This is a genomic window from Snodgrassella sp. ESL0304 (assembly GCF_013344995.1).
Classification (GTDB): Bacteria; Pseudomonadota; Gammaproteobacteria; order Burkholderiales; family Neisseriaceae; genus Snodgrassella; species Snodgrassella alvi.
Genome location: NZ_JAAEDR010000017.1, coordinates 57,672 through 115,342 on the forward strand (window position 1 = coordinate 57,672; position 57,671 = coordinate 115,342).

The following is a 57,671-nucleotide window of genomic DNA, read 5'->3' on the forward strand; positions in this document are numbered from 1 at the left end:
TAATACAATATCGTCAAGTAATTTTGTGAAATTTTGTTAAATTAACTACACCTAATTAATTAATTTTTCTATATTTTTCTACAATATTGCTTAAACTGATAACCCAACTGAACAATTTTGCCACAGTTAATTTCTGTTTGCAGGAATTATTCTAGTCCTAGTTTCTGTAATAAATGACTTAAAGTTTCCGGATTATCAAACTGCAGAATAATCCGGCCGCTGCGCTGATTTTTACTTTGTACCTGCACAGGCACAGAAAAACGTTGCTCAAGCGCCGCTTCTATTTGTTGAACTTCACTGCTTTTTTCTGCCAGATGACGTTTGGCAGCCTCTGGTTTAGCCTGAATTTGCTGACAGCGACGCTCAACTTCCCGCACTGACCAGCCATTTTGTACCGCTTTCTGTGCCAGGTCAATCTGCTGGATAACCGGCAAAGTTAATAAAGCTCTGGCATGTCCCATTTCCAGCTGACGGCCATACATCAGGTCCTGAACCGGCTGAGGAAGATTAAGTAAACGAAGACTGTTAGAAATACTGCTGCGGCTGCGACCGACTGCTTTGGCTACTGTATCATGTGTAAGTCCGAATTCATCTACCAGACGTTTCAACCCCTGGGCTTCTTCGATAGGATTCAGGTTCTGCCGCTGGATATTTTCAATCAGCCCCATTGCCAGCGCAGCTTCATCGGTAATACTTTTGATGACTACGGGTATTTCCTGCAACCCGGCAAGCTGAGCAGCACGCCAGCGACGCTCACCGGCGATAAGTTCGTACTGATGCAGCCCCATTTCACGTACGATTACTGGCTGAATAACGCCCTGAGCACGAATTGAATCAGCCAGTTCCTGTAACCCTTCATCATCAATCTGGGTTCGAGGCTGATAACGCCCGGGAATAATATCTGTAACTGCTACTGTTGTTAAACGATCCCCTCCGGTAATATCGCTACCGGAACCAAGCAGGGCATCCAGTCCTGCACCCAAACCTTTTGCTTTTACCATGTATCGCTCTTTAATTTCCGGATTAACACCACATTGTGGCAAAGGCTGTTATTACATAAATACATTTAATTTATGCTTATTAACTGCTTATTTGCTGGTACGCAGCAATACCTCATCAGCAAGTGCCAGATAGGCTCTGGTACCAGTGGCACGAGGATCATATTGCAAGGCCGGCATGCCATGGCTTGGTGCTTCTGCCAGACGTATATTACGCGGAATCGGTGTACTGAACAGCTTATCGGGAAAGTGGGTACCCAGCTGTTCGTCCACCTGTTTAGCCAGCAAACTGCGCGGGTCGTACAGGGTACGGACAATACCTAAAATATCCAGTTGCGGATTGATGGCCTGGCGGATTTTACGCACGGTGGCAATCAGATCGGAAATACCTTCCAGTGCATAATACTCACACAACATGGGTACAATAATGTGCTGTGCTGCAACCAGACCGTTAATGGTTAATAAAGTCAGTGTCGGCGGGCAGTCAATGATAATGTAATCGTACTGATCAGCCACCTGTGCCAGTGCATTTTTCAGGCGCATTTCCCGCGCCAATTCCTGTACCAGCTCTACCTCAGCACCTGCCAGAGCACGATTAGCAGGCAAAACATCAAAACCGCCATGCTGAGCAGAGGTAATGGCCTGCTGAATAGTTTCATTACCAAGCAACACAGCATAAACTCCGCTGGTTACATTGGCTTTATTAATGCCACTGCCAGTTGTGGCATTACCCTGAGGGTCGAGATCAACTATCAGAACTCTGGACTTTTTTTCCACCAGCGAAGCGGCCAGATTAACTACGGTTGTAGTTTTACCTACCCCGCCTTTCTGGTTGGCTACTGCAATAATATGCGCACTCATGCACTTTCTTTCTTGCGTACCAGAACCATATGCCGCTCTGCATCCAGATGCGGTACGCTGAGTTTATCTACCCGGATCAGTTCTGTATTTTCAGGTAATCGTTCAATTTCTTCATAGGGATAAACTCCCTTCATAGCCGCCCAGTAACCGCCTTTTGCCATCAGCTGTTTAGTGATGGTAACAAAATCATTCAATTCAGCAAAAGCCCTGCTGGTAATGACATCGAACTGCTCACCAACCATGGCTTCTACCCGTGCCGTTATAACTTGTACATTACTTAAGCCCAGCTCGATTACTGCCTGCTGCAGGAATGATGTTTTTTTGCTGTTAGCATCAAGCAGGGCGACAGCCAAATCAGGGCGTGCTATAGCTACGGGTATGCCCGGCATACCACCGCCGCTGCCTACGTCAATCAGGCCTCTGGCATGCTCTACATAAGGCAAAAGAGTGAGGCTGTCGAGAATATGATGACTGATAACATCCTGATCATTGCGCAGTGCAGTCAGATTGTAGGTACTATTCCATTTTTTCAACAGCTCTACAAAGGCCAGTAATTGTAATTGCTGCGGAACAGTCAGTTCGATATTCATCTGCTGCAAACCTTGTTGCAACATGGTTTTCATGTCATTCATATTTTTTTGCTCCCTCAAAACCCCGTTTCAGATGCACCATCAGTAATGCGACTGCCGCCGGAGTGATACCGGATATACGTGAAGCCTGTCCAACTGTTTCGGGACGAAATTGATTCAGTTTTTGTTGTACCTCTGCGGAAAGGCCTTTTACCAGCGTGTAATCAATGCTGGCCGGTAATTTTAGTTTTTCCAGATTCTGACGGTGGCTGATTTCTTCATTTTGCCGCTCAATATAACCCTGATATTTGGCCTGAATTTCTACTTGCTCAGCCGCATCGGCTTCAAGTACTTCTTGCTGTGCATTAGGTAAAGTCATTAAGTCAGCATAGCTGACATTAGGTCGGCGCAGCATATCCAGCAAACTGGATTCTTTACTCAGTGGCTGACCCAGCACCCGCTGCTGATCACTCAGCGGCAGATTCAATGGTGTATACCATGTGTGGCTCATGCGTTGCAGTTCGCGCTCAACTGCTTCCTGTTTTCGCTGAAATATTTGCCATTGCGCATCATTGACCAGACCAACAGCTCGCCCCAGACCGGTCAGACGCATATCAGCATTGTCTTCACGCAATTGCAGACGGTATTCGGCACGACTGGTAAACATGCGGTACGGCTCAGTAACGCCTTTAGTAATCAGATCATCCACCAGTACACCTAAATAAGCTTGATCACGTTGCAATACCAGTGGTTCTGCTTCACGAAGATATAATACAGCATTGGCTCCGGCTAGTAAGCCCTGAGCAGCTGCTTCTTCATAGCCGGTAGTGCCGTTAATCTGTCCGGCAAAAAACAGTCCGGCTATATTTTTGGTTTCGAGACTGGCTTTGAGATTACGCGGATCAAAGTAATCATATTCAATGGCATAACCGGGGCGCAGAATATGTGCGTTCTGCAATCCGGGCATTGAATGCACCAGCTTTAACTGAATATCAAACGGCAGACTGGTAGAAATACCGTTCGGATAATATTCGTGTGTTTTCAGCCCTTCAGGTTCCAGAAAAATCTGATGGCTTTCTTTATCGGCAAAACGATTGATTTTATCTTCTATAGAAGGGCAGTAACGTGGACCGACTCCCTCAATCTTACCGGTAAACATCGGGCTGCGGTCGAAACCGCTACGGATAATATCATGGGTGTGACTATTAGTATGAGTAATCCAGCAGGAAATCTGCTGCGGATGTATCTCCCGGTTGCCACGTACTGAAAATACTGGTGCCGGATTGTCGCCCGGTTGTTCTTTAAGCTGGCTGAAATCAATACTGCGTCCATCAATTCTTGGCGGAGTACCGGTTTTCAGACGTCCCTGCGGCAAATTCAGCTCTTTCAGACAGCCTGATAAACGCTGTGCAGCCGGATCTCCGGCACGGCCACCGGCATAGTTTTCCAGACCAATATGGATTTTACCAGCCAGAAAGGTACCAGCCGTCAGCACCACTGCACGACTACGGAATATAACACCCATTGCCGTCATTACCCCGACAGCACGGCCATGTTCCACAACAATATCTTCTACCTGCTGCTGAAATAATTGCAGGTTCGGCTGATTCTCCAGCATGGAACGGATAGCTGCTTTATACAGAATGCGGTCGGCCTGTGCCCGTGTTGCACGTACTGCGGGTCCTTTTGATGCATTCAGGCGACGAAATTGAATACCTCCGTAATCAGCAGCCAGTGCCATTGCCCCGCCCAGTGCATCCAGTTCACGCACCAGATGACCTTTGCCGATGCCGCCGATAGACGGATTACACGACATTTGTCCCAGAGTTTCGATATTGTGGGTAAGTAATAATGTTTGCGCACCCATACGCGCAGCGGCCAAAGCCGCCTCTGTACCGGCATGTCCGCCGCCTACCACAATTACATCGTATTCAATCGGATAATTCATTTGACAACAGTTGATTCCATAGCATTGTTTTTTCAAGAAACAATGCCTGAGCAAAATAGTGCTATTTTACGCGAGCTGTTGCCATTTGTCAGGCATGTAAAAATGCAAAGTGATTTTTCACCCCGGCAGTTATTGCAGTCTGTCTGTTTTAACGGCCGTGCACACCCTGCCATGCGGCATCCAGTCTGGTACCGGCTGCCTGTAATGCAGCATCAGCCTGCTGGCGCTGAACATCAGCCTGATTAAAATCATTTTGCAGACGAGTAACATTATCCTGTGCATTTTTCAGCTGTAACTGCGCTGATTGCAACTGAGTTTGCAATTGCAATGCTTTACTCTGGCTGGCACTTTGTGCTGACAGTGCTGCCTGATAAGCTTTCTGAGCACTGAGTAATTCAACATCGGCAGGAGATTCAGCCCATGCCGTAACCGCCAGACCTAAAATCAACCACAAGCTATATTTTACTTTCATGCCTGCTAACTTTCTTAATCAGAATTAATCTTAATTAGAATTAATGTGCACATACATGCTGATATTGCTGTTCGGAAGCTGAGCCACTGGTAATACCCATCGGGCGCAAGTCTGTTTCGCCAAAATGATCCTGACGAATCAGTTCGCCATGCGCATCCAGCAACTCTACATCAAGTACCCGGAATATTTTACGACTACAGTCAATCTGCGTTGTACTCAGTGCGGTTTTATAAGCCGGTGTGTTACTGTAATACTGCTGTTTAGGGTCGATAACAGTTTTGCGATCGCGGAAAGTAACCAGATTACCCTGGCGTTTAATACTACCGCTATCAAGCGCATACTGGATATTACCACTGGCGGATACACCAAGCTCAACCCAGCTGCCGCTGGCTTTCGGAACATTGGTGGTAGTACATGCAGCCAGAATAGCACAAACAGCCAAACTGGTTATCAGGTGACGGAAATAAATGATTTTCATGCTAATTCCTTGCAACAGCCATCAGGTAACTGTCGGAAATAAAGGTAAATTGCAGTACAATACCCGTTTCAGATTAAATGTAACAGGTGTTTTGTGACCCATGCCGAGCAAATTTTACACGATGTTTTCGGCTATCCGGAATTTCGCGGACAACAGGCAGAAATTATCGACACAGTAGCCAGCGGTCATAATGCACTGGTACTGATGCCTACCGGCGCGGGCAAGTCTTTATGTTATCAAATTCCGGCATTAATGCGCGATGGTGTCGCTATTGTGATTTCACCACTGATCGCACTGATGCAGGATCAGGTTACAGCTCTGAATGTCAATGGTATTTCTGCCGCCTGTGTACACGGAGGCACCAGTGGTGAAGAGATACAGCGCATTGCTGATGAAATCGCGGCTGAGCATCTGAAGCTATTATATGTAGCACCGGAACGTCTGGTTATGCCGCGTTTTTTACAGTTTTTACACAATACCCGTATTAGCCTGTTTGCGATTGATGAGGCTCATTGTGTCAGCCAGTGGGGACATGATTTTCGTCCTGAATATCAGCAACTGAGCATTCTGGCAGACGAATTTGCCGGTATTCCGCGTATTGCCCTTACTGCCACAGCAGATAATGCCACCAGAGCAGATATTCAGCACTATCTGGATTTAACAGACGCACGATTATTTGTTTCCAGCTTTAACCGCCCGAATATTGACTATCAGGTTATTGAAAAAAACAACGGCAAGAAACAGTTATTACAATTCATCCGCAGCCAGATGTCCAGAGAGAATGGTATTGTTTACTGTCTGTCACGCAAGCGTGTGGAAGATATTGCTGCTTTTCTAAGCGAAAACGGTCTGACTGCCCTGCCCTATCATGCCGGACTGGACTGGGAAATACGCAGCCGGAATCAGCGCCGCTTCACACAGGAAGATGGCATTATTATCGTAGCAACAGTAGCTTTCGGTATGGGTATAGATAAACCGGATGTACGTTTTGTTGCACATCTTGATATGCCTGTCAGCATTGAACATTTTTATCAGGAATCGGGGCGTGCCGGCCGTGACGGCCTGCCTGCCACCAGCTGGCTGTGTTATGGTCTGAATGACTGGGTACTATTGCGCGAACGGATTGAGCTTGCTGAGCGCGATGAAGCGCAAAAACGCATTGATTTACAAAAACTCGATGCCATGCTGGCCTTTTGTGAGACTGCAGACTGCCGCCGCCGGCTCTTGCTGCGCTACTTCGGAGAGGAAGGTGAGTCCTGCGGACATTGTGACAACTGCACCGACCCGCCCAGCAGATTTGACGGCACTGTACTGGCACAAAAATTACTTTCGTGCGTGTATCGGGTAAAACAGCGTTTTCCTACCGGACATGTGATTGATGTTTTACGCGGTCGCGAAACAGACCTGGTAATACGCTGCGGACACCAGCATTTATCTACTTTCGGTATAGGCAGTGAATTAACAGTTAAAGAGTGGCGTACAGTGGTACGGCAATGCGTTGCGTCAGGGTATCTGAATGTTGATATAGCCAATCAGGCATTACAGCTTACTGAGCAGGCACGGGCAGTATTAAAAAACCAGCAACAGGTCTGGCTGCGACCATTGAAGCATGATAAAACCCGCAACAATCGTAATACTGATACCTGGCTGCGTACTGAACGCGAAGAACGTCTGTGGCAAACGCTGCGCAACTGGCGTAAAGAACGCGCCAGCAAAAACAATGTACCAGCCTATACCATTTTTGCCGACCGGACATTACAGGATTTAGTCCGGCATCCGCCGGCCACACTGGCTGATTTAAACCATATTTATGGATTAGGTGAAAGTAAAATTAGAAATTTCGGTACAGATATTCTGGCTCTGTGTCGCAAATGGGCGCAATAATAGTCAGAACGTCTCTGCTATTCTGCTCATAAATCATTTATTTTCTCAGTTTTTATAACTTTTATCTTTACTTATCCGGTCATGATTCTGCCTTTATACCGATACAGCAAATAGTTTTTCATAACAGGTGATTATCGGCAGAATAACACCTGATTTTACCTACTTTATGTGCATAAGGATGTCCGGTAATACAGGCATTCTGCTGCCGGTATTCTGCCATTATCTGATTGTTATTTTTTATCTGTTTTTTAGTAATTTATCGCATCTATTCCGAGATTCATTTACCCATCCATCTGATTAGTTTGTCCACCTGCTATGCTTACGGCAATTAAAATATTTTTATTCAATCCTATGTCCTCATTATTTTTTAGTCCATACTTTGTGGATTGGATTAGATCAGTCAATATTTAAGATACAGCAATAGTACATTAAAGCTATACTCTGATTTTTTAGAGTATTTTTATGAAGTTTGATATTGGTAATTGGGTAAAATCAGCTCGTTTGAATGCGGATTTAAGTCAGGAAGAATTAGCTTTAGCACTTAATTTATCGGGAAAGGCATCAGTATCTGCATGGGAAACTAATAAAAATGGTGTGTCATTTGATGTAATGGTAAAAATCTCAAATTTATGTGGATATCCACTTCCATATATTGAACCAGACAATACTAAAATGATCCGTAAATCAAAAAATGGATACATCAGAATAAATTATCTAAATGTCTGTAATGATATTGAAGAAAGAAATGTTGAAAATACTGAAATTGAGCCGCTGGAAGCAGAACAGATAATTGAGATACCTGAAGCTTGGGCGAAAGAAAATATAGGGAATAACCTAACATCAATTGCGATAATAAAAGCAAAAGGTGATTCTATGAATCCCACATTAAAGAACGGTGACCTACTATTTATTGATACTACAATTCAATTTTATATGTCTGATGGTATATATGTTTTTTACGTTGATAAAGGTTTTAGTATTAAACGATTGCAATTATTATTTGATGGTCAATATCGCGTAATGAATGATAATCAATCAAGATATCCCTCGGAAACAATTACTCGTGGTGATTTGGATAAAATTCATATTTGTGGCAAAGTCGTCGCATATTGGACTATTAATAGGTTATAAAGAAATAATCAATAAATATAGAAGTTCATATGATTTGGACTTTTGTTTTTTCTTTTATCTCTAATTATCAGACACCTACCATGCTCAAATTTATCTGTTATATAGATTCACTATCATTACCGATGGCAGATTGTCTTATTTGCCCGGTTGTCAATTATAAGTATCTCCATCTGCTTTAACTTAGGCTACTTGCATAGCAATCATCTGATTGAGTACAACGATTATTTTATTCTATATACAATATTCTAAGCATATTACTGAAAATAAAATAATCTAATTCAGACCTGTTACCTTCTAACAGAGATTTCAGACAAGTTGGTTACAGACATCAGTATTTCAGTCGCAGGCAAGAAATGACCATTTTTTACACTTTGTTTTCAATAATATAAACCAATGATTTATCTATAATAAATAGCCATGTCAACCATGAATGATGCGCTATATCAAATAAATGTGAAAAATGCTGCTTTATTCATCATACAAATCCCATATATAGTAAAAAAAAGCGCAACAATAGCACTTAAACACTAAATATAGTATTTTTTACATATAAGCACTTTGATCAGACAAATTGTTATTATTTAATAACAATGCAGTAACTGCTGCCGGTTATTACAGGCGGCAGAAGGATAATCAGCATGAAACCCATTGTAATTAAAAGAGATGGTTGTCACGTACCTTTTGATACAGCCCGCATCAAAGAAGCCATACAACAAGCAGCCAAAGCAGTACAGATCAACGATATCGATTATTGCCATCAGGTGGCAGAAAGTGTGGCCGGTCATCTTGCCGAGCGTGAATATATTGATATTCATGATATCCAGCAGGCTGTTGAAGACCAGTTAATGGCCGGACAGTACAAGGAGCTGGCCCGTGCGTATATTGAATACCGCCATTCCCGAGATGTGGCACGTGAATCACGCAGTCGTCTAAATCGTGAAATTCAGGGTCTGGTTGAACAGACCAACTTTAGTCTGCTCAATGAAAACGCCAACAAAGACAGTAAAGTTATTCCGACACAGCGCGATTTACTGGCCGGCATTGTCGCCAAACACTATGCACAACAGCACCTGCTGCCACGCGATGTGGTACTGGCACATGAAAGGGGTGAAATCCATTACCACGATCTGGATTATGCGCCTTTTTTCCCGATGTTTAACTGCATGCTGATTGACCTGAAAGGCATGCTGACTAACGGCTTCAAAATGGGGAATGCCGAAATCGAGCAGCCGAAATCAATTGCCACTGCCACAGCGGTAACAGCACAGATCATTGCGCAGGTAGCCAGCCATATTTATGGCGGCAGCACCATCAACCGTATTGATGAAGTACTGGCTCCCTTTGTTCGTGCCAGCTACAACAAACATCTGGCAGTAGCAACTGAATGGCAGATTGCCAATGCAAACGACTATGCACGTGCACGTACTGAAAAAGAGTGTTATGACGCCTTTCAGTCACTGGAATATGAAGTCAATACCCTGCATACGGCCAATGGTCAGACTCCTTTTGTAACCTTTGGCTTTGGTCTGGGCACAAGCTGGGAAAGCCGGCTGATACAAACTGCTATTTTACGCAATCGCCTCGCAGGCCTCGGTAAAAATGGCAAAACAGCCGTTTTTCCCAAACTGGTATTCAGCATAAAAGATGGTATTAACCACAAAGCCGGTGATATTAACTACGATATTAAACAGCTGGCTCTGGAATGTGCTTCCAAACGTATGTATCCGGATATTCTTAACTATGATCAGGTTGTCGCTGTTACCGGTTCATTCAAAACTCCGATGGGCTGCCGCAGCTTCCTTGGTGTCTATGAAGAAAACGGTGAGCAAATCCATGAAGGACGAAACAATCTGGGGGTTATCAGCCTGAATCTGCCCCGTATCGCCATAGAAGCCAGATATGATGAAACACGTTTCTGGCAGTTACTGGATGAACGTCTGCAACTGTGCCGCAAAGCACTGATGACACGCATTGCCCGTTTTGAAAATGTCAAAGCCAGAGTGGCTCCGATTCTGTATATGGAGGGTGCCTGCGGGGTACGTCTGAATGCTGATGATTCAGTAGCTCAAATATTCAAAAACGGCCGCGCCTCAATTTCACTGGGCTATATCGGTCTGCACGAAACCATTAATGCCCTGTATGGTACCGAAAAACATGTTTTTGATAGCGAAACCCTGCGCGAGAAAGCCATTGCTATCGTACAAAAACTGCGTGACACTGCCGACCGCTGGAAAGCCGAAACCGGTTATGGTTTCAGCCTGTACAGCACACCCAGTGAAAACCTGTGTGATCGCTTCTGCCGGCTTGATACTGCCGAATTCGGGGTTATCGATGGTGTGACCGATAAAGGTTACTATACCAACAGCTTCCATCTGGATGTTGAGAAAAAGGTTAATCCTTACGATAAAATCGATTTTGAAGCACCCTATCCGAAAATGGCCAGTGGCGGTTTTATCTGCTACGGGGAATATCCGAATTTACAGCACAATCTTAAAGCATTAGAGGACGTGTGGGACTACAGCTACCGTTACGTTCCCTATTACGGAACCAATACACCGATCGATGAATGCTACGACTGTGGATTCAGCGGTGAATTTTCCTGTACCAGCAAAGGTTTTGTCTGCCCGAAATGCGGCAATCATGATCCTGCACGGGTATCCGTTACCAGACGTGTATGCGGTTATCTGGGCAGTCCGGATTCCCGCCCGTTTAATGCCGGCAAACAGGAAGAAGTTAAACGACGGGTCAAACACCTTGGTCAGCAATGTGGTGCACTGTAAGTATGAATTATCATCAGTATTATCCGGTTGATGTTGTCAACGGTCCCGGAACCCGCTGTACGCTGTTCGTAGCCGGCTGTGAGCACAAATGCCGGGGCTGCTATAACGCCACCACATGGCGGACAGATTCCGGTAAACCATTTGACCAGCAGATGGAAGAGCTGATTATCAGCGACCTTAACGACAAACGTATTGTGCGTCAGGGGCTGTCGCTCACCGGCGGAGATCCGCTGCACCCGCATAACCTGAATGCTATCCTGAAACTGGTCAGACGGGTACGGCAGGAAACCGAACATAAAGACATCTGGTTATGGACAGGCTACACACTGGCAGAATTATCACCGGCGCAAATGCAGATTGTAAATGAAATCAACACCCTTATCGACGGTAAATTCATACAGGAACTGAAAGATCCGGCGCTAGTCTGGCGCGGCAGCAGTAACCAGCAGATTCATTACCTGCATCCGGTATAATTCAACCATTTGACACCATTGTAGTTAACAGATTAATTCTGCATAACAGCAATGGTGTTTCTTTATTTCTTGCCGTCAGAAAATTTTTCTAATAAACCAGCCAGTTATTTTACTCGCATGTTCTCAGACTGCCCGAAATGGCCGGAATAGCATAAAATTCGCGTATTGTAAGTAAAATTCTGGGATAATTTACCTTTAATATTCTGGTTTAAACAATCAAAATATATTCGTCTTAGTGCTGCCAAATCACCAGAGCAGCACAAATTTACTCAATTAAACCGTATACAACACTACCTGCATCTATTCTGAGCAATTGGTGGTCAGTTAATAGTGACATACGGTTTTATTTACCCGGATACACATGGACAATACCAATGAGCATAATTGATGTAACTGACAGACGCGCCGAAACTCAGGCAATGCTGGATAAAGCAGATTTATTGTTTGACCGCAGAACCTGTGAAACCAGGCTGGAGCAAATGGCTGCGGACATCACTGCAGCATTAAGTGATAAATACCCGCTGGTATTACCGGTGATGGGTGGTGCAGTTGTTTTCACCGGAAAATTACTGCCATTACTGCGTTTTCCGCTGGATTTTGATTACATCCATATTTCCCGCTATGGTGATAAGCTTAAAGGTGGTAATTATCAGTGGCTGCGTGCCCCGCAGAATGCGGTAGCCGGACGCCACATTCTGGTACTGGATGATATTTTGGATGAGGGGCATACACTGGCAGCCGTAAAAAAACAGATACTGGAAATGGGTGCAGCCAGCTGTTCTACAGCTGTTTTTGCCAACAAACTGATAGGCAAAGAAAAACCTATTATGGCTGATTTTGTCGGACTGGATGTTCCCAATCGTTATGTTTTCGGGTATGGCATGGATGCTGAAGGTAAATGGCGTAATCTGGACGAAATTTATGCTCTGGCTGAGTAATTGTCAATAACAGTATCTATTATATGCAGGCCATGGTTATCTACACTGTGGCTACTTGCTCATTCTTAGATTTTCCGGTTTTGAAATACGTATAGCATAATCAAATTTAATTCCATCATTATCATTAATAAAATCACGGTTCACTCAAAGCTATAGCATTAAAACTGTATCTAAATCATTAATATATCTACTGCGTTAAATAATCATTTTTGAAAGACAGCAAACTGTTTCAAATCTGCTTTAAAATATATTTTTTATAAAAAATAAAGAATTAATGCGGGATTAAGCTAATTCATGTTCAAATTCAAATAACAGCCATACAGCACTAATAAAAATGTTAATATCATAATATATCAGCATACATAGAATATATATACTAAATATATATAAAAAATAATATGTTATATTTTATTAAATAGTTTTTTAATGATTACAATAAAAAAATAAAATATTACATTAACTACTGATTATATTATTTAATTAACACATTCTTGACAAATTTAATTACTCGCCAGTATGATGCCTATACCGTATTAAATAGTACGGCCAGCTCTGGAAGGCTGTTTTATCAGACAGATAAACCATTAATATTTTTCATTATGGTTTTTTCATATTCTGTTTACCGAGTCATTGGCATACCTTTTCGATGGTAGACAATGGCAGGGAGGCTTTATGCCTGCCGGTTCTGATTAACGGTCTTCCAGCCTTGCCATTCTTCTGCCGCCAGATGCGTCTGGAAGCGCATAGCGGTTTGATTAGAATAATCAGGAAAGGCAGTGTTTATGACTATTTTTGTGGCGGAAAGCCGCCATTTGGAAGCGTATATGTTACGCCTGTTTCCGCCAGCGATGGCTCCAATTACCAATAAGCAGGTTTTACCAGAGTTTTGTCATATTAATTTGCGTGAAAACAACACCTTTGGTTCTGATATACGCTTATTTATCAGATATAAACTGAAACGCCCTAAAAAAGTAATTATTTACTCAGCCAAGCCTGACAGCAAAGTTAATTGAGTATTATAATCAGTAATGAGATAGTTAGTTTTTATAATATATTATATTTATTGCATTTAGTATATTTTTGTATTAATAGCTACAATTATCTGATTGTAGAAAGGGGATAAAGAAATGTTGCAAAAAAAGGATTGCCTGAAAAATTTAAGATAATGTCCGTACAGACTCATTGATTCCGGTCATTATCTATCAGTTAGTTTATTTGTCTATGTTTCCTGGTTCTTTAGCTTTTTAAGGGGCGGAACCAGGCTTTTTGCATTCTGGACTATCGTTTTTACTGCTATACCGCCCTAGTATCTTTTATTGCCTCATCGCTTTATGCCCTTCATCACGTAATTGCAATATTTTCTTACCTTCTGCCTTAGCCTGTACCATTTTTCCCGCTTTAACCAGATTATTGGTTTTATCAATTTCTGCAATCAATTTATCCATCTCAGCATAGTATGCTCTCAATTTTGGATTATTCGGTGCAGCATTTTCCAGACCGGAAGGTTTTTTTGCTTTAGCGGCCACGGCAGCAGCACGCATACTGGCCAGAGCTTTACTGGCATCTGCGACTGTTTGCGCTGAATTAAAACGCGCATAACTCATATTAATAGCACTCATATAAACGTTTACGCCATTCGCCTGAACAGTCATCACTGATAATATCAGTGATAATAACAATATCCCTGCAGAGAGAAATTTTTTGGTTACCATCTGACCTTCCTGTTCCTCAGTTAATCCTAAACATTTTATATATAAAACAGCGCAGAGTTTGATAATACCGTATCAAGTAAATGACAAGCTTTGCACCTGAATCAGCTTACGTAAAAAGTGATCACAGCGTTCAAGCTGCTCCAGTTCTATATATTCATCAGCCTTATGAGCCACTGTAATGCTACCGGGACCACATACAACAGTATTGATACCACTATTCTGAAACTGGCCGCCTTCAGTCGCATAGGCCACTTTGGCCTGCTGTTTATTATCCACTAATTGAGTAATCAATGCATGCAGCTGCTGATTATTTGCGTCATTTAAAGCAGGTACTTGTACATTATGGGTTAGCTTAATTGATGCTTCTGGTACCACTGCCTGCATAGCGGGTAAAAGGGTCGTTGCAATATATTGCTGAATCGGTTCAGTCAGCTCTTCTACCGTCATATGCGGCAAATTACGATAATCAAATTCAAAGGTACAATAATCCGGCACAATATTAATAGCAGTACCGCCACGAATCAGGCCAGTTGAAACAGTAGCAAACGGCACATCAAAAGCATGATCCAAATCAGCCCGCTGTTGTAATTGCTGAGCCAGCTGGTTGATAAATACAATCAGACGGGCTGCATATTCAATTGCATTCACACCATCAGGCGTGAGCGAAGAATGAGCATTTTTACCATGTACTTCACAACAGAAAGTATGGATCCCTTTGTGAGCTACTACCATTTGCATGGATGTAGGTTCACCAACAATACAGGATTGCGGCTGCAAACCTCTTTTTTCCAGCTCAGCCAGCATCACCGGTGCACCGAGACAGCCGACTTCTTCATCAAAAGACAAAGCAATATGTAATGGGACTTTCAGCTTTGCCTTCTGCATGTCTGGAACCGCAGCCAGTACACTGGCAATAAAACCTTTCATGTCACTACTGCCACGACCATATACGCGGCCATCACGTATATTTGCTGCAAACGGGTCTGATAACCATTTCTGCCCGTCTACCGGCACAACATCAGTATGACCGGAAAGTACTATCCCGCCTGAAGTACTGCCATCAGCAGCCGGGATAGTGACAAACAGATTGGCTTTATCCCCCTTTCCATTATGTGCCAGCCATGGCGACAGTTTACGGCTCTCCAGATAATCGGCCACATAATTAATCAAGGCCAGATTACTCTGACGGCTGGTGGTATCAAAAGCAATCAGCTGACATAACCAGCTAAGTGTATCCACGGCAAATCTCCGGTTAACTCTGGTTAAACCATAGCATAATTTATGCCTTTAGCGTAACCAATACATAAAACAAAATCCTCTTCGACGCTGATAATAGCTACAATAGCTATTTATGGAAAGGTATAACAGATGAAACAGCAATTTGACTTAGCCGGACATCCGCATGTTGCGTTATGTGATCTGCTTAAACTGACCGGGCTGGCAGAAAGTGGCGGCAGAGCCAAACAATTGATTGCCGAAGGTAAAGTACTGCGCAATCAGCAGCCGGAAACCCGTAAAACCGCGAAAATCATTGCCGGAGACAGTATCCGGCTGGGTGACAGTGAAATCAATGTCATTAATAGTGAGTTATGAGCGCACCGGAATTATTAACTCCGCCAGTACCACCGGAAGACTGGGAATGCTGCAATAGTGACTGTGGCGATGCCTGTGTCTGGCAAATTTATTACCGCGAAAAAGCTGCATATGAAGCGATGCAGGCACAGTTGTCCACATCATCTTCTAATAACGAAAAAAGCTCATGAGTATTGATTTACATTGTCATTCCACGGTTTCTGATGGCGCACTGACGCCAGCCGAAGTTGTTCTGCGTGCTTCTGCTAATGGTTGCACATTGCTGGCATTAACAGACCATGACCATACCGGAGGTCTGGCCACCGCGCATGCACAGGCCAAGCAGTCAGGAATCACTTTGATTAATGGGGTGGAAATCTCAGTAAGCTGGCGCGGACGCACTATACATATTGTCGGTCTGAATATATCTCCGGAAGATGAAGTATTACAAACTTTACTCGGACGTCTTCGCAGCGGCCGTTTACAGCGTCTACAGGCCATTGCCGATAAGCTGGCTAAAAAAGGAATTAGTGATGCTTATGAAGGTACACTGGCACTTACTACGAATATAGATATGGTGACACGTACGCATATTGCTGATTTTTTAGTCCGGTCCGGCCATGTAAATAAAAAAGCTGATGCATTTCGCAAATATCTTGGTGACGGTAAATCCTGTAGTGTTAAACATCACTGGGCAGAACTGGCTGAGGTTGTTGCCGCTATCCGGCATGCCGGCGGGATTGCGGTTATTGCGCATCCAATGCGCTATGAGCTGTCTGCTACTGCACGCCGCAATCTGTTCAGTGATTTTAAGGCTTGTGGTGGCGAAGCGATTGAAGTGCATAGTGGGCGTTCTAATCTGAACGATAGACTGAACTATGCCTTACTGGCACAACAATTCGATTTTTTAGCCAGCTGTGGCAGTGATTTTCATCGTGATGGTGATTTTGGTGGTGGCCTGCTCGGCTGCTGTCCTGAACTACCACCTATCTGTAAACCAGTGTGGGATCATTTAGCTGATTAACCGCATTATCTCTGATAGATTTTAAATCAAACAAGGTATTTCAAGTTTGTTTCAGTCATAAACCAATCACAAAATGTTGGATTATAATATGCCAAAATCATATAAAAATTCAGATAATAAGAATTAAACAGTAAATCAAATTTTTATTGCCTGTACAGTAATAGCCAGTATGACCGGGAAAGTAAAATATATACGGAAATCCGCTAAAAAAATAATATTAAAATGTCTATCAATTTTGCTGAAAAACCGTACAGTCTTATTACTTACCAGATATGCGTGCTTACTTCGCTATTAATATTAATAAATAATTGGCCTATTACAGATAAATTTATTTTATTTATATATTACTAATAGTGTTGCTTAATAGGCATTATCATTCCAATAAAATGTAAAATATATCTACATATACAATACTTTAATAGCAAATTATCTACAAAATAAAATAAGATTTAAAAATAAATAAAATAACAGTATTAGACTTACCTTATTTTAAATTTGTGTTTTCCTATCGATTTCTTTTTTAACAAAAAATTATTAATCGCTTTTCTGAACTTATTCAAGTCAATATAAAGGAAATAAAAATGAGCACTCAGATCTCTGATATTCAATCAGAGGCGTTAAACTTTATCCGCCCCCTGAACAGACTGGAAAGTGGTATGGCAAATTTGCATACTAATTTTTCAGGAACAACACAATTTACTTTAATTCTGGAGGTTGAAGGTAAACTGGAACCGAGCAGAGTAGAGCAGGCTTTACAAATCATTCAAAAGCAATATGAGGCACTGGCCTCCAAAATTCTTCTACAGGAAAGTCAATGGCATCTGGTTAAATCCTCTTTATCTTTTCCCATAATATTCACCGTCATTACCGTACCGGAATTACCCTCAAATGATGTCCGCTGTTTTGATGAATTACTGGAAAGAGAGGTAAATGATCCGTTAGATATCCATCAGCAATTATGCAGATTGACCATGCTGAGTCAGGATAATTTTAATCGCCACTTACTGATACTGACACTGGCTCACGTCATTGCAGACGCCACAGCCGGTCTGAAGATTTTTTCTGAAATATTACGTCTGTCTGCACAAAATTTTTCTGATAAAACTATTGGCCGAAATATATCCCTGGAAAATTCAGGTTTTAGTTCTGCAAATAAAACAGGACACAGTTATTCTGATTATCAACAAGCTGTAAAAATGTGGAGTAATCCTGCCAGAGAAATCCAAACAGCAAGCTATACGGCCATAATTGAAGCAGAAACTGTTAAAAAATTAAGCTCTATAGCAAGCAGACATAATCTGACCATGAATTCATTATTGACTGCCCTGATTCAGCAGACCAATACAGATTTTTTTAAGCTGGATTCATTTCCCATATTAACTGCGATTAACTGTCATCCTATACTCAACATAGAAGACAGCTTTACCTGCTTAATTCAGCAGGCAATAACTACTATTTCCGGAGATATTTACACCAGTGCACAGCAAATTAAACAAGATATTCTGGATGCCAAAGCAACAGTTGCAGCAAATAAAATGCTATCACCGATAACGTTACAAAATCTGCAAAAAGATTTGGTTTTTATCTATACCAATAATGGCCGGATTAACAAAATAACCGTACCGCCAAACTTCAAGCTGCATAACTTTCGTACCGGAGCCAATATAAACAGCGGCACGCTGACTGCTACCTTTCATCTGGCTTTCCTTAATGGCTGCCTGATACTTTGCCTTTCTTATTACACCAAAATATTACAACGTAAAATTATCAGCCAGTTGATGGAAAGAATTGCCAGACAGCTAACAAATTTCGCCATAAAAGAGTATTGAGCATTTAAAAATCAATAAATTAAATACTCAAAATATAGCTGCGATTGCTGCATTTGTCTTGGAAAATCCTTGTTTTAAAGATAATGAGTACACCTATATTTCAGATATATCAGCATTTTCTAACAAGGAAATCAGGCATTTCTGGCTGATTTTTATGCTTGCACATCAGTCAGCGCCACTATCGATATATTAAGTTTGATAGTGGCGCTTTCCGGTTAATAATTTTATTTATACATACAAATATACTATCCATACTGGCATACAAATAAAATTCATTAGAATATCAATATAAATCAGATTTTTACACTCATAATATTTATTCTGCACAGCTTTTCTGGTCTCATATTCAGACTACCAGACTGGTAATTAAGAATCTGACAATTGATTTATTGCTGCAATCCCGTTATGTTAGCCGAATACATGCGCTTATTAATTCAGAGGATAGAGTATGAAATCTCGTGCCGCAGTTGCCTTTGCTCCCGGAGAAGCATTACAAATTGTTGAAGTAGACGTTGCACCGCCCAAGGCTGGTGAAGTACTGGTAAAAGTTACCCATACCGGTGTTTGCCATACTGATGCATTTACTCTGTCGGGCGATGATCCTGAAGGTGTATTTCCGGTTATTCTGGGGCACGAAGGTGCCGGTATTGTGGTAGAAGTCGGTGAAGGCGTCACTTCTGTCAAACCCGGTGATCATGTTATTCCCTTGTATACCGCTGAATGCGGAAAGTGTTTGTTTTGCCGTTCGGGTAAAACAAACCTGTGTACCGCAGTAAGAGCAACACAGGGTAAGGGGCTGATGCCTGACGGCACAACACGTTTTTCCTATCAGGGAAAACCAATTTACCATTATATGGGTTGTTCAACTTTCAGCGAATATACCGTTGTGGCAGAGGTATCTCTGGCTAAAATCAATCCTGAAGCCAGACATGATCAGGTTTGTCTGCTAGGCTGCGGAGTCACTACCGGTATTGGTGCAGTACACAATACAGCTAAAGTACAGGCAGGTGATACTGTTGCCGTATTCGGGCTGGGTGGTATCGGGCTGGCTGTAGTACAGGGTGCACGACAGGCCGGAGCCGGACGAATTATTGCTGTTGATACCAATCCGGCTAAATTTGCCCTTGCCAGACATTTTGGTGCCACAGAATGTATTAATCCGAACGATTATCAGGAACCTATACAACAGGTAATTATTGGTCTGACTGAATGGGGCGTAGATCACAGTTTTGAGTGTATCGGTAATGTAGAAGTGATGCGTGCTGCTTTGGAATGCGCTCATCGGGGCTGGGGACAAAGCATTATTATCGGTGTCGCCGGTGCCGGTCAGGAAATAGCCACACGCCCTTTTCAGCTAGTTACCGGACGGGTATGGAAAGGATCTGCTTTCGGTGGGGTTAAAGGACGCTCACAACTGCCGCAGATGGTGGAAGAAGCCATGCAGGGTAAAATCGAGTTGACACCATTTATTACTCATACATTGCCGCTGACTGATATTAATCAGGCATTCGAGCTGATGCATACCGGCGAATCAATTCGTACAGTCATTTATTATTAATAATATGCGTATGTGCATACACATTATTAATGTAATTGCCGGTATTTCATCATGTTATAAACTCAATACGGATCCTTTAAAATGGCTGAAATAACTCTGCTGACCACTCATAAACTGTTTAACGGCGAACAACGACGTTACCGGCATTACAGTCACTACAATCAATGTGACATGACATTTTCTGTCTATCTTCCGTCACGTGCCTTACAAGGTTACCGGCTGCCTGTGCTGTATTGTCTGGGCGGGCTCACCTGTACTGATGAAAATTTTTCGGTGAAAAGTGGTGCACAGCGTTTTGCTGCTGAATGGGGTATTGTTCTGGTTATGCCGGATACCAGTCCGCGCGGTACTGATGTAGCTGATGCTGATGTTTACAATCTGGGACAGGGTGCCGGTTTTTATCTTAATGCTACCCGGCAGCCGTGGGCTCAGCATTACCAGATGTATGATTATGTGGTCACAGAACTGCCCGAACTTATCGAAAAACATTTTTCGGTTAATGAACAGCGTAGTTTATGCGGCCACAGTATGGGCGGTCATGGTGCGCTGATGATTGCCCTGAAAAACCCTCAGCGCTACGTTGCTGTATCGGCATTTGCTCCTATCGCCCATCCGGTAGCCGGAGCATGGGGTCAGACAGCATTCTCAACCTATCTGGGAGCCAATCAGCAAGACTGGGCTGCATATGACAGTACTGAACTGATCAGCCGGTATCCGTTTTCATTACCAGTTCTTATCGATCAGGGAAGCGTGGATGAATACTATCCTGAGCAATTAAATCCACAGGATTTCGTTCAGGCAGCCAAAGCCAAAGCCAAAGGCATTAACATTCGGTATCAGCTGCGTGAAAACTATGATCACAGCTATTATTTTGTCAGTACATTTATAGAAAGCCACATCAGCTTTCATGCCGAAGCATTCGGACTATAAATCACCAGACCGGTAAATTAACAGCTAAGCTTCAATCACGGATTCGCGCGCAAACGTTTTTTCGCAGTAATGACAGCATAAACGGGTTTCGCCATGACTCACCCGAACAGAAAAATGGCTCTTTACCGGTTCTCCATGGCTGGCACAATTGCTGTTCGGACAACGAAACACTTCACTGATACTTTCCGGCAAAGTCAGTGTACGTTTGCGTACTACCCGAAAATTTTCAATATCATTAACTGTAGCCTGCGGCGCGAACAAAGCCAAGCGGTTAGCCGCAGCATCATCAAGATACTGACCGGAAATTTTAATAATATCCTTGCTGCCGGTGGATTTACTGCTCAGATTAAACCCTACCGTAACCGCATCACCGGAATGCAGCAATTTAAACTGGCGCAAAATAGTCAGCCCCTGCCCTACCGGGATGTGATCAATCACAGTACCATCTTTTATTGCCTCAACACTCAGTCTGGTCTGATTCATCATTGTTTATCCTTTTGCTACAACTATATCAATATGTTCATTCAGAATCGCCGCCAGAATAGCCTGCCGCGCATACATACCATTATTGGCCTGCTGAAAATAATAAGCATGAATACTGTCATCGACATCTGCATGGATTTCATCCACACGCGGTAAAGGATGCAAAATACGCATATTCGGTTTAGCCTGCCCGAGCATAGCCGCACACAAATTAAAATGACCACTGATTCTGGCAAACTCCTGTTCATCGAACCGCTCACGCTGAATACGCGTCATATACAGAATATCTGCCCAGGCCAATGCTTCTTCGAAACTGCCGGAAGTCCGGTAATGTACGCCATTATCATCCAGCTGCTCACAGATATAAGCAGGCATTGCCAGAGTTGGCGGAGACACAAAAATAAATTCACACCCCCAGCGACTGAGAGCCTGCGCCAGTGAATGTACAGTACGGCCGTATTTCAAATCACCAACTAAAGCAATTTTAAGATTTTGTAAATGCCCCTGCGTTTCATAAATGGTGACTAAATCCAGCAATGTCTGCGACGGGTGCTGATTCGTACCGTCTCCTGCATTGATAACAGGCACCCGGGCAAACTCACTGACTACCCGGGCTGCACCATCTTTCGGATGACGCATTACAATTGCATCTGCATAATTACTGATAATTCTGGCGGTATCAGCAAGCGTTTCTCCCTTCTTGGCACTGGTATTGGCACCATCAGCAAAACCAATAACTTTACCGCCCAGCCGCTGGATAGCAGTTTCAAATGACAAACGGGTTCGTGTAGACGGTTCAAAAAAACACGAACCAATTAAACGTCCGTCTAATAAATCAGCCTGAGGCTGCTGTTTTAACTGTAAAGCGAGCGCCAGCAAAAATTCCAGCTGCGCAGTAGATAAATCATTAATAGAAATGAAATGTTGCCGATACAGCGGATTAGCCATAATTTAACCTTCAGCATTTATCAATAGGCACAAAAAAACCCGTCTTCAAACGGGTAAAATCTTACGGAAATTAGCTGTACTGATGTAATACCTGTTCCAGATAATCTTGAACATCTGCTGCCAGTATCTGCATCACGCTATTATCCCCGTAATAATAAATTAATATAAATTATCGCATAAACAGCGCAATGATAAAAGCTGACCAAATTGAGTTACAATCAGCATTTCATTGCCTTTTTTATTTCTGCTTACATTGATTTACCATCAACTGGCACTGAATGTGCCCCTGTATTCACTGCTTACCTATGCCCATACCACAGCCCTGCCCGCCGGTACACGGGTAGCAGTACGCTTCCGCAAACGTCTGGTGGCCGCCATAGTATGGGAAAGTAATGTAGAACCGGAAATTGATATCAGCAAAATACGACCAATAGAATCAGTGCTTTCTGATGACTGGCAATTGCCTGAAGACTGGCGCACATTACTCAGTTTTACTGCCCGCTATTATCACTATCCCCTCGGGCAGGCAGTAATGGCGGCGTTGCCAAAAGGACTGCGTCAGCCTGAAGTCGTGCAACTACCCCGACCGGAAGTGATTTACACGTTAAATGCTCTGGGGCGTGAACAGCCTCCTCCACCGGCACGCTTTCACAAACAAAATGCATTATGGCAACATCTGCAAACAATATCTGCTACATTACAACAACTTAAGACCATACATTCTCAGGCTGCACATTATCTTAATCAGTGGCAGCTACAAGGCTGGATACAGACTACTTCAGTTCCGGCCTGCGGCAGCATTCCGGAAAGCCGGTATCAGCTTAATCAGCAACAACTGCTTGCCAGTACAACAGTACAGAATAAATTCGGCCAGTTTGCTCCGTTTCTGTTATATGGCATTACAGGCAGCGGCAAAACAGAAGTTTATTTCGACATCATGGCCAAAATATTGCAGCAGGGCAAACAGGTTTTATTTCTGCTGCCCGAAATCAATCTGACTCCGCAATTATTGCAGCGTGTGCGCCAGCGATTTCCACATACTATTACTGCTCTGCTGCACAGTCAGACTGCTGCCGGACAACGGACAACCAGTTATCTTCAGGCTGCACTCGGACAGACAGCTTTAATCATTGGCACCCGACTGGCTGTTTTCACTCCCATGCATAATCTGGGATTAATTGTAGTCGATGAAGAACATGATTACTCATTTAAGCAGGAAAGCGAACTGCGTTATCAGGCACGGGATCTGGCTGTGTGGCGTGCGCAGCAGGCAGGATGTCCTATTGTACTGGGCAGTGCCACTCCGTCTCTGGAAAGCTGGTATAAAGCCCAGCAAAAAGATTATCAACTACTGCAATTAAGCGAACGCGCCCATATCAGTGCTCAATTACCGCAAATTCATCTGGTAGATATTCGCCGGTTACCACTAGATAATGGTTTGAGCGATATTATCAAACAAAAATTACAGACCAATTTTACCAATGGTGGCTTAAGTATGGTCTATCTGAACCGTCGCGGCTTTGCTCCGGCTTTATTCTGCGCCGCCTGCGGGCATACTTTCGGCTGCCCTAACTGCTCGGCCAAGATGGTTTTACATCAGCATGCCGGTCAGCTGCGCTGTCATCACTGTGATTTTCACCAGCGTATTCCACATTGTTGCCCGGAATGCGGTAATCAGGATTTAACGGCTGTCGGACAAGGAACACAACGCATTGAAGAAAACCTGCAATATCTGTTACCTAAGGCACGTATTCTGCGGGTAGACCGCGACAGCACCGCCCACCGGCAGGATTGGTCAGATATTTACAGTAAAATCATTAACCGGCAGGTAGATATTCTGATCGGCACCCAGATGCTGGCCAAAGGTCATGATTTTCCGCAATTGAATCTGGTTGTTGTTTTAAATGCAGATAACAGTCTTTACAGTGCGGACTTTCGCGCACCAGAACGCTTGTTTGCCGAATTGATGCAAGTAAGCGGCCGTGCCGGCAGAGCAGAATGCAGTGGCGAAGTCTGGGTACAAACCAGACAACCCGAACACAAAGTTTATCAGGCATTGGCTGCACAAAATTATGTTACCTTTGCAACAGCAGAACTGACGGAAAGACAGGAACTGGGCATGCCACCTTTCAGCTATATGGCAGCTATTCGTGCTGACGCCAGAACCATGCGTGAAGCACAGGAACTCCTGCGACAGGCATTACAGGGTATCGGACAGCAACAGTCTTTACCGCCCAGTGTCAGTATTTTCGGACCAGTACCAATGTTAATGGCACGGCTGGCCGGTTATGAACGGGCACAGGTCTTTCTGGAAAGTCATAACCGGCGCGAATTACATCACAGCATTACAATATGGCAAAGCTGGCTATTGCATCTGGAAAAAACCAGCCCGCACACACGCTGGCTGATCGATGTAGATCCGCTGGAAATGTAATTATGATGCCATTCGAATTATAAGCATACATTCATTCATTTTTACCCTATCTGTAACAAAAACTGGTCATCAGCCAGATTGGCAGATGACCAGTAATCAGATTTAACTGATAACTTATTCGCGTCCACGCAGACTATGCCAAACACGTGAAAGTAATGGTTTTTGTTTTTTCTGGCGAGTAACTTCATTGCCATCATAACCTACTTGAGATTCCTTAGGGAAAGCACCAAAAGGTTCCACAGCATAATTTTCCAGCTTATAGCCGGCATCCAGAGCTTCCTGATAGTACTGGTCAAACAGCTCAACCAGATCTTTACGCGGATGAGGCAGAATATCACTATCAAACCAATGTTTCTGACCAGCTGCAGACAAACGCGGGATTGAATACTTATGACTAAATTGGGTACCCATATCCGAATAATGCAAAATTTTCATCTGCTCGATCGGCATACCTTCACCATCGACACAATTCCATGCAGCTGTATAAGCCTGTACCCATTCAGGATGCTCTTTAAACTTAGCCATCATTTTCTTATGCGAATCAGGGTCAGCACGCAGCGTAGCCTGTTCCGGCAATTTAGCTTTAGCTTTCGCACAATCCCAGACACAAGTACACAAGCGGGTAAAGCGTTTGCCCTTGGCATGATCATGCACTTCCTTGGCAGCAACAATTGCTTCACCTTCAATAGGATGCTCCCAAAGTTCGGCTAAATCAGCCAGAATAATCATATCTGCATCCATATAAATAGCCCGGCCTTCATAATTGCAGGCAGCAGGAATACCCCAGCGGAAACCTGAAAACGGTGTTGCCCATTTTTCAGTATGCCAGCCGGCACCAGACTGCGGATCAGAGTACCAGGGGCTTTCCGGGTCATGACTTAACTGCATCCAGATAATTTCCACTGGCCGCGATGTATGTTTATGGATGCTGTAATCCACCACCATCATCTGTTCCAGATCACAGTTATTCGGGTCACAACCCACAAAGACCTTAATTACATCGTTGCTCATGCATATACTCCCGATTTGCTTACGTTATAAAGATAATTGTAATCTTACCGCAAAAATACCAGTAAAAATGATAATATTAATCAAGTAATATTTGATATGAGACAAATAATTCCAATCAAATTTATAAATATCAGACTGGTAGATACCTATTATCAAGTATTAATTCGTTTTAATATGGCAAGTTAACAGATTAGCCGACAATATCTGCCACACTCTTAAAAATATAATAAGACTCAAGTAATTTATCCATATCATAAATATAACTCACAGCCATTACTTCATCCGGCTGTAAGCGCAGGCGATATTCCTCCAGCTGCTGACGAATAGTATCAGGAGCACCCAGTAATGTGCAGGCAGTAAAGTTACGCACATAAGTTTCCTCCTCAGCAGTCCATAAACCGTGCATATGAGGTACTGGTGGCTGTAACGGCGCCCGGCTATTGCGAACCAGTCCCAATACCGATTGAAACTGCGTAGTTTGCAGGTAACGAGCCTCTTCATCCGTTGCCGCGGCAACAACATTTAAACACAGCATAAAAAAGGGCTTACTCAGCTGAGCAGAAGGCTGAAAACGTTCCCGGTAAATCGCTGCGGCCTCTTCCAGAAAACGCGGTGCAAAATGTGCAGCAAAAACGTATGGCAGTCCCATTTTGGCCGCCAGATAAGCACTATCCGTACTGGAGCCCAGTATATAGAGCGGAATATGTGTACCAATACCCGGATAGGCCTTTACTATTCCCTGACAATTCTCATCGCCCAGATAACGTTGCAACTGCACCACATCATCAGCAAACTGTAATGAAACATCATTTAAATGCCGACGCAAAGCTGCAGCTGTTACCCTGTCAGTACCGGGTGCACGCCCCAGTCCCAAATCAAGCCGGTGCGGATAAATGGTTGCTAAAGTGCCATACTGTTCTGCAACCATTAACGGACTGTGATTAGGCAGCATTACTCCGCCGCTGCCTACCCTTATCTTGTGGGTATGAGCCAGTGTATGACCAATTAATACCTGAGTGGCAGAGCTGACAACCATCGGCATATTATGATGTTCTGCGATCCAGTAACGCACAAAACCTGACTGTTCAGCAGCCTGTGCCAGACGCAACATATCCTGTATAGCCGCCGCAGTACCTTTATCCCGACGTGGTACCAGATTCAGTATAGAAACAGGAATAGCCATAAATTCCTCACATTGAAGAAAAACAGATATAAATTAAATTCGTCCTATGCGCAGAAAACGAATACTCTGCCCGCGTATAAAAAACCGCTGCATAAATTATACAGCGGCCTATACACAATCATGATACAGGCTTATTCCGGCAGTAACTCAATTTTACTCGGATCTCTTCCCTGCTGTTTGAGTGACACCACAGAGGTAAACAGCATATCGCTGGAAGAATTCAAAACTGTTTCAGCTGAGTCCTGAATTTCACTGATAACGAACCCGATTGCTACCACCTGAGCGGATATAGCCGGATCAATACCAAACATACTGCATGCTACCGGAATCAGTAGCAGCGAACCGCCGGGCACACCGGAAGCACCAAGAGCACATACCGTTGCCAGAATACTTAGCAACAATGTCTGAATAAAGCTCACATCCAGACCTAAAGTATGCACAGTAGCCATTGTCATCGTCGTAATCGTGATAGCCGCTCCATTCATACTCATTGTCACACCCAGAGGAATAGACAGCGAATAAATTTCTTCCGGCAATTGCATACGCTGAGCCAGACGGATATTTACCGGAATATTTGCTGCTGAACTACGGGTAAAAAACGCTGTAATTCCACTATAACGCAAACAGGTAAACACCAGCGGATATGGATTTTTACGAAAATTCAAAAATACAATCAGCGGATTAATCACCAGTGCCACAAACACCATCAGACCCAGTAATACACCAATCAGCTCAAGATAATTCTTCAGCTTAGCCAAACCATCACTCGTAAAGTGAGAAGCAACCAAACCAAGTACACCATAAGGAGCAATTGCCACAACAAGGCGAACCACCCAGATAGTGGCATCCGACCAGTTTTTAATCACCGATTTCGTTGCCTCACTACTCTGGCGTAATGCAATACCCAATGCTGTTGACCATGCCAGAATACTCAGAAAATTACCGGTTGCCAGTGCATCAACCGGATTATCTACAAACTTGAGCACAATATTCATAAGAATTTCTGCCACACCTTCCGGCGGTTTTTCAGATATCGGCGGTACATCCATTACCAGCTGTAGCGGATATAAAAAACTTACCGTAGAAGCCAGTACAGCAGAAATCAGAACAGTAACAGCATATAACCAGGCTACTGACTTAATACTGGAAACATTATCAAATTTATTATTAACAATAGAAGATATGACTAATACAAAAACCAGTATCGGAGCAGCTGCACGTAAAGCCTGAATAAATACCTTACCCAGAAATTCCAGTTTCACCCCGTACTGCGGTAAAAATGCCGCAATAAACGCGCCGATAATCATACATATCAGCATGCGTACAATCAGATTACTCTTAAATAATACCCATAAAAGCTTCTTCATTCACAATCCTTGGTTATCGCCGGATTCAAACACATTTAAAAACAGATACAAAATATCATCAGAACTGACAATAAATCCGTGAGCAGCAAATTATCTCTCATCAGAAAATCTGTTTTAATCCGTCTTTTCAACACCATTAAACCTTAACAGAAAACCATTTCAGTTTACCTAGCAGATAATAAGTTTAGCATTAAAACGAACACAAACAGCGAATAATCAATAAAACCGCGAAAAACAGTTAAAATCAATCAGCAATTTATTATTCTTAATCAATGGAATCAAACTATACAAAAATCTAAAATGCTATACTCCCACACCAGTAAACGCCCAGACAAAATATGCCATGGACACAGCTTCACAAAACTACATACTATGCATGAAATGGGGGCAAAAATATGATGCTGAATACATCAACCGCCTCTATAACATGGTGCAACGCCACTTAACGCTACCATTTACCATGATTTGCCTGACAGATGATGCTAAAGGCATCAATCCGGCTGTTCAGTGTTATCCGCTGATACCTCTGGATCTGCCTCAGGGTCTGCCTGAACGTGGCTGGAACAAACTGACAACATTCAGTGCAGATTTATATGGTTTACACGGTACAGCTTTATTTCTTGACATAGACATAGTCATAATCGATAACATAGACTGCTTCTTCACACATCCTTCCAGCCGTCAGGACGAAGTATGGATTATTCGTGACTGGAAAAAACCGTGGCGAAAAGTCGGCAATAGCTCAGTATACCGATTTCAGATTGGTGCATTACCAGATTTAATGAACTATTTTCGCGAGCATTTCCAGACTATCCGTCAGCAATTTCGTCATGAACAGGCATTTTTATCATGGTATGTGCGCGAAAATCATAAACTAAGTTACTGGCCTGAAAACTGGTGTCTGAGCTATAAATATGACGTATTAAAAAAAATGCCTTATGCGCTATGGCAGCCACCGGAAAAGCCGGATTACGGCAAAATTATTATCTTTCATGGCGAAGTTAATCCTCCGGATGCCATCAGGGGAGGCGGAGGAAAATGGTACCGTAAAGTTTTACCAGCTCCATGGTTAAAAAATTATTGGCAATAAAATTACTATTATGAAAATCGTACAAGCACACAGTAAATTCTTCATCATTGGCAATGCTGACGAACAAAATTCTATTGCCGGATTAATTCATGAAGACGATATCGTAGTCCGCTTTAATACCCCCAATCCAAACTGTACACTTATGGCCGACTGGGTATTTATTGCCAATGGCTACACACAAATCAGACATCTGAATATTGATCATCAGTTTTTTAAACCTGACACACAAATATTTTTCCGATATACCACAAAAGATATTTGTCTGGGACGATATCAGAATATTCCTTTACATAAACGGATAAAATATATTTGGCGCTTTCCTAAATGGATTAAACACTCTCATCTGGATCAATATCAAATAAACACGATACCTACAGATACTTATCAGCACTGTGCCAATACACTGGGTTTTCGCCAACCAAGCACTGGTTTACTGGCCATTGATTACATTTGTCAGCATTATCCGGAAAAACAAATTTATATACATAATTTCACCAGTGAAGGCTGGACGGGGCATAACTGGGATGATGAAAAAAAACTAATTTATAAGTGGATTACCGAAGGTAAAATAACTGCTATCTGAATAGAAAATATTTACCTGGATGAGAATCGGGCTAAACCTGATTTCACTATCAGTTTAGCCGCCTTATCCCACATACCAGTACGTACTAATAACGAAACAGTTGCGCAAGTCGATAACTGTTTTTGTGCATATAGCTCTTTAGCCAAAAGCAAAATATCAGCTTTTTCCATTTCCGGAAGATTCATTTTTCTGAGTTTACGACACAACCTGAAATAATAAAGATGAGCTTTATATAATAAATAAGCACAGCACTTTTTATCATCAACCACTTTATCAGCATATTCAGCCTGTGTCAGATAAGCCCTGATACCATATACCTGTTTCAGACTCATTTTCTGCACAATCGAATCCGGCCAGATACGATAATGTACTAAAGTTTGCGGATAATAAAAGTAAGTCTGACATTGATTCAGAATAATCGGAGTATTCGCAATATCTTCATAGGCAGGTATAGTGAAATCACACGAATCTGTTACCAAAGTACGCCGGAAAACTTTATTCCAGAAATAATGTTTACCATCCATAATTGCAAGGCGGTATAACTCACCGTTATTCTGATGTAATAATGTATTTGCAGGAGTAACAGATAAATGTTCATGGTATTTAACTTTACCGCTACCATCAAAAAATACATCATAATCAAACAGTACTACATCCGGATGATACTCATTCAGAATATTCCTTATCTGCCGTACCGCTTGCGGTTCAATCAAATCATCTGAATCAATAAACCAGACATATTCAGCATGACTGGCCTGCAACAGACACTGGCGAACCTGAGTAATACCCAGATTTTTCTTTCCGCACAGTATACGAATATTCACATGCGGATAACTCTGCTGATATTTGCGAATCACACTAAGTGAATTATCCGGTGAACAATCATCATAAAATATAACTTCAGTTAAAGCCTTCAAATCCGGAAATAAAGCATCCAGCAATCCGGAAAGATATGATTCAACATTAAATACAGGAATCAGAATACTTAAATCTACTTTATCTGTACCTGCATAATTATCTTTTACCCCATTCACACAACTATTCCTCAAAATCACTTTTTATTATTGGCACCAGCGTACGTTGCGCACACCGCAGCACAGACAATTGTCTCCATCCCATACGAATTTGTGCTGCCAGCCGACGATATTTAAAGCAAACGTTACTATAAATATTGTTTGCATGAGGTTTCAGATTATTCTCAGGAGTGATAGTAGAAATAAAAGATTCTGTATGCTCCAGACCATAATTAATACACTGATCCAGTTGAATTGCAGCGGCCGGATACACTTGTCTGGCATTCAAATCATATGAACGACACAAAAAAGCATCGGCAAGCGCCGGTGCCGAATATTCAGCTCTGTTTAACAGTTTCTGTGCCCCGGAAGGAAATAAAACATAGGCAGCGGCACCTGTCCGATCCTGATATAACCGGCGTAATTCATAACCATCAATTAAATTAAAAGCTTTTTTACTTATCCATTTACGTCGATGGCGCGTTTCCAGATTTACATAATCAACTTCATTTGCCAGAGGAATTAACGCAGCAAGAATATCTGCTGTTTTACGCGATAATAGAGCATCATCTTCAAGAATCAACCAGGGTTTATCGGTATTAAGTACATATCGCCATGCAGCTTTATGGCTTAAAAAACAGGCCACCTCAGCCGGGCGCAATTTACGCTCCCAGCCATTTGCTAATTGTTCATATTGTTCACCTAGAATATCCGAACTATTAACAGCAGACAGGCGCTGCATAGGTATTTGCAAATGAATCAGTTGTTTGCGCTGAAATTCCAATCGCTCAAATGAATGATCCAGATTAATTACTAGAGCAGAAATCATCTGTTTGTATCACCACAGATATTATAATTAATCATCAGATTTTTGCTGAAACAGAACATCCTCAATTTCTCGTATCCGATCCATGCGGCGCTGTACTTTACTTTTCCGTATTGAAAACAGCTTTCCGCTGGTTCTCAGATTTTCATGAACCACACGGGCCGCCTGTAACTGTTCGATATAAACCTGTTGTTTAGGTGCACGCAGATTGTCAGCACGATCAAATATCCAGCAAAAGCCAACAGGCAAATGAAAAACTTTATAACGAGGATTGTCAGATGCCTGATCAGCAGCAATGACAGATTGTAAAACCTCCTGATCCCAGATTTCCGGATGTGCTATACACTGCCGGTTCCATTCGGCTAGCAAGTGTCTTGCAGCCTCAGTGTCCTGGAAAAAAAGAGTTGCAGATACTAAATGACCATCTCCTAAATCATAATACACGGCAATATCACAATCCAGACTGGCAAGATATTTTAACGGAGAAACATGAAAAACCGCATCAACATCCACATACAGCATCGGTCCGCTGACTATATCACGTTCACGAAGCAAATAAGCTGCTTTAAACGACGTATTGGCTTCCCACCCGCCCTGACTGGAAATAGTAGTTGTCTTAACCCTGATACCCAAACGTTCAGCAGAAGCACACATACGTCTGGCTTCATGCGAATAAAATTCATCATCTGTATGATAGGCTACAACTGTTACCGCATCCTCTGCTGATGCTTTCATCTCATCAGTAACAACCCGTGCCAGCGGAACCACAACTTTACGATTCTTGGCTCGCCATGCATATTCTCTGCCCAGTTTAACCATTAGTATTATTCTCAGTGATTAACATACATTTATTATAAACGTGTCCATCCATACATTTTCACAACATCAAAATGACGCCGCCAATGCCGCCCCTTAAGAAAAAATCTTTTAATTTTTTGTCCCAAAGTAAGTTTAAAACGCACACGATGAGGAATATCTGAATCCAGATTCTGAAATGCCAGCGGCTCAACCAAAAAAGCCTCTTTTAACCGGCCACCACTATAATGCCAGACCTTATCAATAGGATAAAAGAGATTTTTACTTGCCTGCAGCATATTTTTAGCTCCCTGCAAAGATACAATATAACAACATGCCAACGACGGAGCGATATCACACTCACAGGCAATCATATGATTACAGAGCATATGTAAACGAAAAATTTTCCACCGGACAATAGCTTTACTTTCCATAAAGCGCCATAATCTGCGCCTTACCAATTGCCAGAATCGCGGCCGGACAAACTGTTTCTGCGCAATACAAGAATTAACTGCCGCAACATCAATATCGTAAAAAGGTCTTTTTAAAGTCAGATTTAAAAAATCAAAAGACTGAAAATTTTTTTCATTTGCCAGCAAAGAAACCAGTTCGGGTTTAAGCTGAACATCATCTTCCAGAATCAGAGCATAGGGTATATTTTCATCTACCATTCTCTGCCATACCGTCTGATGGGATAAGGCACAACCAATTTCTCCATTAACGGCCTTACGTTTACATTCCAGTGCAAATCTTTTCTGGTTAAAAAAGGCTTTTTGCTCATCAGTTAAACAATTGCCATCAACTGCATTTACCCTTTCAAAAGCAATATTCAGATTTTCCAGTTGTTGTTTAACAAACATTAATCTATCCGGACGGCGTTCAAGATTAATTAAAAAAGTTTTGAGCATTGATTCGCCCTGCACATACTTTAGTCATAAATTATCTATAAATTATAGCTAAAATATGTCTGCCATTCATAGATAAATCCAGTATCCTGATACACTCACCGGTATAAACTGCTAAAATAGCTACCTGATCTGATAATAGTTACACTATTTCAACTTTACAGCTATCGAGAATACCAGATTTCATAAAATTAAGTTAACAATGTCGCAACCAACTATTATTCTGGCAATGTCAAGCTATAGTGACTTCGCTGCTGCCATTCAAAAGCATTTAGAATACCATAATTTTAAAGTTATCTTTATAAACAGCACTTCAGAGGAATTGAAGAAGCAAGTTGATTCCCGTTTTTATTATCCTAACCTGAAATCGCACCTGATTCATACGGCCCGAAAAATTTTTCTTTCAGATTGTTCATACAAAGCATATCTGAAAGAACAAATGTACAATCAGAAATTACTGGCAAATATTAAAAAGCTATTAGGCAATAGTCATTACGACTATACTTTGGTTATACGCCCAGACTTATTTCCTATAGAGGCCTTACAACTGCTAAAAATTCATACAAAAAACGATTTTGTTGCTTATCAGTGGAATGGAATCAGACGATTTCCTAAAACAAAGCCGACAATAAACTTATTTGATCGTTTTTATGTATTCGATTCTGAAGATCTGCATAATGAGGAATACCAGCAGTACCGGCTAAATGGAATCAGTAATTTCTATTTTGATATGTATCAGCCACAACCTGTATTACATACCGGAACCATTGCCTATTTCGTCGGACTACATGTAGATAGTCGCATTGCCGCTATAGAAGCCTGTGCAAATGCATTAATTAAAAACGGGATAAATCTAGATTTTAATATAAAATTTCGCCCGTCTGAAGCTAGCAAAGCAGAACTATATTCTTGCAGGGAAATTCATTTTATTCCTGAAAATATTACCTTTGATGACAATTTAAAGCATATCAACAATGCAGATATACTCATTGATATCGTTAATCCGGTTCATCATGGTTTATCATTTCGTACATTTGAAGCTTTATATTACCAAAAGAAATTAATTACCAATAACCCACAAATCAAAAATCTTGATTTTTATCATCCGGATAACATTTTTATATGGAAGAATGCGGATGATTTACAGAAAATAGAGAGCTTTCTGGCCAGACCATTTGTCAGCATCAATCCGGATATTATAAAAAAATACAGTTTTGCAAACTGGATAAACAATATTTTAAACAGACAGCCATTCCAGAAAATATCCGTTATATAATTGAAATATTCTAAAAAAATGCTGTAGACTCAAATTTGTATTTAAAAAATGCTAATTACAGCACATTCAATTACACCACATCTGCTTCAGCAAAAGATAAACCAACGGAACTTACTCTGCAAAATTGAATATTAAGAGAATTATCGTACAACAATTTTATATCATACTGAATATGAGTAAATCTTTTTGCTTTAGATATTAATCGAATTGAATGAAATTAATGCATTTAAATTTAATACCGGATACCATTATTTCTACAATCATGGTATCCGGTTAGCAATCTATTTATAGATTTATTATGAATAAAGTACTGAAAATCTAATATTTCTGCTACTTTTCAACATATAAACCAATAAATAAAAACAATATAGGCAAATTTTAAACACTCTTAAATTTATTAATTTAATGATTTATCTTCAGCTGAATTGCGGTTTTCACCAAACTGCATCCGATGTAAGAATGCATAACGTCCATTTTTTGCCAGTAAGTCTGCATGCTTACCCTGCTCGACAATTTTCCCCTGATGCATCACCACAATATTATCGGCATTTTCAATAGTCGACAAGCGATGCGCGATCACAATTGTGGTCCGGTTTTTCATTAGTGTTTCCAGAGCAGACTGCACTAATCGTTCTGATTCAGTATCCAAAGCACTAGTTGCCTCATCAAGAATTAAAATAGGCGCATCTTTTAACAATGCCCGTGCAATTGCCAAACGCTGTCGCTGACCTCCGGACAGCTTCATCCCCTGATCACCCACTTCAGTTTTTAAGCCTTCAGGCATATTACTGATAAATGACCAGGCATTAGCAGCTTTCGCAGCCTGAATAATATCTGCCTCTGTAGCATGTGGCGAACCATAAGCAATATTATTCGCAATAGTATCATTAAATAAAACAACATCCTGACTAACTAATGCCATTTTGGAACGAAGATTTTTCAATTCAAAATCATCAACATTTATACCACCTATACTTACATGTCCGCTGGTCGTATCGTAAAATCGCGGGATAAGATTTACTGTAGAAGTTTTACCGCAACCAGACTCCCCTACTAACGCAACCACACTACCCTGTTTAATTGTCAGGTTTAAATGATCTATCGCATTTTTATCCGCATGCTGATAACGCAATGTTACATTCTGAAAAACAATATCTCCAATAGGAGCAGTCAGCTGCTTTTTTCCCTGATTTTTTTCTTCTGGTTCATCCAGAAAGTGAAATACACTATCTGCAGCCATCAGTCCGGCCTGCAAAACACTGGACATATTGGTAATCCGTTTTAACGGATCAAACATCATCAGCATAGCTGACAGAAAAGACATAAAATCACCGGCAGTAAAGCCTGCATGACTGGCTCTTTTAGCAGCAACGTATAAAATAATTGATAACGATGTGGCAATTAACAGTTGTGTTACTGCACTGCCAATAGACGTATACGACTGACGTCTTACAGCAAGACTACGCAGAGCCTTATTGGTTTTTTCCAGACGACTCTGTTCATACTGTTCACCACCATAAATGCGTACAACCCTTGTACCATCAATTGATTCAGACAAAATTTGCATGACCTGACCAAGATCATTCTGACTTTTAGTAACTAATCGGCGAATACGCTTATTAATAACCCTTACACACCACGCAATTAATGGAATGGTAACAAAAGTGATCAGTGTTAATTGCCAGTCAAGATAAAACAACCAAATCAGAAGTCCCAAAACAGTCACACCATCTTTGGCAAAGACAGTGATCACATCAAAACCGGCAGCCGTTATTCCTTTAGCGTCATTGGTAATGCGCGACATCATGCGCCCGCGGCTGTTTTCCTGATAGTAACTCACAGGTAACATCATCATTTTTGCAAACAAATCACGCTGAATTACCTGGACCATCTGATTAGAAATATAAGCACTGGTATATTCATTTATATAGTTGGCAACCCCACGAAAAATGAACAAACCGATGATTTCAAATGGTACCCATTTCATAGCTTCGATATTTTTGTCAACGAAACCATTATCAATGATCGGCTTTAACAAATAAGCAAAAAGGGGACCTGTCACACCTACGACAACCATTGCCAATACAGAAATAAAAAAATACTTTACCAGCCCGCGCATATACGGAAATAATCTTTTATAAAGATTATGCGGTGAAAAAGCATCAGCCTTTTTACTTTTTTTCATTCGCTTCCCAGAACAATCAAATACAAAACAAAATAAAACACAGTGTCGATGAAATTACCTGTCGCTATCTCATCATAAACGGCATAAATCCATTAAATTCAGCAAACTATCAATCTAAAACCTATACCAATTATCAATTTCTAAAGTCACATACAACTTGTATTCTATCAAATCGAAAACAATCTGAATAAAATACCTGATAAAAAATTCTCTCCAGTACAAAAATTCACTATCAAATCAATGAAATTTAAATCAGTTGAGACAAACTAAGTACTGATCTTACCGACTTCAATTTACATATAGATAACAAATACTGTTTAATTCAAACAATTTTTAATAGATATTGTATATATTTTTACTCCAAAAGAATAATCAAAACACATATGATATTTAAATTTGAATTAAAATATAAATTTATTCTATATATTGATTGGATAAACCCAATTCTTTACATTTAGCAGTTTTAATTGTTATCAACATCTAAATCAGTTTTTATTCATGACTCGTAAAACCATCATATTAGCTATGCCACCAAGCAATGGCATAGTTGAATTAATTGAAAAAAACCTTCAATTTCACGGATATCAAGTTTTACGATTAGATAGTGTACTGAAATTCAAATATAACAGTATTTGGGAACGTATATATCACTTTCTGCATAAAAATATCACCCAGAGTAAGACATATAAAAAAACTCTACGAGAACAACAAAGTTTTTATAAAGCAAAACAACTTCTGGCAGATAATCTTTATGACTATGCCTTAGTTATCCGGCCAGATATCTTTCCGCAAAAGGTATTAGCTTTATTAAAAAAGCATACTAAAAAAAGATTTATTGGCTATCAATGGGATGGACTAAAACGCTTTCCAGTAAAAAATATTATTCATTTATTTGATCAATTTTTTATTTTTGATCATACCGATTTAAATAACCCTGACTACCAAAATCATCAACTGTACAGTACTACTAATTTCTATTTTGATGTTATAAAGCCGGATTATGTCCAAAATGATAAGTTAGAAGCTTACTATATTGGTGACCATCAGAAAAGTCGCGTTGCCATGATAGAGCAATGTGCCGAAAAACTTGCGGAAAATGGAGTCCGTATTAAATTTATAATACCTACGAGCAAAAAAAGTGATATTAAATGTTATAAATCAAAATATCTTACTTTTGGTAAAAAAAATCGCCTATCTTATCAAGATAACTTAAAAAATGTCTCTACAGCGGATATCCTGGTAGATTTTGTTATTGCAGATCATAACGGTTTATCGTTCCGCCATTTTGAAGCACTTTACTACAAAAAAAAAATAATCACCACCAACAAACACATTCAATATTATGATTTTTATCATCCGAATAATATATTCATTTGGGACGATAAAAATTTAGGAGAGATAAATAACTTTCTTATGAAACCATATAGTCCTATAAATCCGGATATAGTTGCGAAATACAGTTTTAAAAACTGGATAGAAAATATTTTAGGTATAAATTCATAATTAAAATATATAGACTCATTCAGAATTTAGTCTGAAATTTGTAACACCAGATAAATTTTGCCAGTGACAGTCTTTAAAATTCCGAACTGAAATTAAATACAATAATATTTGAAATAAATATTCATTTTAATTTTTATTAAAATCAATTATTTAACTGGTATTTAATTTACAAAATATATATAAATCCAGATTTAAATTTATAAAAAAATAACTTAAGTTAACAATATAAAGAACAATAATTTATTTAATTAACAACAAAAAATATTAATTGCCCAAGGAATTAAAATAGCGTTTATTATGGATACAACAAATCTAAATTCTTTATTAAATTCAGTTAATCATTATTACGCCCAAAATAATGCAGAAATAGATATTAAATACATAGAGCAACTATTAAAAGAGACAGAAGATTTCCCGATTATATCTTTTGATATTTTCGACACTGTATTAACCCGCTTGTTTGAATGTCCTATTGATCTGTTTGCCTGTGTTGAAGGAATACTAATTGAAAAAAATATTTCTTTGCCTGATTTCGCAAAAAATCGTCTTATAGCAGAAGAAACCAGCAGAAAATATTATGCAGCCAAAGAGTTTCAGGAAGAAGTAACATTAGATAATATCTATTCCCAAATGTTATCATTTTATTCAGGTAAAGAGAAAGAACTAAACTTAGCTAAAAATATAGAGCTGAATACAGAAAAATCCAGCATAATACCGGTAATAGACAATCTTTCCCTCATTAACAAACTGCAGGAACAAAATAAAATAATTTATTTTGTATCTGATACATATTTCTCAAAACAATTTATTGAAGAATTACTCCTGCAAGCCGGAATATCTGATTATGGAAAATTATTTGTTTCCTCTGAAATAATGAAGACAAAACACAGTGGCAGAATCTGGGAAGAAGTACTAAAACATAGTGGAAATAAAAAAATTTTCCATATTGGTGATAATCTCCATGCTGATGTAATTCAGCCACAACAATATAACATCAAAACTTTCTCCTATACACGCTTCATTAGTGAAAGAAGATTAGGAGCACAATTATCACCAGATTTAGTTCCTTTTTCTCTGCTTCAAAAAATGAATAAATTATCTCAAAAAGTAATAGTAAAAGAAAAAAATAAGGAATCTGACTTCTGGTCTAATTTAGGCTGTACATTTGGTTCCGTACTATTGAAAAGTTTTATTTCATGGCTAGACCAGCAGATAACAAAATATCAAATAGATCACATATATTTTTGTGCTCGGGATGCTCAAATTATTCATAAAGTATGGAATATTCTTGATATGGATAAAAATCATCAAACCACTTCAAGTTATTTATACTTATCGCGACAAGCTCTACGCTACCCTATATTTTATATGGATATTCTGAATACTGGAAAATTATCAAACTCTTCATTAGATTTAATCATTAATGAATCTATAAGAGAAGGTGAATCTTACAAAATATTTTTTGATAGAATTGGTATTCAGAATAATATATTATCAAAAACCAAATTTAAATCCAAATTTGGAAATTCAAATCAGAATTTTGACTTTGAAAAAATTGCTGAAATCAAAAATTTCATTCAGTACGAATTAACACCGTATTTATTCTCAATTTACAAAAACCATTATACGGATGCAATGGCCTATTATGAGCAGGAAGGATTATTTCATCCAGAAAAACGTATTGCTATTATTGATTTAGGCTGGAATGGCACATTACAAACTGCATTAACTTATTTCCGGGAACATAAAGGTATTAAACAAAAATTATACGGATTTTATTATGGTTTATTTAATCACAGTGCACCAGGTCGATTATACAAAAATGGTATAATGAAATCTGCTTTTTTTAATATGTTTCAGCGGCCAAGTGAAGAATTACTTTTAGAAAATTCTGTAAATATTCTTGAAAATCTTCATTCAGCCAACCACCAGACAACTTCAAAATTTACTAAAAATTCTGATTCAAATACTTATGAGCCCGTATTAAAACAAGATTCAGAAAATATCTACGTCAATCAGTTTAATAAAACAATTAATGTATTTCAACAAAGTACGATTCAAACCATCACAAATTGGATTCATAACAATAATCTTTTTGGAATTGGTACTGAATGGATTACTACTTCTGTTGCAACAGCAGCTATTTTACAAGTGTGTATTACACCGAACCAAAATGAACAAAAATATTTAGGCGAAATCAGTCACTGCGCATTGAATGACCATAAAACATCATACTATCTCATACCACAGGAAATTCCTGCAGAGAAAAAAGATGTTACACGACTACTTACTTTAGGCGGTTGGCCATGTGGGGTTATAGGACATTGGAAAGCTAATAAGAACAAGATAAAACCTGAAATTTATAGAATAGCAACTAAATTTTTTGATAAATATCCTGAATTAATTAAAAATTATTTGATGAATTAATATGACTATTAACGAAAACCTATACCCAATTAAAAGTTGGTCTGATATACAACTAAACAATATAAAACATGATAATTCAGTAGCAATTATCATGCGGACCAAAAATCGCCCTGTATTATTAGCTCGGGCATTGGAAAGCGTTATTCAACAAAGCTATACAAACTGGCATTTATATCTGGTTAATGACGGAGGTGATACCAGCCCCGTTAATCAATTAATTGATCTGAATTTTATAGATTTAAACCATAAAATTACCGTAATACATAATAATTATTCCTTAGGGATGGAAGCAGCATCTAACTGCGGTCTAAATATTGCTAATGAAGAATATTTAGTCGTACACGATGACGATGACGCCTGGCACCCTGATTTTTTAAAAGAAACTGTTGCCTATCTCAATACTGAACAACAAGCTGTTGCTGTATTAACAAATTGTATTATCATTAATGAGGAAATTCAGGAAGATAAATCCATTCAACTTGGTACAATGCGATGGCCTAACTGGCATGATCAGGTTGATATTACAACTTTAATAAAAAATAATGTATCTCCTCCGATATGCTTACTTATTAGAATGAGCGTTGCTAAACAAATTGGTGAATTCAACAAAAATTTACCAGTTTTGGGAGATTGGGATTACATATTACGATTGTTCAGAGCTGGTGAAATAAAAACATTAAATAAGATTTTAGCCTATTATTATCATAGACCAAATCACAGTAATAATTATGGTAATTCGGTTATTGCAGCAATAGATAAACACCAAAAATATCATGTTGAATTTAGAAATTCTTTAGTTCGTCAATCTATTTTAGAAAATCAGGGGAATTATGGTATTTTACATATACTGTTAAATGATAATATGGAAAAATATAACTTATTATCACAAAAAATCAATAAATTAGATCATAAAATCGGCGATATCCAAGGAAATGTTTATTATTTAAGAAGAAAATCATTTCCCTTAAAGCGACTGGCAGCAAAACTACAGTGGTGCATAAGAAAATGGAGACATAAAATTTAAAATTAATCTCGTACTACATATATATTTTCTAGATGGTTCAATTTTAATTTATTGAAAAGGCAAGCGTATTTTATCATATGAGGATAAATTTAGAATATTCTTTATCCAATTACCAAAACTATATTTTTTTACAATTTCATCATCTATCGGTCTAAAGGGTTTAGATAAAAACTCTTTAATTTTTTGTGAAAGATCATCTTTATGCCAGATAAGGATATTATCAGGATGATAAAAATCATAGTTAGATACATTAACATTATTAGTAATTAATTTTTTCTGGTAATACAAAGCTTCAAAAAAACGAAAAGATAAACCATTATGAAGTGGATTAACGAAATCGACAATAATATCTATTTCGTTTAACATTTCTATGTTTTTAGAAAAATCAACTTCATTTTCGGCACCAAAAATAAAATAATCAGAGCGAGTGTATTGATTAATCTTATTCTGATTGCTCGTAGGGATAATAAACTTGAGCTGGATACCGTTCTTAATTAGCTCAGCTGCACAATACTCAATGTCAGCAACACGTTCGGAAACATGTGTTCCTACATAATATGCTATTGTTCCATTGTGCTTCACCGGTTGCGGTTTGTTCATATCAAAATAAAAATTGGTTATTCCCTCCAATTTATAGTTTTGATAATTATTATCAACTAAATCATGACTATCAAATACATAAAATCTATCAAATAAATTTATTGTATCTTTTGTACAAGGCATGCGTCTCAGTCCATCCCATTGATAAGCAATAAATTCGTTTTTGGTATGTGCTTTTATCAGGTTTAATAAGCTTACCGGATACAAATCAGGACGTATAATAATAGCATATTCATAATTCCTTTTACTTAGCGTTCGCTCAGCATTTGATAAAAGTAATTTTTCTTTTAATTTTGTTTTATATGAATAATTTCTAAAAAATAGCTTTTGCACCTGATTATACAAATAATCTTTAAAACTCTGATAATGAAAATGCTTGATATATTCTGGATAGTTATCTATGTACAAAACCTCAAACCCGTAAAATTCCAGATTTTTTTTGATTTGTAAGTAAATATTACGGCTTTTAGGCATACCCAGAATAATTGTTTTTGTCATAAAATATACCTTGTCTCCCATACAAAATTTACGGAACCATTATACAATATAAATTTAAACAATATCAGACCAACTATATTGCTCGTTAAACAAAGATGACTCAAATTAATTAAATAAATTTTTTCCATCTTACTTTAAATTTTTTATATCCTGATATAATTTATATTATAAAATATTACATTTTTACCAATTTTGAATGTAATTTTATGAATATCCTTATCACTGGGGGAGCAGGATTTATTGGGTCAGCAGTTATCAGATATCTGATTAATGAAACTGACCATAAAATTTTGAATGTTGACAAATTAACCTATGCCGGTAACTTAGAATCATTAGCCACCATTGCAAATAATTCACGTTATCATTTTTGTCAGGCCGATATTAGTGATCAAGTACATATAACACAATTATTTAAGCAATTTCAGCCAGATATAGTAATGCATCTGGCAGCAGAATCACATGTTGATCGTTCAATATCCAGCTCAGCAGAATTTATTCAGACTAATATTGTAGGCACATTTCAACTTTTGGAAATAAGTCGTCATTACTGGGAAAATTTACCTGAAGAAAAACAACATCTATTTCGCTTCCATCACATATCAACTGATGAAGTATATGGTGATCTTAGTGATTTAAGTTCAGAATTATTTACAGAATCTACTCCATACGCTCCAAGTTCACCATATTCAGCCAGTAAGGCAAGTTCAGACCATCTGGTTCGTGCCTGGCACCGTACTTATGGACTGCCTGTTATTATTACAAATTGCTCGAATAATTATGGACCTTACCATTTCCCGGAGAAATTAATTCCATTAACTATTCTTAATGCTTTACAAGGAAAAAAACTGCCTGTATATGGAAATGGCGAACAAATCCGAGACTGGCTGTATGTTGAAGATCACGCCAGAGCTTTATATCAGGTTGTCACAAAAGCCAAAGCAGGCAGTACCTATAATATTGGTGGGCACAATGAACAGAAAAATATTGATGTCGTAAAAAATATATGTACTCTTCTAGATGAACTAGCGCCCAATAAAACACTTGGGATAAAATCCTACAAAGATTTAATCACATTTGTTCCGGATCGTCCCGGACATGATGTACGTTATGCTATTGATGCGAGTAAGATTAAACAAGAACTTGGCTGGGAACCAGAAGAAAATTTTCAATCAGGTTTACGCAAAACCGTATTATGGTATTTAAACAATCAGGATTGGGTAAATCATATTCTGACCGGAGAATATCAGAAATGGATACAACAACAATACCACCCGCAATAAGACATAATAAACCAAATATTTATTTAAAATTAAATTCTAATTGAATTAATAATCAAGGAACAAAAAATGGTTAAACGAAAGGGTATTATACTGGCTGGCGGATCCGGAACCAGACTTTATCCTATTACTTTAGGCGTATCAAAACAGTTATTACCCATTTATGATAAACCGATGATTTACTATCCCCTTTCTGTACTTATGCTGGCCGGGATACGAGAAATCATGATTATTTCAACTCCTGCAGATTTACCTAATTTTAAAAAAATGTTAGGTGACGGCAGAGATTTAGGAATTGATTTATCTTATAAAGTACAACCATCTCCTGACGGATTGGCACAAGCTTTCATTCTCGGAGCAGAATTTATTGGCAAAGATAATGTCACACTTATTCTGGGTGATAACATTTTTTACGGGCAAAGTTTCGGTGCACAATTACAAAAGGCAGCACAACAAGAAAAAGGTGCTACTGTATTTGGTTATTATGTCAATGATCCTGAGCGATTTGGTGTAGTCGAATTTGACACCCATGGAAAAGCACTTTCCATAGAGGAAAAACCGAATGAAGCAAAATCAAATTATGCAATTACAGGATTGTATTTTTATGATAATGACGTTATTGAGATAGCCAAGAGTATTCGTCCTTCACCCAGAGGTGAACTCGAAATAACCGATATTAACAATGCTTATTTAAATAAGAAATTATTAAATGTTGAAATACTTGGACGTGGCTTTGCCTGGCTGGATACTGGTACACATGATTCACTGATTGAAGCCAGCTGTTTTGTTCAGACAATTGAAAAAAGACAAGGTTTAAAAATAGCATGTCTTGAAGAAATTGCTTTTAATAATAGATGGATAGATTTAGATCAATTGTTTAAACGCGGCAAACTTTTTCAAAAGACAGATTATGGTCAATATCTATTAAAACTATATAGTGAATTTTCTAGGAAAGCCTGAATATGAATGTGATTGAGACTAAGATTAAAGATCTGTTGATTTTAGAACCCAGAGTTTTTGCAGACAATCGTGGCTGGTTTATGGAAAGTTTTAACCAGACAACCTTTAATTCCATTCTATCTTCATATAATCAATCAATTGTAAACTTTGTACAAGATAATCACTCAATTTCACATAGAGGCGTAATCCGTGGATTGCATTATCAGATAAATCCACATGCTCAAGGAAAACTTGTAAGAGTAGTCAGTGGAAAAGCATGGGATGTCGCTGTGGATATACGGACATCATCTCCAACTTTTGGTCAATGGGTGGGAGTCGAACTATCTGAAAAGAATCTTCGGCAATTCTGGATACCCGCTGGATTTGCACATGGTTTTATTGCCTTAGAAGATAATACTCAATTCTTATATAAAACCACCAATTATTATTCTAAAGAATGCGAACGCAATCTGTTATGGAATGATACAGATCTAGCTATTAATTGGCCGATTGAAAACGATATGTCAATAAATCAAACAGATAAAGACAATAATGCTCCAAATTTTAAGAAACTGATAGATAACAAAATCGATTTATTTTAAGCAAATAAAAGGATTAAATCATTAATCCTTTTATTTTTTCTTAATCCAATACTAATCGTATCAACTAACCAAACCTCTGCCACAATAATCGTCATCCAGAATTAAATTTTCTAAAACTTTATTTTTTTTAATTCTTAAAGTTAAACAAAAGTCTTTATATAAAGAGTCGGCGATAAACAAAGAAGGTTTAAAATCAAAGTAAAAATTTTTACGAAGATTGACCGCATCCTTCACAAAATCTATAGCACCCTGTTGTAAAGCATTTCGTATTGGCCGAGTTGCCAGTTCTCTATCGGACAGATTTTTAAAGTCTGCTTTTAGCATATCATCATTAATGCAATATTTTATAATTTGAGTATCATCAGCACTTAATAATTTTTCTAACTCAAAACTTCGAGCAAAAATTTGAGAATCAGGATACAGATTTGCTAAATTATTTACATAACAGCCTTTTATCTTAATATCTTTTGTTAATCCTTTCATATTCGGGATAATTGTTGCAAAGTAATAACCATGAATTGGCTGCATCGATAGTTTATTTAATGCTTGTTGAATTGTCCCGGAATACCCTACATCTACAACTGCAGAATTTTTACTTGAAAAGAGACCGGATGTTTTCAGATATGTCATTAAAGGCAGTTTTTCAGTTTGTGCCAGATTTAAAATATCTGTTTGCAGGTATTCTAATAAAGGCTTTATATGATCAATTTGTTTTTGTTTTATAATTAATTTTTTATCCTTATCCCATAAATTTTTTTGATATATTTTTTTCCAACGTTCAGCATCCAGACTTAAGCCAAATCGTTCAATCAAATAATTTTGAATACTATTTTCACAGTAGTTTTTCTCTGCAATATCAATAATATCCTCAAAAGAATTAATAGCCGGTACTGTTACACATCTACGAGAAACTTGCAGATAATGGCTTTGAGGAGTATTTTTTTGCGGTGAACTCCACAAATCATAAATTTGTTTAACAAGCTTACCTTCTCTGGCTAAAAAATATAATTCATTAATATGATCTGTCTGAGCTTGCTCAATCAGCCATTGACAAAAAGCACTCACTACAGGCCCTAATACGTTATAACCTAACTGATAAGGATTTGAGCTAAATAATTTGAATTTTTCTGATGAGTTATTATACCCATATATATTGTTTAAATTTTTTCTGACTAATAAGCCTATTGTTAATTCATTATTAATATTATCTTGATTTAAATCGCTTTTTATAATTTTAAAATAGTCAGGCAGTGCACATGCCAAATCCGCAGCCCTCAGAATATGAATACATTTTATTCCAAATTCATCCGTAGGCAATTGTATATCCGAACGTTCATTGTCACCAATCATCACTACTTCGCGACCAGTGATATCCTCTTTGTTTAACATGTATTTATATAGCTCTCCAGTATCCTTTCGAACTCCGGTTTCTGAAGATAAATATAAATTATGCCATTCAGTAATTCCATGCTGGGATAACATCCTCTCAACTATTTTCCTTGATAAAAACATATCGCTAATTAAAATAACTTTTTTCCCTATATTTTTAGCAAATTGCATTAATTCAATTACGTCATAACGGGGACTGACTGAAGCCAGTTCAACCCTTTCCTCAATTTTTTTTATTTGCTCAACCTGATTATCTGTAAGTTGTGATAAATTTTTAAACTGGACATATATTTCATTTAATGAAACATCCTTACCTTTACTACTTCTGGCCTGAGTTTCCGCAACTACCCGATATTTTTTAAAAATCATTCTGTATTCATCATCAAGATATTGGGATATTATTTTTTTTGTGTGATCAGGATTTAAAAGTGGTCTTACCAATAAGGTATCAAATATATCAAAAGCAACTACTTTTACTTTCTCTTTGTTAATTCTTGATTTATAAAATTGTATGTCTCGTGTCAGGTATTGGGTATCAATCCGGAAGGATGACCAGGCAGGATACTTTAAATCCTGAGTAATTACTGAGTTGTAACCGGTTAAAGGAGGTACAATGCCTAGCAATCTTTCAAGTGCATGTGCCAATGTTCCATCTGTTTGTCCTCGTTCTTCTGGAAAATCTTCCCATTTCAAATTGAGATCAAATAAAGGCATTAATGCATTCGTTTTAGCCCAGAACATTGAGCCAACCGGATAATTGAAATAACCATTTATCATTGGTAATTGCATACGAGTTAATAACTTTTGCCCCTGGCTTTTATTTGCTAACCAAGTACAGGCAAAATAAGGTAGCCGATGATAAATTTGCGGATAAATTATACCTAAATTATTATTTTCTATTAATAATGAATAAATTTTCTGTATGTTTGCCGCAGAACCAAACATCGAATTAAAAAGATACGAACGCCAACCATCTGTAACCCCTTTGTTATATATCGATTTCTTACTGTGTAAATGTACCAGATAATCATACTGCTTTAATTGCTGACCAAACTCTGCAAACATTGGCGCAAGGTCACGACCACGATTTGGAACTATTTTTATTTTAATTTCATATGCATTTTTTAATTTACTCATATATATTTGACATCGTTGCTGAGAATCCTTATCCGGTACAGAAACAAATAAATCAAATCTAAAAGGTATTTTTGATAAATGGTCTATAAATTCAGATATTAAATCTATATAAAAAATATGACAATGAATTGCAAGTTTATATGATTTTAGTACTGGTTTATATTTATATATATCAATATTTAACAGTAATATTTCATCTCCATAATAAATTTTTTTATTTAATACTTTTGGATGATTTTTAAACCAGCTTGGATGAATTTTGATTGCCCAAGCTAATAAATTCGGTCGCCACCGTTCTGGGAATATGTAATAAAGTTTTCTAAAATAATTTCGTATTGCTTTCTTAATTTTTTTTTTCACTTTCGACCTTTGTATGTTTGATATAACTGAAATAGTCTGATAAGTGTATAAAATTAAATATTTCTCTCACTTTCCTATAACTATCTCAGTTTATGGGGTTAACACATCCCCTAATTTTTATAATTAATTCAAACATTAACAAAAACAATACTATTAATTTCAATTTATTTTTATATAAGAAAATTTTATGTGAAAAATTTTTTATTTACAAGACAATAAATAAAAAATTTATTATCTGCAACATATTAACAACCTAATACGTTGAAATAAGGGTATACATATATTTATGATTATTGGAAATAAACTTGGGTTTTATGATATCTTTTTATTATTTCAGCATATTAAATACAGATATCTGCAAAAAATAAAACCAAATACAGAATTCATTAATAAATATCGATTATTTTGATACTACTTATGAATTTTATTATTTTATATGCTTTTAACATTTTAAATATACTTAATATAAATAGAATATACGAATTCAATATTCATATAACTATTTTCAGTAGCTCATCAATAGGTTTAGTCTAATCTTCACATTACAACACTGAATTATTCGATGTCAGTGTTAAATAAATGCTATTATTTAACACTGTTGTTTGCTATAAATTTTAATAAATCATGACTATTATGACTTGGCTAATTTTGATATTTTTATTTATCTTAATCATTTGTATATTATATCTATTTTCACGCCAAAAGTTGTTACAGGAACGCCAGGCCGGGCATATTCTCTTATCTGAAGCCCAAAATGATCTAAGTCGAATCCAGGCAGAAGTAAATAATCTACACCAAATCAATCAGAATTATAATGCTGAGCTTTGTAATTGCCGCCAAGAGTTACAGATCGTACATAAACGTTTAAGTGCAGCCGAAGCTGTTAATGCTCAATTAACCGATATTCAGAGTGCTTTAGAGCGGGAACAGCAAATGTGCCGGTCTGTTTCTACCCAACTGGCAGCAGCAGAACAGCAACTACAAGACTGGCAGTTACGTAGTGAGGAATGGCATTTGCGTGAAGAAGAGTTTCTAAAGGTACAGGAAGAATTAAATCATGTGCGTGTGGAAAATAGTCGTCTGACTACACAATTAAAGCATGAACGTGAAACTTATGATGAAAAGCTAACTTTGCTCAATGAAGCCCGTGTTAGTCTGACTGATCAGTTTAAATCACTGGCCAATGATATACTTGAAGAAAAAAGTAAACGTTTCAGTGAACAGAATCAAACCAGTCTTAATCAGTTATTAACTCCTTTACATGAACGTATGCAGGGATTTAGTCAGCTTGTACAAAATACTTATGAAAAAGAAGCTAAAGAACGCACTACTCTTGAAACTGAACTGAAACATTTACAGCAGTTAAATGCGCAGCTGCACAATGATGCTAAAGCACTTACAGATGCATTAACTGGTACCCAGAATAAAAATCAGGGTAACTGGGGCGAAATGATTCTGGAAAAAGTGCTGGAAAATTCAGGTTTACATAAGGGGCGTGAATATGTTTTACAGGCATCCTCTACTGTTATTGATGAGGATGGCCGGCAGCGCCGGCTGCAACCGGATGTTCTGGTGAATTTACCGGAGAATAAACAGATCGTTATTGATGCAAAAACTTCGTTAACTGCTTATGTACGCTATACTCAGGCAACAGATCCCGGTTCTGCGACCAAAGCACTGGCAGCCCATATTCAGTCGGTACGCCAGCATATTAAGGATCTTTCAGCTAAAAGCTATGATGAAATTGACGGGTTAAATACACTGGATTTTGTGTTCATGTTTATTCCGGTTGAACCGGCATACCTACTTGCCTTGCAACAGGATAATCAGCTTTTTGATGATTGTTTTCAGAAACGGATTATGCTGGTCGGACCCAGCACCTTACTGGCGACATTACGTACAATTGCCCATATCTGGCGTAATGAACAGCAAAACCAGAATGCTTTGGCTATAGCCAAAGAAGGCGGCAAACTATATGACAAATTTGTTGGTTTTGTGAATACGCTTGAAGGTGTAGGTAAAAATCTGGATCAGGCTCAGGGACAATTTCAGAAAGCAATGGGGCAATTAGTAAACGGACGTGGTAATCTGGTAAGTAAAGCCAATAAATTACGTCAATTAGGTGTACAAAGCGGTAAAATTTTACCAGAACATTATCAAATCTCAGAAGACGACGAGGAAGAACTAACGCTGTCTATTCCTGATTCACTTTGAAAAAAGTTCGCCATTTATTTTAATGTATTGATGATTTAAATATGATTTTGTTTAAGTATATATCAGTAACTTAAATTATAAACTAACTTACAAGAGCTGTTGACAGACAGTATTTTTAACCATCTTGCCAATTACATAAATAATTAATATTTATGTAGTCTTTCAGGCATATATCATTTGATGCTGGATTGTATCCGAATGACTCAAACTGATTCTCAATCATCTGTTCCATTATTACGCATAATTTTTAGCCGACATATGCTGATATGTATATTTACAGGTTTCAGCTCCGGTTTGCCGTTATATTTTCTGATTAATCTGATTCCGGCATGGTTAAGTAGTGAACATATAGATTTGGTAACTATTGCTTCATTTTCCATTGCCGGCCTGCCTTTTACCTGGAAATTTTTATGGTCACCATTAATGGATTCAGTTAAATTACCATGGCTAGGGAGACGGCGTGGCTGGATGCTTATCACACAAGTTGCATTATTGCTGACTTTACTCGGTTATATCGGGCTTAATCCTAATCAGAATATGACAACTATAAAAATCCTGTCAGTGTTTGTAGCCTTTTTTGCGGCCAGTCAGGATATTGTTCTGGATGCTTTCCGGCGTGAAATATTGCAGGATAATGAGTTAGGATTAGGTAATACGATTCATGTTTATGCCTATCGTATTGCCGCACTTGTACCGGGTTCCTTATCATTGATTCTGGCTGACACATATCCATGGTCGACAGTATTCGCCATTACCGCATTATTTATGCTTCCTGGTCTGTTTATGACGCTCTTTCTGGCACAAGAACCCAAACTTCCGGTAATTACTCATAAATCTTTTAAACAAACAGTTACTGAGCCTTTTAATGAATTTTTTAATCGTAAAGGTGTTAAAAGTGCTTTGCTGATACTGTTTTTTATTTTTTTGTATAAACTGGGTGACAGTATGGCTACTGCACTGGCTACACCTTTTTATAAAGCTATGGGCTTCAGTAATAAAGATATCGGTCTGATTGCTAAAAATGCCGGTTTGTGGCCAACAATTATTGCTGGCATTCTGGGCGGGATCTGGATGATTAAATTAGGTATTAATCGTGCTTTATGGCTATTCGGGCTGGTACAGGTTTTTTCTATATTGGGATTTGTCTGGCTGGCAAGTCAGGGACCTTTTGCCGTAATCGGTTTAAAGCAGCAATTAATGCTGGCAACCGTTATTGGCGTTGAAGCAATTGGTGTGGGTCTGGGTACGGTTGCTTTTGTGGCTTATATGGCACGTGAAACCAATCCTGCTTTTACTGCCACACAACTGGCATTGTTTACCAGTCTGGCAGCAGTACCAAGAACTTTGATTAATGCAACAACCGGTTATCTGATTGACTGGCTGGACTTTGTCAATTTTTTCTGGTTATGCTTCTTTCTGGCATTACCCGGTATGCTATTATTAATAAAAGTTGCGCCATGGAATCAAAACGTAACAGATACTTAGTACTGCTTGTACATATAATTAAACTAAAAAGAGATTATCAGAACTTAGTTTGTGCCTGATTCAAAAGCCAATTGGCAAACAGAATGATCTGGTTCAATTCAGAATACATAATTCTAAATATTTGCATTAAAGCTTCAATAATCAGGTTTTGCAGGATAAATTTGAACACTTTGTCAGTTAAATGCAAGCCTGATTAGCGTAAATATGGATTATGCAGTTTCTCATGACCGATAGTAGTCATAGGACCATGCCCCGGCAAAACACGAGTACTATCTGGCAAAGTTAGTAGTTTACTTTGAATCCCATGAATTAAATCAGCATGATTTCCGCCTGGAAAATCAGTACGGCCGATAGATTCACGGAATAAAACATCACCAGCAATCAATAAATTATTTTCCTGATTGTAAAACACAACATGACCGGGCGTATGACCGGGTATGTGATAAACAATAAATTTATGTTCACCAACGGATAATTCATCGCCATCTTCCAACCAGCGTGTGGGAGTAAGTGGTTTACTAACCGGAAAACCGTAATTAGCGGTAATTTCAGGCAATGCCTGCAACCAATAATCATCAGACTGATGCGGCCCCAGCACGGGAACACTTTGCTGCTCAGTTAAATCGGCTACACCACTGGCATGATCAAGATGTCCATGTGTTAACCAGATAGCCTGCAGTTTAAGCTGGTGCTGGCTGACTGCAGATAATAAACGTTCAGCCTCTCCGCCAACATCAGTTAGTACAGCTTCCCTGCTGACATCATCCCAAAGCAATGCTGCATTTTGTTGAAATGGTGTTACTGGTATCACTTGAATTTGTAAAGCCATTATTTTCTCTTATTTTGTTACTAATTTATAAGAATAGTGCTTTGCTTAAAAAATATATACTCATGAATAATAGTAAACAGGCAAAACATTGCTTCAGCATTGTCGGTGAAAGCCGATGAGCTACTTTAGCACCCTGTCTGGCAGTGATAAAGCTCATAATACTTATACCAATAAATGCGTAAATATGAACATAACCAATGGTATGAGCTATATCAATGTGTTCATGCGCTCCAAAGAATATAAAGCCTAAAGCTCCGGCAATCGCAATCGGCAAACCACATGCAGCGGAGGATCCTACTGCCTGTTGCATTGCTATTCCGCTTCGATTCAGATAAGGCACTGTTAAACTTCCGCCTCCGATACCAAATAAAGCAGATGCCAGGCCAATAACAACACCTGCACACCAGTGCCAGCGTGGATTAATTAACGGCCTGTTCTGTCTGCTGGATTTTACCCGGGCACTGCGAAGCATATTGATGCCAACGAACAAAGTAAAAATACCGATAACCAGTTGCAATTTCTGACCGGATAAAGCATCGGCAATAGCCGCACCTGCGAATGAGCCAAATACAAGTCCGGGAGTTAACCGTCCTACCACCGGCCAGAGCACTGCATGATTTTTATTATGAGCCAGCATGGAACTGACTGACGTAACCATAATAGTGGCCAGGGATGTGCCAAGCGCAAGATGCATGGTGACAGCCTCACCATAGCCCGCATGCATAAAGACTATATAGAGTATAGGAACAACGATTAAACCGCCACCTACTCCGAACAGACCGGCAGCAAAGCCGGCTACCGCACCGATTATTAAATAAGCAAGCAGTTCCATAGATTATTTTTTTGCTGCACTAATACTGTATATTAATGGCGAAAGTGGCGTACTCCGGTTACGACCATTGCTATACCATGCTCATTGGCTGCATTAATCACCTCTTCATCCCGTACAGAACCGCCAGGCTGAATAATGGCTTTAATACCCTGCGCAGCAATTACATCTACGCCATCTCTGAAAGGAAAAAATGCATCTGAGGCAGCACAGGCACCTGCCAGTTCAAAACCTGCATCCTGTGCCTTACGGGCAGCGATTCTGGTTGAATCGACCCTGCTCATCTGACCTGCACCGATACCGTAGGTTTGACCACCTTTACCAAAAACAATTGCATTCGATTTTACGTATTTCGCTACTTTCCATACAAACAGTAAGTCATGCATTTCCTGTTCAGTCGGTGAACGTAATGTGACTACCTGCAATTGTGCTTTTTCGATCTGATGATTATCCGGTGTCTGTACCAGCAGACCACCGCCAACACGCTTTAATTCAAACTGATTGGCTCCGGCTGACAATGGGATTTCAAGCACACGTACATTTCTTTTAGCAGCAATAATGGCTTTTGCCTCTGCACTGAATCCGGGTGCCATTAATACCTCAAGAAACTGACCGGTAACTGCTTCTACTGTTACTGCATCTACCTCACGGTTAAACGCGATAATACCGCCAAATGCACTGGTTGTATCGGTAGCAAATGCCAGACGGTAAGCGGTTAACGTATCCGCTGCAACTGCTACTCCGCAAGGGTTAGCATGCTTAACGATAACACAGGCTGGCTGAGTAAAAGATTTAACAGCCTCCCATGCTGCATCGGCATCAGCAATATTGTTATATGATAATTCTTTGCCTTGCAATTGCCGATAATTAGCCAGACTACCGGCAGCCGGGCTCACATCACGATAAAATGCTGCCTGCTGATGAGGATTTTCTCCATAGCGTAAATCCTGAACTTTCAACCAGTTCTGGTTATATTGCTGAGGAAAAATGTGTAATTGCGGCTTTCCGGACAGATTTTGATCGTCAATACGAGTCAGGTAATTAGTGATCATACCGTCATATTGAGCTGTATGGGCAAAAGCTTTTCGTGCCAGATTAAAACGCGTTTGCATAGATAAACTGCCAAGCTGCTGTATTTCGGCAATAACGGCTTCATAATCATGATAATCTGTAACAATGGCTACATCCCGCCAGTTTTTGGCCGCAGAACGCACCATTGTCGGACCACCAATATCAATGTTTTCAATAGCATCTTCCAGTGTGCAGTCAGGTTTAGCTACTGTTGCCGCAAATGGATACAAATTTACACAAACCAGATCAATGGTTCCAATATCATGCTCTGCCATTTGTGCTACATGCTCAGGACAGTCACGCCGTCCCAGAATACCGCCATGAATTTTCGGATGTAATGTTTTAACCCGTCCGTCCAGCATTTCCGGAAAACCGGTATAGTCTGCCACTTCGGTGACAGCAATACCGGCATCAGCCAGTAAACTGGCTGTGCCGCCGGTTGACAGCAATTCAACTCCTAATTGTGCCAGCTGATGCGCAAATTCAATTACACCAGTTTTGTCTGATACACTCAGCAGTGCCCGTTTGATTACAGCCATAATTTCTCCCTTAATATGCGAATATTACTGATTTAATCCAGCAGATGATGCTGGATTAATTTTTTACGTAAAGTATTGCGGTTCAAACCAAGAATTTGTGCTGCACGTGTCTGATTGTTATCACATACGTCCATTACACAACGTAATAGCGGTAGTTCCATCTGCTGTAATACCATATCATATACTGCACAAGGTGTTTCACCATCAAGATCAGCAAAATATTGACGTACATTTGCCTCTATACATTGAGCGATACTAACTTTAGGCATTTCACTCATTTACATTTTCCTTATATAACTCAGGGCAAACTGCTTATTGCTCACGGTAATCACATGGCCACTCTGTTAATTGTGCTACTTGCCTGTCCAGAAAATCATTAACCAGCTGCAACTGTATTTGCGCATCATCTCTCGTATTCACCTGTCTGCGAAAAATTTCACCTTCCGGTAAACCAGACACATACCAGCCAATATGTTTACGGGCAATGCGCACCCCCGTAAATATCCCGTAAAAATCATGTATAGCAGAAACATGATTAACTATAATTTGCGCATGCTCCGCTACGGTCAGTGGCTGCGGTAAACAACCATGCTTATAGTAATGTACCAAATCGCGGAACAACCATGGCTGTCCCTGTGCAGCGCGCCCGATCATTACACCATCGGCGCCAGTTTGTTGTCTTATATCAATCGCTTTTTGCGGGCTGGTAATATCACCGTTAACCCATAATGGCAGATTTATCTGCTGTCTTACTTGTGTAATCAGATCATAACTTGCCGTTCCCCGGTACATTTGTGTTCGTGTTCGTCCGTGGATAGCAAGAGCAGCAATTCCTGCTTGTTCAGCTATTTGCGCAATGGTTAAAATATTACGATGATCATCATCCCATCCCAGACGGGTTTTCAGCGTTACCGGAACATCAACTGCGCCGACAACTGTTTGCAAAATAGTCTTAACCAGTGCTTCATTTTGTAATAGAGCACTACCAGCCAATACATTACATACTTTTTTTGCCGGGCAGCCCATATTAATATCAATTACTTCAGCACCACGGGCTACATTATAGCAGGCAGCCTCGGCCAGCTGCTGCGGATCACTACCCGCAATCTGTACTACCCTGACCCCGCTTTCACCGTCGTAGTCTGCCCGCTGCAAAGTCTTACGAGTTTTCTGTAAATAAGGATCACTGGTAATCATTTCACTTACAGCCCAGCCTGCACCAAATTCACGGCATAACTGACGGAAAGGTTTATCAGTTATACCTGCCATCGGAGCTAAGGCAAACGGAGTAGCAAGCTGATAACAACCAATTTGCATAATTGCTAAATCAAACGGAGAAAGAAGAATAAATATCTAAATATTGTACATTTTTTAGGCACTCACTCCAAATATAAATAATATTATTAACATAGTTCATTGATTAATTTAAAAAATTATTTATTAAATATAAAATAGTTTTAGCCCGCTAATACTATAGCCCAGTTTGTTTTCTGCAATTTGCTTTCAGATGTCCGAAATAGATATTTGCTGCATCGGTTAAATACTGATTAATCGATTACGAGTAAAATACTAACTAACAGGCCAGAATATAATAAATTTTATGCTATCTGCTTATATTTATCTCTACTGCAATAAAGCGACTATTTCAAAATGTCAGCACTTGGATAAGAAGATATAAAACAGCCTGTCGAC

49 protein-coding genes are annotated in these 57,671 nt (G+C 39.3%); 24 read left to right on the plus strand and 25 right to left on the minus strand.

Annotation, left to right across the window (positions count from 1 at the left end):
* Window positions 1-146 precede the first annotated feature (146 nt).
* The 6 genes from GYX91_RS09855 to GYX91_RS09880 all read right to left on the minus strand — a co-directional run bounded on the left by GYX91_RS09855 (window position 147) and on the right by GYX91_RS09880 (window position 5,326).
* Window positions 147-1,001 carry a ParB/RepB/Spo0J family partition protein gene (locus GYX91_RS09855; protein ID WP_174830720.1) on the minus strand — a complete coding sequence of 285 codons (855 nt, stop codon included), beginning with the start codon at window positions 999-1,001 and terminating at the stop codon, window positions 147-149.
* Between the two features lie 87 nt (window positions 1,002-1,088).
* Entirely contained in the window at window positions 1,089-1,859 is a 771-nt protein-coding gene (locus tag GYX91_RS09860; protein ID WP_025331630.1) for a ParA family protein, read from the minus strand.
* Window positions 1,856-2,491, minus strand: a complete 636-nt coding sequence (gene rsmG / locus GYX91_RS09865) for a 16S rRNA (guanine(527)-N(7))-methyltransferase RsmG (RefSeq protein ID WP_025331631.1) — start codon at window positions 2,489-2,491, stop codon at window positions 1,856-1,858. Before rsmG ends, GYX91_RS09860 begins: the two co-directional genes overlap by 4 nt.
* Window positions 2,484-4,376 (minus strand): tRNA uridine-5-carboxymethylaminomethyl(34) synthesis enzyme MnmG, encoded by a 1,893-nt coding sequence (gene mnmG, locus GYX91_RS09870; protein ID WP_174830721.1) that lies wholly within the window; start codon window positions 4,374-4,376, stop codon window positions 2,484-2,486. Before mnmG ends, rsmG begins: the two co-directional genes overlap by 8 nt.
* Window positions 4,377-4,524: 148 nt before the next feature.
* On the minus strand, window positions 4,525-4,848 hold the full coding sequence (locus GYX91_RS09875; protein ID WP_025331633.1) for a hypothetical protein: 324 nt from the start codon (window positions 4,846-4,848) through the stop codon (window positions 4,525-4,527).
* A 40-nt stretch (window positions 4,849-4,888) separates the two neighbouring features.
* The gene (locus tag GYX91_RS09880) at window positions 4,889-5,326 is read right to left on the minus strand and encodes a surface-adhesin E family protein (protein WP_037394744.1); all 438 of its coding nucleotides are present in this window, start codon (window positions 5,324-5,326) and stop codon (window positions 4,889-4,891) included.
* A gap of 93 nt (window positions 5,327-5,419) precedes the next feature.
* Here GYX91_RS09880 and recQ point away from each other — a divergent pair, with 93 nt between their 5' ends.
* The 6 genes from recQ (at window position 5,420) to GYX91_RS09910 (ending at window position 13,545) form a co-directional block, all read left to right on the plus strand.
* Window positions 5,420-7,210, plus strand: a complete 1,791-nt coding sequence (gene recQ, locus GYX91_RS09885) for a DNA helicase RecQ (protein ID WP_174830722.1) — start codon at window positions 5,420-5,422, stop codon at window positions 7,208-7,210.
* A 462-nt stretch (window positions 7,211-7,672) separates the two neighbouring features.
* On the plus strand, window positions 7,673-8,341 hold the full coding sequence (locus tag GYX91_RS09890) for a LexA family transcriptional regulator (protein WP_174830723.1): 669 nt from the start codon (window positions 7,673-7,675) through the stop codon (window positions 8,339-8,341).
* A 638-nt stretch (window positions 8,342-8,979) separates the two neighbouring features.
* Window positions 8,980-11,121, plus strand: coding sequence for an anaerobic ribonucleoside-triphosphate reductase (gene nrdD / locus GYX91_RS09895; RefSeq protein WP_084554672.1), 2,142 nt, complete (start codon window positions 8,980-8,982; stop codon window positions 11,119-11,121).
* Between the two features lie 2 nt (window positions 11,122-11,123).
* A complete protein-coding gene (nrdG, locus tag GYX91_RS09900; RefSeq protein ID WP_174830724.1) occupies window positions 11,124-11,594 on the plus strand; it encodes an anaerobic ribonucleoside-triphosphate reductase-activating protein in 471 nt (156 codons plus the stop codon).
* Window positions 11,595-11,974: 380 nt separating this feature from the next.
* Complete coding sequence (locus tag GYX91_RS09905; protein ID WP_174830780.1) at window positions 11,975-12,532, plus strand: hypoxanthine-guanine phosphoribosyltransferase; 558 nt, start codon at window positions 11,975-11,977, stop codon at window positions 12,530-12,532.
* A gap of 782 nt (window positions 12,533-13,314) precedes the next feature.
* The gene (locus tag GYX91_RS09910) at window positions 13,315-13,545 is read left to right on the plus strand and encodes a hypothetical protein (protein ID WP_174830725.1); all 231 of its coding nucleotides are present in this window, start codon (window positions 13,315-13,317) and stop codon (window positions 13,543-13,545) included.
* Window positions 13,546-13,845: 300 nt separating this feature from the next.
* Here GYX91_RS09910 and GYX91_RS09915 read toward each other — a convergent pair whose 3' ends face one another.
* Window positions 13,846-14,244, minus strand: a complete 399-nt coding sequence (locus GYX91_RS09915) for a cytochrome b562 (RefSeq protein ID WP_174830726.1) — start codon at window positions 14,242-14,244, stop codon at window positions 13,846-13,848.
* A gap of 72 nt (window positions 14,245-14,316) precedes the next feature.
* On the minus strand, window positions 14,317-15,483 hold the full coding sequence (argE, locus tag GYX91_RS09920) for an acetylornithine deacetylase (RefSeq protein ID WP_174830727.1): 1,167 nt from the start codon (window positions 15,481-15,483) through the stop codon (window positions 14,317-14,319).
* 129 nt (window positions 15,484-15,612) lie between these two features.
* Between argE and GYX91_RS09925 the strand changes: the two genes are divergently transcribed.
* From GYX91_RS09925 to fghA, 6 genes are all read left to right on the plus strand, one after another.
* The gene (locus GYX91_RS09925) at window positions 15,613-15,837 is read left to right on the plus strand and encodes an RNA-binding S4 domain-containing protein (RefSeq protein WP_174830728.1); all 225 of its coding nucleotides are present in this window, start codon (window positions 15,613-15,615) and stop codon (window positions 15,835-15,837) included.
* Entirely contained in the window at window positions 15,834-16,007 is a 174-nt protein-coding gene (locus tag GYX91_RS09930; protein WP_078475480.1) for an oxidoreductase-like domain-containing protein, read from the plus strand. Before GYX91_RS09925 ends, GYX91_RS09930 begins: the two co-directional genes overlap by 4 nt.
* Window positions 16,004-16,840, plus strand: a complete 837-nt coding sequence (locus tag GYX91_RS09935) for a PHP domain-containing protein (protein WP_174830729.1) — start codon at window positions 16,004-16,006, stop codon at window positions 16,838-16,840. The genes GYX91_RS09930 and GYX91_RS09935 overlap by 4 nt, the downstream gene beginning before the upstream one ends.
* 581 nt (window positions 16,841-17,421) lie before the next feature.
* On the plus strand, window positions 17,422-18,669 hold the full coding sequence (locus GYX91_RS09940) for a condensation domain-containing protein (protein ID WP_174830730.1): 1,248 nt from the start codon (window positions 17,422-17,424) through the stop codon (window positions 18,667-18,669).
* Window positions 18,670-19,117: 448 nt separating this feature from the next.
* Complete coding sequence (locus GYX91_RS09945) at window positions 19,118-20,227, plus strand: S-(hydroxymethyl)glutathione dehydrogenase/class III alcohol dehydrogenase (protein ID WP_174830731.1); 1,110 nt, start codon at window positions 19,118-19,120, stop codon at window positions 20,225-20,227.
* A gap of 90 nt (window positions 20,228-20,317) precedes the next feature.
* Window positions 20,318-21,157 (plus strand): S-formylglutathione hydrolase, encoded by an 840-nt coding sequence (gene fghA, locus GYX91_RS09950; RefSeq protein ID WP_174830781.1) that lies wholly within the window; start codon window positions 20,318-20,320, stop codon window positions 21,155-21,157.
* A gap of 24 nt (window positions 21,158-21,181) precedes the next feature.
* On the opposite strand, the gene pyrI is transcribed toward fghA, so the two are convergent.
* Together pyrI and pyrB are read right to left on the minus strand one after the other, a co-directional pair.
* Complete coding sequence (pyrI, locus tag GYX91_RS09955) at window positions 21,182-21,640, minus strand: aspartate carbamoyltransferase regulatory subunit (protein ID WP_025331648.1); 459 nt, start codon at window positions 21,638-21,640, stop codon at window positions 21,182-21,184.
* A 6-nt stretch (window positions 21,641-21,646) separates the two neighbouring features.
* The gene (gene pyrB / locus GYX91_RS09960; RefSeq protein WP_174830732.1) at window positions 21,647-22,588 is read right to left on the minus strand and encodes an aspartate carbamoyltransferase; all 942 of its coding nucleotides are present in this window, start codon (window positions 22,586-22,588) and stop codon (window positions 21,647-21,649) included.
* A gap of 253 nt (window positions 22,589-22,841) precedes the next feature.
* Here pyrB and GYX91_RS09965 point away from each other — a divergent pair, with 253 nt between their 5' ends.
* On the plus strand, window positions 22,842-25,022 hold the full coding sequence (locus tag GYX91_RS09965; protein ID WP_174830782.1) for a primosomal protein N': 2,181 nt from the start codon (window positions 22,842-22,844) through the stop codon (window positions 25,020-25,022).
* A 114-nt stretch (window positions 25,023-25,136) separates the two neighbouring features.
* Here GYX91_RS09965 and GYX91_RS09970 read toward each other — a convergent pair whose 3' ends face one another.
* The 3 genes from GYX91_RS09970 to sstT all read right to left on the minus strand — a co-directional run bounded on the left by GYX91_RS09970 (window position 25,137) and on the right by sstT (window position 28,583).
* Window positions 25,137-26,033: a glycosyl transferase gene (locus tag GYX91_RS09970; RefSeq protein WP_084586922.1), complete on the minus strand. Its 897-nt coding sequence runs from the start codon at window positions 26,031-26,033 to the stop codon at window positions 25,137-25,139.
* Between the two features lie 190 nt (window positions 26,034-26,223).
* Window positions 26,224-27,216: an LLM class flavin-dependent oxidoreductase gene (locus tag GYX91_RS09975; protein WP_174830733.1), complete on the minus strand. Its 993-nt coding sequence runs from the start codon at window positions 27,214-27,216 to the stop codon at window positions 26,224-26,226.
* 131 nt (window positions 27,217-27,347) lie between these two features.
* Window positions 27,348-28,583, minus strand: a complete 1,236-nt coding sequence (sstT, locus tag GYX91_RS09980; protein WP_041880555.1) for a serine/threonine transporter SstT — start codon at window positions 28,581-28,583, stop codon at window positions 27,348-27,350.
* Between the two features lie 343 nt (window positions 28,584-28,926).
* Between sstT and GYX91_RS09985 the strand changes: the two genes are divergently transcribed.
* Window positions 28,927-29,673 carry a glycosyltransferase gene (locus tag GYX91_RS09985; protein WP_084585214.1) on the plus strand — a complete coding sequence of 249 codons (747 nt, stop codon included), beginning with the start codon at window positions 28,927-28,929 and terminating at the stop codon, window positions 29,671-29,673.
* A gap of 10 nt (window positions 29,674-29,683) precedes the next feature.
* Complete coding sequence (locus GYX91_RS09990) at window positions 29,684-30,256, plus strand: hypothetical protein (RefSeq protein ID WP_025331655.1); 573 nt, start codon at window positions 29,684-29,686, stop codon at window positions 30,254-30,256.
* Window positions 30,257-30,267: 11 nt separating this feature from the next.
* Here GYX91_RS09990 and GYX91_RS09995 read toward each other — a convergent pair whose 3' ends face one another.
* Genes GYX91_RS09995 through GYX91_RS10010 form a run of 4 tightly spaced genes read right to left on the minus strand, consistent with a single transcriptional unit; the run spans window position 30,268 to window position 33,798 of the window.
* Window positions 30,268-31,290, minus strand: coding sequence for a glycosyltransferase family 2 protein (locus GYX91_RS09995; protein WP_037394701.1), 1,023 nt, complete (start codon window positions 31,288-31,290; stop codon window positions 30,268-30,270).
* 4 nt (window positions 31,291-31,294) lie between these two features.
* Window positions 31,295-32,098 carry a glycosyltransferase family 25 protein gene (locus GYX91_RS10000; protein ID WP_084565244.1) on the minus strand — a complete coding sequence of 268 codons (804 nt, stop codon included), beginning with the start codon at window positions 32,096-32,098 and terminating at the stop codon, window positions 31,295-31,297.
* A gap of 27 nt (window positions 32,099-32,125) precedes the next feature.
* Window positions 32,126-32,914 carry a putative nucleotide-diphospho-sugar transferase gene (locus GYX91_RS10005; protein WP_198207278.1) on the minus strand — a complete coding sequence of 263 codons (789 nt, stop codon included), beginning with the start codon at window positions 32,912-32,914 and terminating at the stop codon, window positions 32,126-32,128.
* A 32-nt stretch (window positions 32,915-32,946) separates the two neighbouring features.
* Window positions 32,947-33,798, minus strand: a complete 852-nt coding sequence (locus GYX91_RS10010; protein ID WP_084585217.1) for a glycosyltransferase family 25 protein — start codon at window positions 33,796-33,798, stop codon at window positions 32,947-32,949.
* Between the two features lie 436 nt (window positions 33,799-34,234).
* Here GYX91_RS10010 and GYX91_RS10015 point away from each other — a divergent pair, with 436 nt between their 5' ends.
* On the plus strand, window positions 34,235-35,071 hold the full coding sequence (locus tag GYX91_RS10015; RefSeq protein ID WP_198211365.1) for a hypothetical protein: 837 nt from the start codon (window positions 34,235-34,237) through the stop codon (window positions 35,069-35,071).
* A gap of 397 nt (window positions 35,072-35,468) precedes the next feature.
* On the opposite strand, the gene msbA is transcribed toward GYX91_RS10015, so the two are convergent.
* Window positions 35,469-37,256, minus strand: a complete 1,788-nt coding sequence (gene msbA, locus GYX91_RS10020; protein WP_037394684.1) for a lipid A export permease/ATP-binding protein MsbA — start codon at window positions 37,254-37,256, stop codon at window positions 35,469-35,471.
* A gap of 498 nt (window positions 37,257-37,754) precedes the next feature.
* Here msbA and GYX91_RS10025 point away from each other — a divergent pair, with 498 nt between their 5' ends.
* The 3 genes from GYX91_RS10025 to GYX91_RS10035 all read left to right on the plus strand — a co-directional run bounded on the left by GYX91_RS10025 (window position 37,755) and on the right by GYX91_RS10035 (window position 42,210).
* Window positions 37,755-38,759 carry a hypothetical protein gene (locus GYX91_RS10025; protein WP_084550289.1) on the plus strand — a complete coding sequence of 335 codons (1,005 nt, stop codon included), beginning with the start codon at window positions 37,755-37,757 and terminating at the stop codon, window positions 38,757-38,759.
* 297 nt (window positions 38,760-39,056) lie between these two features.
* Complete coding sequence (locus GYX91_RS10030) at window positions 39,057-41,186, plus strand: hypothetical protein (RefSeq protein ID WP_174830735.1); 2,130 nt, start codon at window positions 39,057-39,059, stop codon at window positions 41,184-41,186.
* Between the two features lies 1 nt (window position 41,187).
* Entirely contained in the window at window positions 41,188-42,210 is a 1,023-nt protein-coding gene (locus GYX91_RS10035; protein WP_174830736.1) for a glycosyltransferase family 2 protein, read from the plus strand.
* A gap of 48 nt (window positions 42,211-42,258) precedes the next feature.
* On the opposite strand, the gene GYX91_RS10040 is transcribed toward GYX91_RS10035, so the two are convergent.
* The gene (locus GYX91_RS10040; RefSeq protein WP_174830737.1) at window positions 42,259-43,308 is read right to left on the minus strand and encodes a hypothetical protein; all 1,050 of its coding nucleotides are present in this window, start codon (window positions 43,306-43,308) and stop codon (window positions 42,259-42,261) included.
* A 206-nt stretch (window positions 43,309-43,514) separates the two neighbouring features.
* Between GYX91_RS10040 and rfbB the strand changes: the two genes are divergently transcribed.
* The 3 genes from rfbB (at window position 43,515) to rfbC (ending at window position 46,126) form a co-directional block, all read left to right on the plus strand.
* Window positions 43,515-44,588, plus strand: coding sequence for a dTDP-glucose 4,6-dehydratase (rfbB, locus tag GYX91_RS10045; protein WP_110414704.1), 1,074 nt, complete (start codon window positions 43,515-43,517; stop codon window positions 44,586-44,588).
* Window positions 44,589-44,654: 66 nt separating this feature from the next.
* On the plus strand, window positions 44,655-45,545 hold the full coding sequence (gene rfbA / locus GYX91_RS10050) for a glucose-1-phosphate thymidylyltransferase RfbA (RefSeq protein ID WP_174830738.1): 891 nt from the start codon (window positions 44,655-44,657) through the stop codon (window positions 45,543-45,545).
* A gap of 2 nt (window positions 45,546-45,547) precedes the next feature.
* Window positions 45,548-46,126 (plus strand): dTDP-4-dehydrorhamnose 3,5-epimerase, encoded by a 579-nt coding sequence (gene rfbC / locus GYX91_RS10055; RefSeq protein WP_037394667.1) that lies wholly within the window; start codon window positions 45,548-45,550, stop codon window positions 46,124-46,126.
* A gap of 60 nt (window positions 46,127-46,186) precedes the next feature.
* Here the strand turns inward: rfbC and GYX91_RS10060 are convergent, their stop codons facing one another.
* Window positions 46,187-49,012, minus strand: coding sequence for an HAD-IA family hydrolase (locus tag GYX91_RS10060; protein WP_174830739.1), 2,826 nt, complete (start codon window positions 49,010-49,012; stop codon window positions 46,187-46,189).
* A gap of 705 nt (window positions 49,013-49,717) precedes the next feature.
* Here GYX91_RS10060 and rmuC point away from each other — a divergent pair.
* Window positions 49,718-51,226: a DNA recombination protein RmuC gene (gene rmuC, locus GYX91_RS10065; RefSeq protein WP_238791338.1), complete on the plus strand. Its 1,509-nt coding sequence runs from the start codon at window positions 49,718-49,720 to the stop codon at window positions 51,224-51,226.
* Between the two features lie 198 nt (window positions 51,227-51,424).
* Window positions 51,425-52,711 (plus strand): AmpG family muropeptide MFS transporter, encoded by a 1,287-nt coding sequence (locus tag GYX91_RS10070; RefSeq protein WP_037394660.1) that lies wholly within the window; start codon window positions 51,425-51,427, stop codon window positions 52,709-52,711.
* Between the two features lie 193 nt (window positions 52,712-52,904).
* On the opposite strand, the gene GYX91_RS10075 is transcribed toward GYX91_RS10070, so the two are convergent.
* Genes GYX91_RS10075 through dusB form a run of 5 tightly spaced genes read right to left on the minus strand, consistent with a single transcriptional unit; the run spans window position 52,905 to window position 57,296 of the window.
* Window positions 52,905-53,540, minus strand: a complete 636-nt coding sequence (locus GYX91_RS10075; protein WP_174830740.1) for an MBL fold metallo-hydrolase — start codon at window positions 53,538-53,540, stop codon at window positions 52,905-52,907.
* 25 nt (window positions 53,541-53,565) lie between these two features.
* The gene (locus GYX91_RS10080; protein WP_096765811.1) at window positions 53,566-54,372 is read right to left on the minus strand and encodes a sulfite exporter TauE/SafE family protein; all 807 of its coding nucleotides are present in this window, start codon (window positions 54,370-54,372) and stop codon (window positions 53,566-53,568) included.
* A gap of 32 nt (window positions 54,373-54,404) precedes the next feature.
* Entirely contained in the window at window positions 54,405-55,979 is a 1,575-nt protein-coding gene (gene purH / locus GYX91_RS10085; protein ID WP_174830741.1) for a bifunctional phosphoribosylaminoimidazolecarboxamide formyltransferase/IMP cyclohydrolase, read from the minus strand.
* 32 nt (window positions 55,980-56,011) lie between these two features.
* Window positions 56,012-56,248: a Fis family transcriptional regulator gene (locus GYX91_RS10090; RefSeq protein ID WP_037394816.1), complete on the minus strand. Its 237-nt coding sequence runs from the start codon at window positions 56,246-56,248 to the stop codon at window positions 56,012-56,014.
* Between the two features lie 43 nt (window positions 56,249-56,291).
* Window positions 56,292-57,296 carry a tRNA dihydrouridine synthase DusB gene (dusB, locus tag GYX91_RS10095; RefSeq protein WP_174830742.1) on the minus strand — a complete coding sequence of 335 codons (1,005 nt, stop codon included), beginning with the start codon at window positions 57,294-57,296 and terminating at the stop codon, window positions 56,292-56,294.
* Window positions 57,297-57,671 lie beyond the last annotated feature (375 nt).

Bases quoted from the DNA above. Each gene is read 5' to 3' on its own strand.
- GYX91_RS09855 (WP_174830720.1), bottom strand. From the start codon at position 1,001: ATGGTAAAAGCAAAAGGTTTGGGTGCAGGACTGGATGCCCTGCTTGGT.
- GYX91_RS09860 (WP_025331630.1), bottom strand. From the start codon at position 1,859: ATGAGTGCGCATATTATTGCAGTAGCCAACCAGAAAGGCGGGGTAGGT.
- rsmG (WP_025331631.1), bottom strand. From the start codon at position 2,491: ATGAATGACATGAAAACCATGTTGCAACAAGGTTTGCAGCAGATGAAT.
- mnmG (WP_174830721.1), bottom strand. From the start codon at position 4,376: ATGAATTATCCGATTGAATACGATGTAATTGTGGTAGGCGGCGGACAT.
- GYX91_RS09875 (WP_025331633.1), bottom strand. From the start codon at position 4,848: ATGAAAGTAAAATATAGCTTGTGGTTGATTTTAGGTCTGGCGGTTACG.
- GYX91_RS09880 (WP_037394744.1), bottom strand. From the start codon at position 5,326: ATGAAAATCATTTATTTCCGTCACCTGATAACCAGTTTGGCTGTTTGT.
- GYX91_RS09890 (WP_174830723.1), top strand. From the start codon at position 7,673: ATGAAGTTTGATATTGGTAATTGGGTAAAATCAGCTCGTTTGAATGCG.
- nrdD (WP_084554672.1), top strand. From the start codon at position 8,980: ATGAAACCCATTGTAATTAAAAGAGATGGTTGTCACGTACCTTTTGAT.
- nrdG (WP_174830724.1), top strand. From the start codon at position 11,124: ATGAATTATCATCAGTATTATCCGGTTGATGTTGTCAACGGTCCCGGA.
- GYX91_RS09910 (WP_174830725.1), top strand. From the start codon at position 13,315: ATGACTATTTTTGTGGCGGAAAGCCGCCATTTGGAAGCGTATATGTTA.
- GYX91_RS09915 (WP_174830726.1), bottom strand. From the start codon at position 14,244: ATGGTAACCAAAAAATTTCTCTCTGCAGGGATATTGTTATTATCACTG.
- GYX91_RS09925 (WP_174830728.1), top strand. From the start codon at position 15,613: ATGAAACAGCAATTTGACTTAGCCGGACATCCGCATGTTGCGTTATGT.
- GYX91_RS09930 (WP_078475480.1), top strand. From the start codon at position 15,834: ATGAGCGCACCGGAATTATTAACTCCGCCAGTACCACCGGAAGACTGG.
- GYX91_RS09935 (WP_174830729.1), top strand. From the start codon at position 16,004: ATGAGTATTGATTTACATTGTCATTCCACGGTTTCTGATGGCGCACTG.
- GYX91_RS09940 (WP_174830730.1), top strand. From the start codon at position 17,422: ATGAGCACTCAGATCTCTGATATTCAATCAGAGGCGTTAAACTTTATC.
- GYX91_RS09945 (WP_174830731.1), top strand. From the start codon at position 19,118: ATGAAATCTCGTGCCGCAGTTGCCTTTGCTCCCGGAGAAGCATTACAA.
- pyrI (WP_025331648.1), bottom strand. From the start codon at position 21,640: ATGAATCAGACCAGACTGAGTGTTGAGGCAATAAAAGATGGTACTGTG.
- pyrB (WP_174830732.1), bottom strand. From the start codon at position 22,588: ATGGCTAATCCGCTGTATCGGCAACATTTCATTTCTATTAATGATTTA.
- GYX91_RS09970 (WP_084586922.1), bottom strand. From the start codon at position 26,033: ATGAGCAACGATGTAATTAAGGTCTTTGTGGGTTGTGACCCGAATAAC.
- GYX91_RS09975 (WP_174830733.1), bottom strand. From the start codon at position 27,216: ATGGCTATTCCTGTTTCTATACTGAATCTGGTACCACGTCGGGATAAA.
- sstT (WP_041880555.1), bottom strand. From the start codon at position 28,583: ATGAAGAAGCTTTTATGGGTATTATTTAAGAGTAATCTGATTGTACGC.
- GYX91_RS09985 (WP_084585214.1), top strand. From the start codon at position 28,927: ATGGACACAGCTTCACAAAACTACATACTATGCATGAAATGGGGGCAA.
- GYX91_RS09990 (WP_025331655.1), top strand. From the start codon at position 29,684: ATGAAAATCGTACAAGCACACAGTAAATTCTTCATCATTGGCAATGCT.
- GYX91_RS10000 (WP_084565244.1), bottom strand. From the start codon at position 32,098: ATGATTTCTGCTCTAGTAATTAATCTGGATCATTCATTTGAGCGATTG.
- GYX91_RS10005 (WP_198207278.1), bottom strand. From the start codon at position 32,914: ATGGTTAAACTGGGCAGAGAATATGCATGGCGAGCCAAGAATCGTAAA.
- GYX91_RS10010 (WP_084585217.1), bottom strand. From the start codon at position 33,798: ATGCTCAAAACTTTTTTAATTAATCTTGAACGCCGTCCGGATAGATTA.
- GYX91_RS10015 (WP_198211365.1), top strand. From the start codon at position 34,235: ATGTACAATCAGAAATTACTGGCAAATATTAAAAAGCTATTAGGCAAT.
- msbA (WP_037394684.1), bottom strand. From the start codon at position 37,256: ATGAAAAAAAGTAAAAAGGCTGATGCTTTTTCACCGCATAATCTTTAT.
- GYX91_RS10025 (WP_084550289.1), top strand. From the start codon at position 37,755: ATGACTCGTAAAACCATCATATTAGCTATGCCACCAAGCAATGGCATA.
- GYX91_RS10030 (WP_174830735.1), top strand. From the start codon at position 39,057: ATGGATACAACAAATCTAAATTCTTTATTAAATTCAGTTAATCATTAT.
- GYX91_RS10035 (WP_174830736.1), top strand. From the start codon at position 41,188: ATGACTATTAACGAAAACCTATACCCAATTAAAAGTTGGTCTGATATA.
- GYX91_RS10040 (WP_174830737.1), bottom strand. From the start codon at position 43,308: ATGACAAAAACAATTATTCTGGGTATGCCTAAAAGCCGTAATATTTAC.
- rfbB (WP_110414704.1), top strand. From the start codon at position 43,515: ATGAATATCCTTATCACTGGGGGAGCAGGATTTATTGGGTCAGCAGTT.
- rfbA (WP_174830738.1), top strand. From the start codon at position 44,655: ATGGTTAAACGAAAGGGTATTATACTGGCTGGCGGATCCGGAACCAGA.
- rfbC (WP_037394667.1), top strand. From the start codon at position 45,548: ATGAATGTGATTGAGACTAAGATTAAAGATCTGTTGATTTTAGAACCC.
- GYX91_RS10070 (WP_037394660.1), top strand. From the start codon at position 51,425: ATGACTCAAACTGATTCTCAATCATCTGTTCCATTATTACGCATAATT.
- GYX91_RS10075 (WP_174830740.1), bottom strand. From the start codon at position 53,540: ATGGCTTTACAAATTCAAGTGATACCAGTAACACCATTTCAACAAAAT.
- GYX91_RS10080 (WP_096765811.1), bottom strand. From the start codon at position 54,372: ATGGAACTGCTTGCTTATTTAATAATCGGTGCGGTAGCCGGCTTTGCT.
- purH (WP_174830741.1), bottom strand. From the start codon at position 55,979: ATGGCTGTAATCAAACGGGCACTGCTGAGTGTATCAGACAAAACTGGT.
- GYX91_RS10090 (WP_037394816.1), bottom strand. From the start codon at position 56,248: ATGCCTAAAGTTAGTATCGCTCAATGTATAGAGGCAAATGTACGTCAA.
- dusB (WP_174830742.1), bottom strand. From the start codon at position 57,296: ATGCAAATTGGTTGTTATCAGCTTGCTACTCCGTTTGCCTTAGCTCCG.